Source organism: Bartonella vinsonii subsp. vinsonii (genome assembly GCF_902825235.1).
Lineage (GTDB): Bacteria > Pseudomonadota > Alphaproteobacteria > Rhizobiales > Rhizobiaceae > Bartonella > Bartonella vinsonii.
In genome coordinates this window covers 1-57,671 of the sequence record NZ_CADEAJ010000001.1, presented here as the reverse complement: position 1 = coordinate 57,671, position 57,671 = coordinate 1, and the positions used below count along the sequence as shown (strand labels likewise).

Here is a 57,671-nt window from a genome sequence, read left to right as displayed (position 1 = left end):
ATCGCGCGTTGATCTGTGTCATATGTTTGTCATCCGTAAAAAGAAGGCTGACTTCGCTTATAACATTTTCTAATGAGACATGATGCATTGTTGTTGTTAATATTTTTTCAGTGATATGATAAAGCGTTTTCTCATCATTCCATCCAGAGCTCTCAACAGTTATATCAATAGTAATCATGACAAATCAAACTCACTTTTTTGATGAAGCGCTTGAGGATGATGTTTCTTGAATTTGTATACCAGAATCATGATCATAAGCATGGACGATAGCGGTAACAAGGGGATGGCGCACAACATCTTTTTCATTAAAGTGAATAATGACAATATTTTCTACATGTGAGAGAATGCGTATTGCTTCGATTAAACCTGATTTTTGTCCGGTAGGCAAATCAATTTGGCTTACATCGCCGGTGATGATCATACGTGTTCCTTCCCCAAGACGTGTGAGGAACATTTTCATTTGCATGGGGGTGGTATTTTGGGCCTCATCAAGAATGACAGCTGCATGGGTAAGTGTTCGCCCGCGCATGAATGCAAGAGGAGCAATTTCTATGACACCAGAAGCTAAAATGCGCTCTACTTTTTCAGCAGGCATCATATCGTAAAGGGCATCATAAAGTGGACGTAAATATGGGTCAACTTTTTCTTTTAGGTCTCCAGGAAGAAAGCCCAGATGCTCTCCAGCTTCAACGGCAGGACGTGAGAGGATAATTCGTTCAATAATACCACGCTCCAAAAGCATGGCAGCATGAGCAACCGCGAGGTATGTTTTGCCTGTTCCTGCTGGTCCTACCCCGAATACAAGCTCGCTACGTTCCATTGCACGTATATAGGCATCTTGTGTCGGAGTTCGGGCATGGATTGTTTTTTTATGGGTACTTAATCGTGCGGTGATAGTTTTTTTTGCAGGTTGGGGTGTTGTGGAGGCTTCTTGCTGTTTCTGTAGCAAATTTGCCATGGCAATCACTCCTTCTATATCTGATAAAGTGAGCTCTTGATGTGTTTTGGCGCGTTCATAAAGCTGTTGTAAGACATATTCCGCGCGTTTTATAGCAGCAACAGTTCCACGGATGAGAACTTCATTCCCACGTGGATGAATGCTAAGTCCGAGTCTTTGTTCGATATAAGCAAGATTTTCGTCGAGTTTACCAAAAACTACTTTCGCATCTCTATTATTTTCGAAAATTAAAACAACATGATTCATATCTCGTGTGCTTGCTTTTCTGAAAATACGCGTATTTTCAGGGTTAGCATTTATTTTTTCTTTAACGCGCTTTACTTTTTCGGTTGAAGCTTTCAGCCTATTATTCTCCCATATTCACATAAATTTTGCACATTTTCTTGAGAAAACTTTATAAAAAACAATCTCTCTATTCATAAAATGCAAGCTTTAGATGTAATCACTTTCTTCAAAAATAAAAGGGTTTTCTGCAACCTATGTTGTATACAAAGTATGAGAGGCATATTTACACATTTGCTATTTCACCGACAAAACTGTTTGAGCTTACATTTTTAATGTGAATTGCTATCACAGTACCCGCAGAGGCCTCTGTATCCACGACAACAGGTAAAAGCCAAGGGGAACGACCTACCATTTGTCCCGAATGACGCCCAGCTTTTTCGATGAGAACATCGGTTGTTTGACCAATTTTAGAACGTAAAAATGTATTTTGCTGTTCAAGAAGAAGCACTTGTAAATGTTGAAGCCGAGCATCTTTTACAGTTTCGTCAACATGATTTTTCATTGTTGCCCCAACTGTTCCAGGTCGCGGTGAATATTTGAAAGAATAGGCTGAACTGTATTGCACTTGTTTAATAAGTTTAATGGTTTCTTCAAAATCTTCATCTGTTTCTCCTGGAAATCCTACAATAAAGTCACCTGAAAAAGCAATATCAGGTCGCGCTGTACGAATTTTTTCGATAAGCTGAAGATAATGAATGCTTTTGTGTTGACGGTTCATTGCTTTTAAGATGCGATCTGAACCTGATTGAACAGGAAGATGCAGGTAAGGCATCAATATATCAAGGTCTCGGTGAGCGGCAATAAGACTGTCATCCATATCTCGCGGGTGGCTGGTTGTGTAACGGAGACGCTTTAAACCATCCAATTTGGCAAGGTGATAGAGAAGGTCGCCAAGGCGCCAAGTTTTACCATTAGCACTTTGTCCATGCCAGCCATTGACATTTTGACCAAGGAGCGTAATTTCTTTGACACCGGCTTCAATGAGTTGGCGCGCTTCCTCAGTAATTTGCTCTACAGATCGTGATATTTCGGCACCGCGTGTGTAAGGAACAACACAAAAAGTACAAAACTTGTCGCAGCCTTCCTGCACTGTTAAAAATGCACTAACGCCTCGTTTTCTTACAGCGCGTTTATTATGAGGTGGTAAGTGAGCAAATTTATCTTCAACAGCATAATCTGTTTCGATAACTTTTTTCCCTTGTTTGGCTTTTTCCAACAAGTCTGGCAAGCGATGATACATTTGCGGACCAATAACGAGGTCTACTGTTGGAGCACGGCGCAAAATTTCACTTCCCTCGGCTTGTGCCACACAACCAGTTACACCGACCATTAAAGGCTTATCAGGTGTTCTTTCTTGACGCATCACACGCAAACGTCCAAGATCAGAATAGAGTTTTTCTGCTGCTTTTTCACGAATATGACAGGTATTCACAAGAATAAGATCGGCATCATTGGGTGTTTGTGTTGTAACATAACCTTGTGAACTGAGACTATCAGTCATTCGCTGGCTGTCATACACATTCATTTGACACCCATAGGTTTTGATAAAAACCTTTTTAGGCGTAACAGGAGGCGTATTTTTAGGATTTACTTTATTCATAATGCATGTCTAAATGTTTTTTGCACAGATCTCAATCTGTTTGCTTAAAAGTTTTTTTGCATAATGATTGCATCTGTGCGGCTATTTTTTGATTGGTAGTAAGCAGGTCGTTTAGAAATTTTTTGAAATTCGAAATGTTGATAAAGGTTTAAAGCAGAAACATTTGTTTCTTCTACTTCTAAGAATAATTTTATAGCGCGTTCGTGGTGAAGATGGCGGAGTGTGCTGTCGATAAGCAAGGTACCAATTCCTTTTCGACGAAAATGAGGGTGAACAGCAATTGTGATAATTTCTGCTTCATCTAGAATAAGACGGCATAGACAAAAGCCTAATATTTGATTTGGTTTACCAATGAAGGAGGCTTTGTATCCGAAGATAGAGTGATCTGTTAAGAAATTCTCAAAAGCTTGTTTTTCCCAAGCAGGAACAAAACAATGCTGGTGAATTTGATGAAGGGAAGCACTATCATCAGTTTGTAGTGGAGCAATCCAAAAATGTTTTTTTATCAATGAAAATTTAAACATCATTTTTTCGTGGTAAAATAAAACCCGTTTGTTGTTTTGCGTCAGCATTGCGTAAATAGAGTGGACGGGGCGGGTTTTGTGGTTGTTTATTTGCGGCAAGGTGCGCATAGTTTACAATATCAGCTGCTTCGCAGAGAATTTTATTCCGCACGATTGTTTTGTTTACTTTATTCTTTTTTATATATAGCGCAACGATATCAGCTGCTGGACCAGTTAATGTCGTTTTTTGCGGTAAATCTTCAATGATATTTTCAATTGTTTTTAAGCCAGGTGCCCCTAAAGGTGTAAGATCTTCATTAAAGTTTTGATGATAGAACATGTCTCTTCCAGCTTCAATAACAACAGAGATTGCCGAGGTGGTATTTTTGTTGCGTGTCTGTGCTGCTAATGCTTCCATTGCACTGACTCCAACAGCCGGTATTTTAAGTGCAAGTGCCAAAGCCCTTGCTGTTGAAACACCTACACGCACACCGGTGAAGGATCCAGGTCCAATATTAACAGCGATGCGATCAACCTGATTAAGAGACATATTAGCTTGGTCAGTTACTTGTGCAATATATCCAATGAGTTTTTCAGCATGTCCTTTATTCATGCGTTCGCTGATACGGGCAATGACAGATTTATAACGAAGGAGTGCAACGGCGCAATAGATTAAAGCAGTGTCTATAGCAAGGATAAGCATAAAAATATTCTCATTAGGTAATGTGATAAAAGATTGCTGTTATTTTTTTAGTCCTGTTTGTTTTATTGGTGTGTTTTACAATATTTTTTAAAAAAATGCAGATTCAAAACATTATATGGTTCAAATCAATTAATTTTATCATGATAAGACTACAGGCAGCAAGAATGAGTATGGAGCAGATTGATGTCAAAATAACACGCCATCCTGCTTTTTTTAATGAACGGATATCAACCCCTAATCCCAATGCGGCCATGGAAATGACAGTGAATAATTGCGCAATAGTTTTGATAGGGTTAAGAGCCGTTGTAGAAATAAGCTCGCTTGAGCGGACAAGCATCATGAGAATAAAACCAATGATAAACCACGGGATAAGTGTATGTAAACGCAAGCGTGTTTGTGCTGAACGATGATAGATGATTGATAAAGTACAAATAACAGGGCCTAGCATCAAAACGCGCACCAATTTGACAATTGTTGCGATTTGAACACTCAGAAAAGATATTGGTGCTGCTGCTGCTAAAACTTGAGGGACAGCATAAACAACCATGCCTGAAAGCACACCGTATTGGCTAAATGATAAATTCAGAAGAGGGTGTAAAAAAGGTAAAAGTAGAATAATAATAATGCCTAAAAGAGCGGTAAAAGCAATTGATGCTGCTACATCTTCGTGCTTAGCGTTGATGACGGGAGCAGTTGCAACAATAGCTGAATTACCACAAATGGCGTTACCACAAGCAACGAGCATTGCTAAATGTGAAGAAAGCCCAAAAAGTCTTCCAATACCAAAACTGACGAGAATAGTTATGAATATAATGAAGACAATACCAGCAAGCAAATTCCAACCGATGGCAAGAACAGCATTAATGCTAATGCTTGCACCGAGAAGAACAATAGCAATTTCGAGAAGTGTTTTTGCGCAAAAATTGATACCTTTCTGAAAATATTTTGGAAAAGTAAAACAACTACGAGCAATAGACCCTAGTAAGATTGCCAAAACAAGGCTTTCGAGCCATGCCTCTGCAAACAGTTGCTTTTCTACAATTTCTAAACCATAAGCTAAAGTGGATACGAGCAAACACGCTAGAATGCCGGGGCCGAAGTCGTTCAGCAAAGAGAGTCTTCTTTTTTTGTGCATGTTGGTATTTCCTTATTAAAGAGAGGGAAAGGTAGCTTTAAAGATTGGTTCTTGCTTGTAAGGCAGCGGCTAAGGTTCCATCATCAAGATAATCCAATTCACCTCCTACGGGCACTCCATGAGCAAGCCGAGTAATTTTAACGGAGAAATTGGAAAGTTGGTCGGTGATATAGTGTGCTGTTGTTTGTCCTTCAACAGTGGCATTAACGGCCAGAATAATCTCTGTAATTGGGCCCTTTACAACGCGCTGTACTAAAGGAGCGATGTTAAGTTCATCTGGGCCTATTCCATCTAATGGAGAAAGACGTCCACCTAATACATGATAACGCGCTGCTAAAGTTTTTGCACGTTCAAGAGCCCAGAGGTCAGCAATATCCTCAACAACAATAATTGTTGTATCATCGCGACGGGGATCTGTACAAATTGAACAGGGATCAGTTGTATCTACATTCCCACAAACAGAACAAAGACCAACTTTTTCTACAGCTACTTGTACCGCTGCTCCTAAAGGCTCCAGTAAGGACTCCTTTTTTTTAATAAGGTGAAGTGCAGCACGACGTGCCGAACGTGGACCAAGACCTGGTATTCGTGCTAAAAGCTGAATGAGACGCTCAATTTCAGGTCCTGCAATATATTTAGACATACTTTTATCTCCCGAGATTAAATGCAATCCGGTCCATTTAGAGTGGTAGTTTTAAACCCGATGGGAGCGGCAGTCCTGCTGCTATACTTTTGGTTTTTTCTTCTATAGCTGTTTCGATTTTTATTTTAGCTTCATGGTGAGCTGCTACAATGAGATCTTCAAGAATTTCAGCTTCTTCAGGATTGAGTAATGAAGGATCAATTTGAATCGCTATTATAGCATTTTTGCCATTTAAGGTGATGTTGACGAGACCACCGCCTGCAGAACCAATGGCTTGCATATTCGCCATTTCCTCTTGAATTTGCTGCATTTTCTCTTGCATTTCCTTGGCTTTTTTCATCATGTTCATCATGTTACGCATAGGAATGGGTATCCTTATTCATCGTTGATATCATTTTCATTTTTTAAAGTATCAGTATTTTTAAAGGTATTGGGGAGCAAATCAAGATCATGTTCTTGTTTATTCGAGCGAATATCGACAATTTTTGCTTCTGGAAAATGGTTGAGTATTTTTGCGATATCGGGATCTGCTTGTGCATTAGAAAAAAGAGTCTTTTGGACCGCCACACTTTCTTCTTGTAGGGTTGGTCCTCCTCCTTCATTAACGAAGGTTAGAGTCCAGCGTTTTCCAGTCCATTGGAAAAGGTTTTTTTCTATATCACGAGCAAGTGAATGTGGAGCATCTTTAGAAAGTCTTAAGGTAATATTTTCTGGTTTAAAAGAAACAGGATGAACAAATTCTTTAACAAGGATTTTGAAAGAAAACGCATGATATTGTTCAGCTAATTTAACAATATCATGCAAGGAATTAATAACGACAGTTTGTGGTTCAAAAATTTCTTTTTCTGTTTGCGTGGAGGAATGCGGTAAATTGGCAATATTTTCAGAAAGGTCAACAGATTGAGAAGTTTCAAGAGTTTTTGTTTTTTCAGAGGCATTCGTTCTTTCAGGAGTTTGAATTTCAACTGAATCTTTTGGTTGTAAGGAGTGATCTAATTGGTTTTCCAGTGGTGTTTTTAAATCTGATTGATTTGCTAATGTGTTTGAAACGTCTGGGGCAGAAGGAGTATATAAAGCTGTTTCTTTTGTTGTATTATTTATATTTATGGCTTCTTGATGAGAAGCATTTGGAACGATTGTGAGAGGTGTTTTTTCTTGGGTAAGCTTTTTTAAAGCTTCATCAAGAGTTGGAAGATCTGCGCTGTGTGCAAGACGAATGAGTAACATTTCAGCAGCTTGAAGCGGATGTGCCGTTTGACTAACTTCCTGTAAGCCTTTAAGTAACATTTGCCAGTTTCGGGATAAAATAGGGACGGAAAGTTTTTGTGAAAAATCGAGGCTTCTTAGACGTTCATTTTCAGTAAGCGAGAGATCTTCGGCTATCTTTGGAGTAAAACGGAGACGCGTAACCAGATGATTGAAATCAGCCAATTCTGTTAATATAGTGAGAGGGTCTGCGCCTGCGTCATATTGGTTGCGTAATTCATGCAATGCATCTACAACATTGCCCTCCATAATGAATTCAAAAAGATCAATAATACGCGCTTGATCAGCTAATCCTAACATTGTGCGCACAGCAATGGCACTGACATTGCCGTTACTATGAGCAATTGCCTGATCAAAAATGGACAGTGCATCACGTACAGAGCCTTCCGCAGCACGAGCGATCATAGAGAGTGCTTGATCTTCTACTTCTACATTTTCATGTTTTGCAATTTGGCGTAAATGTGCGCTTAAAACTGCTGATTCAACACGCCGTAGATCAAAACGCTGGCAACGTGAAAGGATCGTAATAGGAACTTTGCGAATTTCTGTGGTTGCAAAAATAAATTTTACATGGGCTGGTGGTTCTTCAAGTGTTTTCAATAAGCCATTAAATGCTTGCGTTGAAAGCATATGCACTTCATCAATAATATAAACCTTATAGCGTGCAGAAACAGGACGGTAACGTATTTGTTCAATAATTTCACGAATATCGTCAATACCGGTATGTGAAGCCGCATCCATTTCTATAACATCGATATGGCGTCCTTCAATGATTTGCGTACAATGTTCACCGAGTGTATTCAAGAGAGTTGTTGGTTGGTTAATATCTTTTGTTTTGTAGTTAAGGGCACGTGCCAAAATACGCGCTGTTGTGGTTTTTCCCACTCCGCGAATTCCTGTTAGCATCCACGCTTGTGCAATGCGACCTGTTTCAAAGGCATTTGTAAGGGTGCGCACCATCGCTTCTTGACCAATGAGATCAGAGAAATTTTGAGGTCGATATTTACGAGCAAGAACACGATAGGTCGTTTCTACCGGCGTATTTTCCATAAACGATTCCAACTTTGAAGCTCTTTATGCGTACATTCCAATAATACAAAGGTACAGATAATACTGCACTTTAATATAAAAGGATTTTTTCTCAATCAATTTATTTTTTGAAAGAACGAGACAATTTGCTTAAAGAGAGCCGAGTTTCTTCTCTGCTTATGCGCAACGTTCCTTTGAAAATTCAAGATGCTTCACCAAAAAATGACAAAGATATGATTTACTTGATAATAAAGGAGGCTGGTACGATGACCCGTACCAGAACTCGTTGGGGCTGCTTCTTTCCAGACCTGACCCAGTTGGCGAGCAGTTCGTCCATCACCAACCTCCCAAAGTCATATTGTCGATTTGAAATGAAAAATCAAGCTAAGAAACAAAAATATAATAAGAATGACAAAGATTTTTTTCTTTGAGCTTCATTTTTGCATCTATGGACAACAAAAAGAGGATGAAGATACATTCATTTTCATTGAAAAGAATTTTCTCTATTTATTGGCTATAAACAAAGTGTTTATTTTCAGGAGTTTCTGGTTGGTAAAGATCTATTTTAGGATTTTAGGGGAGGGGTATTTATTTTTTTGAAGTTGTTCAACATTTATGGAAATTTGTAGCTGCAAAAAGGAGGAGATGGGGCATACATCCTATTTAATGAATTAAAATTGGAAATTTGGAAAAAGTATTGTTGCTAGAGTAATGACAACGTAATCCAGATGATATTGCTTTAAAGGACTGAAGAATTTTGAACAGTTAGAGAAAAAGTAAAGTTAATCTTTCTTTGTGTAAGTTTAGAGAAATGTGGTTTAAACACAGTGCAATCATATGATTTTAACATGATGAAAATAAAATAAGACGAGGACTTCTCGTGTGTGTTGTGACTTTATTTCTTATTAACAGGACATATCTTCTATTCTATATGTTTTTATATTTGACAAGATCTGGAACACTCTTACAGGACCAAAGCAGCTTTTTTGTTATTTTTTATGTATGTGACTTACAGTGTAGTTTATTGTAATTTAGAGATGTTTCAATTGCAAATATGAATATGGCGCTTTTATTAAAAAGTTGCTCTGATAACAAAAATATAAAACAGCCTCATTGACTGCAAAAGCTTCTTGATATTTAGTTATTGAGTTGTCTGAAATTGAGTTCCGAGCAGTTTGTTGTTAAACAAACGCAAATTTGAGTTTTTTGAAAATCGGGCATTGATAACTTCCCACACCCGATTTTGAGAAAAGGTTTACTTTAGCAATTGCATAAATTTACGCAAATTGAAGTTCTCTTAGAAATATTATTTAATCATAATCTCCTGTATCGCACTTTTTTCCAATAACTTTTTTCTTAGTAATATTTGTAAAAATATAATTTCCCGACGGAGGGAAACTTATATGAAGAGATTTTATATCTTTAAGTGTAAAGGTCTTGTGTTCTTTATCATGCGTTATTTTCTTTTCATCGTCAGCAACAATTTTTAATTTATCTAAGTCAGAAGGAGAAGAGTACGATAAAGTAAAGGACACCTTTTTGGGTTTAAATACCTCGCAAGAATATTCAACGCCTTGATGTATTGTATCGGATGGAGCAAATTTAACGCTTTCATCGGGTGCAAAACTCCATTTTTTCTCACCAAATCCAGCAAATGCAACACTAGAGTAAACGAGAATATTGGCAACTACTAACCCTTGAGTGAAAATTTTTTTCATTATTTTTCCCTTTAATTATCCCAAAGTACAGTTAATTGTAGATCAGTTTTCGTAAATATGAAAGGTCAAATTTAATACATAAAGCAGAGCTAACGGCATTTTCTCATTTTATAAAAATCAGTTTTAGCATTATTAAAATCTACTACAAGTGAAAGCATTATTGTTTGTTATATTCTGGAAGCAACTTAAATTGTTTTCTGTTCGTGCATGAATTGATGCTCTGTTATGTCATTCATAAAGGTATTGTGAATAATTTTATTCCATTAAGAGATGTTGTTTCCATTTTCTCTTCAGAGTTTATTATCAAGTTCTTTCAGAAGAAAGAAGAAAATTTTTCTAGGAGAGTTGTATTACGGGCTTTACAAAGTGTTCTTTTTTGTCCACGAAAGATTACGCAGTTTAATGATCTTTCATACATGTGGTGTTCGGTCGTTCTTAGCTGGGTAAATGCCAATAATACGAAGTTCAGCAGAAAAGAAAGAGAGTTCTTCCAAGGCGAGTTGCATCATGGGATCTTCAGGATGTCCTTCAATATCAACAAAAAATTGTGTTGCATTGAAATTTCCACCAATTTGGTAGCTTTCTAATTTTGTCATATTGATACCGTTTGTAGCAAATCCTCCCAGAGCTTTGTAAAGGGCAGCTGGTACATTGCGCACTCGAAAAAGGAGACTCGTAATAATTTTTTCGCCATTTTGGGGTTTTGGCACATGTTGTTGAGAACGCGAAAGTATAACAAAACGGGTAATATTATTAGGACTGTCTTCGACATTTCTTTCAAGAATATCAAGTCCATAGAGTTCTGCTGCAATCAAAGGAGCTAAGGCTGCTTGTGAACGCTTTGCATTTTTTTTAATAAATTTTGCAGCTCCAGCTGTATCAGCAGAAGTGACAGGTATCCAGCCATTTTTACGTATGATTTTACGGCATTGTGCAAGGGCATGCGTATGGCTGTGGACAGTTTTAATTTCGTCGTGTGTGACGCCGGGTAAAACCATGAGTTGAAAATGGATAGGCAAAAAATATTCACCAATAATATAGAGGGAAGATTGCGGTAAAAGGTGATGAATATCTGCAACACGTCCAGCAAGAGTATTTTCAATAGGAATCATTGCAAGATCAGCTTGTCCGCTTTCGACCAAGTGGAGAGCATCTTCAAAAGTAGCAGAAGGTACAGCATCCATATTGGGAAACATGTTGGAGCAAGCAATATGGGAATTTGCGCCATATTCTCCTTGGAAAGAGATTTTATTATTTTTTTTCAGTGCTTTCATGATAAAATCTTGCGTACCTTCTCAAGATCATGTTGCGTATCAACACTTAAGGGAATTGTATTGATTATTTCTACATCAATACGCATATTATGTTCTAGTGCGCGTAATTGTTCAAGTTTTTCACGTTCCTCAAGCGGAGAGGGTTTAAGCGCTACAAATTGCCCAAGTGCTTCGCGTCGATAGGCATAGATTCCAATATGATGGAAAAGGGGGCCATCCCCATAGGGCGCTGTTGCACGGGTAAAATAAAGAGCACGAAGGCGATTTTGAGAAAGCGGTGTACCAATAATTTTGACAACATTCGGATTTTTCTTTTCATGTTCCTCAATGATTTTGGCACCCAAGGTTGCAATATCAGTGAAGCTATTTTCTAGAGGGCGTAAAGTACTCATGATTTCATGAGGCGTTATTGTTGGCAGATCACCTTGTAAATTCACAATAACATTGTAGCGTTTTTCAGGATCAATACGCGTTAAAGCTTCATGAATACGATCAGATCCAGATTTATGGTCGCCATATGTTATGATGCATTCATGTCCGTAAGTTGTGACAACTTTGGCAATGTCATTGTGATCTGTTGCAACGAGGATACGTCCTATTGCAGCTTTTTTTGCTTGTTCAACGACATGAACAATCATTGGCTTTCCGGCAATATCAGCAAGAGCTTTTTTGGGTAGGCGAGTTGAGCCTATACGAGCAGGAATAAGAATAATAGGTTCAAGTGCCATTGCAAAGTTCCGAATACCATGTGTGCTGTATTTATAATGTTGTATGTTATAAAGAAACGGCTTACACTAAAAATGGTAATGAAAAGGTGAACGTTTAAGTTTTTATGAATCGCTCAACAGTCATTTATGTTATTTTTGCTTGTCTCTTTGTGCTGATGATTTTAGTGGGGATTTCCACACTCAGTGATATAATTTATGACCATTCTACACCGGTTCAACATCCTCATACAGCTACAAAAAATGATGTGTTCAAAGAGAAGCAAAAGACGTCTGGTAGTTCTTTATCACTCAATGATCGTCTTCAACAGGGTAGTGTTGAAAATGGGCGTAAAATTTTTCGCCAATGTGCTATATGCCATACTTCTGGACGCAATGAATCTAGCCGTGTTGGTCCAGTGCTTTGGGACATAGTAAACCGACCTTTGGCAGCGGCACCAGATTTTGCTTATTCACGGGCGTTACGTGCAAATTCTGATAAAAGATGGGATTTTGTAACTTTAGATCGTTATATACAATCGCCACGTACAGTATTCCTAGGAACAATTATGTCTTTTCGTGGGATCAAAAATGATCAAGATCGTTCTGATCTTTTGCTTTATTTACGCAGTTTATCGGATCACCCTGTTCCCTTGCCCATGGGTAAGAAAGAAGCTGAATTCGATCAAACCAAAGATAAACCATTTCAGAAATAAATCATGACAAAACCAAGCTTCGCTTATTTTTCCTAAGGTAAAAGAGAGGTTTAATATACGTTGGGGTATTTTCTTTTTTCTAATCATTTCCTTGTTTTAGCGGAGACATTGGACAATATCTTCAATAATCGCTATTCTAGGAATTATCTCCATTATCAAAGTGAGGTGAGTGAATTACAAATGTCGATCACGGCAAAAGAAGATATAAACAAATTGCCTAGAGCCGATTTGTGGATCATTTCTGCTGATGAACCTGATCATCTGGTACCATGGATAAACGAATGGTGTGTAAAAAATAAACAAGCTTATATTAATTCCGGCTATGTTAATGACATTGCTGTATTTGGACTCTTTTACATACTTGGAAAAACAGGTTGCTATGCATGTAGCTCATCCATAGGCAATTTCCCTGAAAAAAGCGATGGTTTAATCTATGAGGCTTGCGCTGCTATTAATAATAATTTTAAAGTTGCAACATTTCCTCCTGTGAATGCTCTTTCAGCTGCCATTTGTGTGAATGATGCTCTTAAATTTCTGGGGGGGGGGGGGATATGGTGATCTATTTTCCGCAGATCACCGCGTGGGGATATGGAGTAGCAAACTCTTTACAGAAGAGCGTTCCTTAAAAAAGAATCCTCACTACAAAGTTTGTGGAACAAAACAATGAACAGACCTCGAATACTTGCTATAACCCATGGATCTTTACCATGCGATACGGATGCTAATCGGTGTTTATCACGCTATTTTTCTAATATCTATGGGAGATACTCTTTCCCAATTGGCTTTGCTTCAAGTCGTCTTTTCGGTAACTGTTTTGCTTCTTGATTTTCCGTTTGCTATTTTCGCTGACAGATATCGACGTAAATATTCAGTTATGGCTGGAGTTTTTACGACGGGATTATTTTATCTTCTCTGTCTTCAAGCTCCCAATATGACGGTGCCTATCATTGCACAAATTCTCTATGCAGCAGGATTTGCCTCATTGCCAGTGCCATTGACGGCTGGATTTACCAGTCTCTAGGCAACAGACAAGACCACTTTTCGCATTATGTACATCTCTCTCACCAGATAAACTCTTTTGGTAGCATTATCAGTGGTGTTTTAGGAATTGCAATGATCTATTATTCTGGGCAATATTTCATCGGATATATTATCTCAAGTTTGATGATGGGAATAATTTTCTTTATATTTCTTATTGTTCCTGAAGAAAAAATATCCGTGGGTGAAGGAATAAAAACAAAGACGATCTTGCAAAATGCTAAGGAAACGCTCTGGATATTTCAAAACACCGTGGGAGGAGCATGGTGTATTTTGCTGATGTGCCTGTTCAGCGCTGGCATTCAGGTTATTTATCACTTCTGGCAGCCGATAATACTCTCAGGTGGGAAAATTGACCACCTCAACAGTTCGCAGATGTTAGTACTCATGTTCTGCCATATCGGCGCCTTCTCGGCTCAATATTTTTCCAATTCACTAATGTCAAAATATCGCGTGTGTGATCAAAAATATAAAAACTCTATAAAGTGTTTCTCGTTCTTCTCTGCCTTTATGTGTATGGCTCTTTATTTTTTCGTTCAGAGTAATCAAATTGTTGCGTCGATCATCGCATTTTCGTTAATTCATGGATTTATTTGCACTGTGCCGATAGGAGCAAAGAGTTTGTTTTTCTCAGAGCTTAACCAAAAACAAACCCAACATATTTCTGGCATTGTTGGTGCTGCATCTTTTTGCGGAAGAACATTTTCAATAGCAACATGAAGCGTTATTTTATTTCTCCCTGCAAAAATTGCACCGTCTTATTACCTTGTACTACCGACTTTAACTTTTTTCATGTGTGGTTTGGTTACCATCAAGTGGATGTCGCTTTCTGGTAAATCTATTTTGAAAAAAGCGATATAAAAATACACTTGAAAAAGTGATTGTTTTTAAAATTTCATAGCTCAGAAAAACGATTAGGATGTGTTTTACGCATGAAATAAGATAATCTCTTAACAGAAATTTTTCTATGTCGTAAATGACTGAATGAAGTGCACTGAAATCATCCAGAATTCTATACTACTAAATCTGGGTTTATTTCACCGAACATAGTTTCTAAGATTTCTTTTTTATTTTTACTCAACAGTGTAGAGAAAAGAACCTTCTCAAAAGTTGTGAGGATAAAGAAAAAGGAGAGATCATTGATATCTTAAGTTTTTCATGAAATTGATGGCTCCTGTTCCCCGCTACGTTATCTACATGAGTTTTTTGGTGGATAAAGACAACGGATTGCTCTCCTATGGGCAATCATCCTCAAACCACGCTTTATCATGCTTGATAAACCCACGTCTTCTCTTGATGCTCGGTGTCTTCTTTTGATGTAAGTATATAGGCCCAGATTATTGCTCTTTTGCATCATCTACAACAGAAATATCATTTGAGTTATCTGTTTATGAGTCATGATTTGAGAGTTTTCAAAGCGCTTGCATATAAAGTGATTGTTCTGTGCAATGGAGAAATAGTTGAATATGGTTTTGCTGATCGTATTTTTTCTGTCTCAAAAGTTCTTACACGCAAACCTAGATAGCTACTGCATTCTCGTTGGAATCTGATCGTTTATAGGTGATGATATTAAATTGTGCTAACAATCCATTATAGAGAAGAATTTTTCCCACCAATGGTTCACCAATGTTTGTGATTAGTTTAATGGCTTCCATTGCTTGTAATGTTCCAATAACTCCGGGCAAAACACCAATAATTCCAGTTTCAGCACATGTCGAAAGAGTGTCGGGAGCAGGTGGGTTGGGGAAGAGGTCACGATAATGAGGATTATTGTCTTTATAAGGCATAAGCACCGTTAGTGAACCGTTAAAACGTCCTACAGCACCACTTATTAAAGGCTTTTTGCATTGGGAAGCGTGATCAGCAAGCAGATAGCGTGTGGCAAAATTATCACTTCCATCAACAATGATATCATAGGCGTTGAGGAGTTTATCCACATTACTTTTATTCAAGCGTATGTTATGTTTTTCAACTATAACATGGGGATTTATTGCTTTTATAGAAGCTTTGGCACTATCGGTTTTGAGTTGATGAATTGTGCTGGTTTTATGAATAACTTGGCGTTGTAAATTGGAAAGTGAAACGATATCATCATCAACAATTCCAAGAGTACCAACGCCTGCGGCAGCCAAATAAGTGAGGACAGGAGCCCCAAGACCACCCGCGCCAACAACAAGAACGCGCGCTGCTTTCAGTTTTTGTTGCCCCGCACCACCAATTTCAGGAACAATGATATGACGTGCATAGCGTTCGATTTCTTCGTTACTTAATTTTGTATTTGCTTGTTGTATCATGAGCTTTCTCTTGTCATAGTTCTTTTGTTGTTTACTAAGTTTAGAGCGCATAGACTAGTCTACTTTATAGTATAGAGAGGTTTTATTCATGAAAATTGCCATTCAGATGGATCATATTTCAACACTTCGGATTCAAGGAGATACGACATTTGCACTTGCTTTAGCAGCGCAAGAGCGTGGACACTCTCTTTTTCATTATACACCAGATCGTTTATCTATGCGCGATGGTTGTGTCATTGCACGGGTAGAGCCATTGACGGTACATGATGAAGAGGGAAACCATTATAAATTAGAGAAGTCTTTTCGCACCCAGTTGATGGATATGGACGTGGTTCTTTTACGCCAAGACCCGCCCTTTGATCTCAATTATATTACCACGACGCATTTGTTAGAACGTATTCATCCTAAGACGCTTGTTGTGAATGATCCAGCATGGGTGCGCAATAGTCCAGAAAAGATTTTTGTGACTGAATTTCCTGATTTAATGCCAGAGACGTTAATTACAAAAGACATTGAAGAAATAATGGACTTTAGAGCTACGTTTGGCAATATCATTATCAAACCACTCTATGGCAATGGAGGAGCTGGTGTTTTTCACTTGAAAAAGGATGATCGTAATTTGGCATCGCTCTTGGAAATGTTTGCACAAATTTATCGTGAACCTTTTATTGTGCAGCGCTATTTAGAGGCAGTACAAAAAGGGGATAAGCGAATTATTCTCCTTGATGGCACCCCTGTTGGAGCGATTAATAGGATTGCTGCAGAAACAGAGATTCGCTCTAATATGCATGTTGGAGGTCGCGCAGAAAATATTGACTTAAAAAAACGTGATTATGAAATTTGCGAGCGTATTGCTCCAGCTTTACAGGAGCGCGGTCTTCTTTTTGTAGGAATTGATGTGATTGGAGATTATATCACCGAAATCAATGTGACATCTCCGACTGGAATTCGCGAAATTAAACGTTTTGGTGGCACGGATATTGCTCATCTTTTCTGGGATATTGTTGAATTAAAATGTTCACATTAAATTTGTTTGCACAGAGCAATATCTTTTTTTCAGAAAAATTATGAATGTTGTTTTTTTTATGTTTGTTATATTGCAAATGTGAACTACACTTTAAATTTATAGGGCAAATAAGAGACCTTAATTGACATTACTTAAGGAGTTTATGGATGAATAAACTATTATCAGTTGGAATGGGACTGGTTTTTGCAATTGTGTTGACAGATGTTGGCAATGCACGTGATCAAATTCAGATTGCTGGTTCATCTACAGTTTTACCTTATCAAAAAATCGTTTCTGAAATATTTGGAGAAACTTATCCTCATTTTAAGGTCCCAATTATTGAATCGGGTGGTTCAGGTGCTGGAATTAAGGAATTTTGCCGTGGTATTGGGGAGAACACAATTGATATTGTTAATGCTTCGCGGGCAATAAAGCCAAGTGAATTGCAATCTTGTTTTGATGCCGGTGTAAAAGATGTAGAGGAAATACGCATTGGCTATGATGGAATTGTCTTAGCGACAGATATAAATGGCCCTGATTGGAAATTGCAGCCAAAAGATGTGTATAGGGCACTTGCGGCGCGGATTATTATAGACGGAAAATTACAACCCAATAACATGTCAAAATGGAATGTGGTCAATAGCGCTCTTCCTGATTGGACAATAGCAGCTTATATTCCTGGAGAAAAGCACGGAACCCGTGAAGTTTTTGAAGAAAAATTGCTAGCTGAAGGCTGTAAGGAAAGTGGAGCAATTGAAGAAATGAGAACTTTAGGGATGGATGATAAGGCAATACACGCTGCTTGTGTTGCTGTGCGTAAAGATGGAAAAGTTATTGATATTGATGGCGATTATTCTGAAACATTGGCGCGTCTTACTTCTAATAAAACAGGGGTTGGTGTTTTTGGTTTGTCTTTTTATGAAAATAATGCTGATAAGCTAAAGGTTGCAGATATTAATGGTTTTGCGCCAACCGTTGAAACAATTACACGTGGCGAATATCCGGTTTCGCGTCCACTTTTTTTCTATATTAAGAAAGCACATTTAAGTCTCATTCCTAGTTTGCGGGAATATGTCGACTTTTTTCTTTCTGATCAGATGATTGGTCCAGATGGTCCCTTGGCTGAATATGGTTTGGTTACGGCTTCTGAAAAAGAAAGACAAGCACAGCGTTCTGCTTTTTCTTCTGGGAGAGTGATGACTTTGAAATAATTCTTTGAATCTGCAGTGTAAGGGTTTTCTATGCTACTTTTTTGTAAACATTGAAAGAGAATATGCGCATTTCCTTCCTTATTTTTCTTCTGTTTTCTCTTGGTTTTGTTGGCTTTTGTATTTCTTATATGCGGGCTCGCACTCTTGAATATGCACAACATAAGATGCATTCTCGTGCGTATTATTATGGCTGGTGGACATTTTTGATCACTGTTCTTCCAGCTGTTATTTTTTTAATTTTCTGGGATGGTGGGAGTGCAATTTATTTAGAGTATAGTGCTTCTCAAGAGGTTAGAGCATATAGTGCGTCTGCGACAGAGCATGTAAATCATGACCTTATTTTGGGGGCTCTTCGAAGTTTAGTGAAAATGTTTCATCACTTTGAAGGGAATTTGGTTACTGCTTCGTGTGAAGAGGTACGGGCACAATTATTTGCAAAGGGATTTGTTTTGCCTCCTGAAGCATCAGATGATGTGTTAAGAATAGCACAGTCATGGGTTTCTTCTTCTGAAAAGCTAAAGCTGGTCGGTCATGGTTTCTTTTTTATCATTGCCTCCTTTGGTTTCATCTGTGGAATTAGACAAATTTCTCCACGTCAGCGTGCGCGCAATAAAGTTGAATGTTTGATTGTTATTGGATTGATGTGTGCATCTATAGTTGCTGTTTTAACAACGGCAGCTATTGCGCTTTCCATGTTCTTTCAAACGATAAGTTTTTTCCAGTCTGTACCCTTTTCAAATTTCTTTTTGGGAACGGTTTGGGATCCGCGTTTTTCAGCGGGTGGTTCAGGCAATGAAGTAGGGCAATTTGGTCTCATACCACTTCTTGCAGGCACGCTTTATATTGCATTTGTAGCAATGCTTTTTGCTGTTCCTATTGGATTATTTTCAGCTCTTTATATGGCTGAATATGCTTCTACTCGCGTACGGGCAATTGTGAAACCGTTGTTAGAAGTGCTTGCTGGCATTCCAACCATTGTTTACGGCTTTTTTGCTTTGAAAGTTGTCGGACCTTTTTTACGTGACCTCTCTGTTTCTCTCTCTGGTGGTGTTGGTTTTATTATGGCCCAAAGTGTTTTAACGGCTGGAGTTGTGATGGGAATTATGTTGATTCCTTTTGTTTCCTCTTTGTCAGATGATGTTATTATGGCTGTTCCACGCATTTTACGCGAAGGATCTTATGGTTTAGGAGCAACACAATCTGAGACGATTAAAAAAGTCGTTATACCGGCAGCGCTTCCAGGGATTATGGGAGCGATTTTGTTGACAGCATCACGTGCAATTGGAGAAACGATGATTGTGGTTTTGGCAGCAGGTGTTGCTGCGAACTTAACGTTTAACCCCTTTGAAGCAATGACTACGATGACAGTTAAGATTGTTAATCAATTGACAGGTGATTTCGAGTTTAATTCCCCCCAAACTCTTGTTGCTTTTGCCTTAGGGATGACACTTTTTGTGATGACGCTTTTGATGAATATTCTTGCTCTCTACATCGTGCGTAAATATCGGGAACAATATGAATGAATGAAGATTTTCTTATTCCTCGTCGCAATATTGTTCTCAAACGCCGTTATTGGGCTGAACGTCGTTTCCGCGCCTATGGTTTGATTGCCATTTTTATTGGTCTGTTCTTTTTGTTTGCACTTTTATGGTCTGTTATCAGTCAAGGTTATACAGCTTTTTTTCAAAGTGAAATGACATTATCAATTTATTTAGATGAGAAGGTCATTGATCCAAGTGGTCAGCATGAAACAAATCCACAGCTACTCATTACTGCCAACTATCCCCTTCTTGTACGCAATGCTTTGGCAAAAAAACTTGAGATAGATCAAAATGATCGAGCATCACTTCGAGATATTAACCGTATGTTTTCAAAGAGTGTACGTGTTCAGTTGCGTGAAATGGTGACAAGGAATCCAAAGCTAATTGGGACAACACAAAAAATCAAAGTTTTGGCAGCTGCGGACATTGATTCTGCTTATAAAGGACAGATTGATTTGCATGTAGCAGAAAAAAAACGCAAAGTTTCTAATCGCCAAGTAGAATGGATGAGACGCTTGGCAGATGATGGTACGCTTTATAAAACATTTAATTTTGGTTTTTTTACATTTGGTGCTTCAAGTCGTGCTGAGACTGCGGGATTAGGGGTTGCGATAATCGGCTCTCTTTACATGATAGCTATCGTTTTAGTGGTTTCACTCCCCGTAGGAATAGCAACGGCTCTTTATCTTGAAGAATACGCACGCAAAAATAAGTTTACAGATTTTATTGAGGTTAATATCAATAATCTTGCCGCTGTTCCTTCGATTGTTTTTGGTCTATTAGGGCTTGCTGTTTTTGTTAATTTTTTGGGATTACCGCGTTCAGCTTCTTTTGTTGGTGGTCTTGTGTTGGCTCTTATGACTCTCCCCACAGTTATTATTGCAACACGCTCTGCTTTGCGCGCTGTTCCTCTCTCTATTCGCGCGGCAGCTTTAGGGTTAGGAGCATCGAAAACCCAAATGGTTTTTCATCATGTTGTTCCTTTAGCAGCCCCTGGTATTTTGACTGGTACAATTATTGGTATAGCTCAGGCTCTAGGTGAAACGGCACCTTTGCTGTTAATTGGAATGGTTGCTTTTGTTGTCAATATTCCTGCCACACCTATGGATCCAGCAACAGCTTTGCCTGTTCAGATTTTTATGTGGGCGGGTGAAGCAGAACGCGCTTTTGTTGAAAAGACTTCGGGTGCTATTATTGTATTAATGATTTTTCTTGCAATCATGAATATTTCTGCCGTTTTTTTACGTCGACGATTTGAACGACGCAAATAGCTTCAATAAAGCAGCACTTCGATAAGGTTTGTGTTTTAAAGTAAGGTGATTTTTTATAATGAAAATTAAAATGCGTGGTCAAGATGTGAAGGTTTCTTACGGAGGTAAAGCAGCACTTCATGGTATTACTCTTGACATTCCTGAACATCAGGTTACGGCTTTGATAGGTCCTTCAGGTTGCGGAAAGTCGACTTTTTTGCGTTGTTTTAATCGTATGAATGATACGATTGAAGGCGCTAAAATAACGGGTCTTATTACCTTAGATGGGGAAAATATTTATGACTCGCAAATTGATGTTGTAGAATTGCGCGCCCGTGTAGGGATGGTTTTTCAAAAGCCTAGCCCTTTTCCAAAATCTATATTTGAGAATGTTGCTTATGGGCCACGTATTCACGGTTTAGTCAGATCACGTGCTGAATTGCATGATGTGGTTGAAAAAAGTTTGAGGCAGGCAGGTTTATTTGAAGAAGTAAAAGATCGACTTCATGAGGCAGGAACAAGTTTATCAGGAGGACAACAACAGCGCTTATGTATTGCACGCGCTATTGCAGTTAGTCCTGAAGTTATTTTGATGGATGAGCCTTGTTCTGCTCTTGATCCCATTGCGACGGCACGTATTGAAGAGCTTATTGATGCATTACGACAAAATTATACAATTGTTATTGTCACACATTCCATGCAACAAGCAGCACGCGTTTCACAATATACGGCCATGTTTCATTTGGGGCATTTGGTAGAAGTTGGTGCAACTGAAATGATCTTCACCTCACCAAAAGAACAACGTACGCAAGATTATATTACGGGGCGCTTTGGATAGGTAAATTGAGGAGTATGTCAAAGATGTCTAGAAATCATACTGTCCGTTCTTATGATGCAGAATTAAAATATTTAAAAGCAAGAATTACAGAAATGGGGGAGCATGCGGAAAGGATGATTGAACGTTCTGTTGCATCAATTGTATGTAATGATCTTCAACTTGCAGCGACAGTTATTGCTGATGATTTGTTTTTAGATGAAGCAGAACGTGACATTGATGAAAAAGCAATTACCATTATTTGCAAACGTCAGCCGATGGCTGTTGATCTGCGTGAAATCATTGGTGCTATTCGTATTTCTTCAGATCTTGAACGGATTGGGGATATGGCTAAAAACATTGCTAAACGGACGGTAGCACTTTCAGAAACACGTCAATCAGCTGGTTTTTACCATGGGTTTGAAACAATTACAGCCTTAGCACTTAATCAGTTAAAGGAAGTATTGAGTGCTTACACCAACCGTTTATTGGAGCGTGTTGATGCAGTACGTGAGCGTGATGGTAAAATTGATGCTCTGTACACTTCTCTTTTTAGAGAACTTTTGACTTATATGATGGAAGACATGCGTAATATTACGGTTTGTACGCATTTACTTTTTTGTTTAAAAAATATTGAACGAATTGGAGATCATGTCACCAATATTGCAGAAATGCTCCATTATATCATAACAGGCTGTCATATGTCTTCTGATCGTCCTCGCGATGATCTTACCTATAAAGTTGGAGTAGGTGAAAAGAAAAGAGATTAAAAACTTTTCTCTCAGATGTATAAAATGAACTTTTTATTAAAGATAAAACCATTGGGCACTTTTTTGCAGTATGGTTGTAGGGGAAATATGATAGACTATAGGCAAGTGTAAAAAAACATATAGTCTGTTCAAGGTAAGATTGCGGATTTTTAAATCTTAATTTGATATATTGGGATAGAAAATGGTATCCTCATTTGTACTGTGCCAAGAAGGGAGGCTTCTTTCTGATCATTTTGTTTCACTATTGATTAAAGATGGATTTAATATTCCCATCTTTTTTATGTACAGAATTGTTTGGTTATCTTTCGAAAGCATATTACTTTATTGCGATTGAAACATGATGGATGATATTGTGTGGCTACATTTGACTATTAATAATGATAATATTGATCTGAAATTAAGAATTTTTTATTTCGCATAATACTTTTTAGTTACTCTTTGTATTAAAATTTTACTAAGTTGTAACAATTAACCGTATACTTTCTTTCAAGATGCGTTTATGACTCATTCAAATTTTGAAGATTTCAAAGACATGGAAATGTGTTGTATAAGATGAAAAAGAATTTTTGGACTGTTTTTGTTACCTGTTTTCTGGTCCCGTTTGTTATTGTGGGATGTGCTTCAGATCATTTTGGTGTTGGGAAAGTGAATGATAGTAAGAAAACAAAAACAGTGACGTATCCATTGACAGAGCGCCAATGCCTTATGCGTGTAATGTATTTTGAATCCAATCGTACAAGCCGTGAAGGAATGATTGCCGTTGGAACCGTTGTTATGAATCGTGTTAATTCATCCGCCTATCCTAAAACGATTTGTGGTGTTGTTGGCCAGTACAAACAGTTTGCTCCTGGTGTTTTAACGCGTCCTATGACAGAGCCTGCCTCTGTTGTCCGTGTTAAGGAGGCCGCTGATGCTGTTTTACGCGGTGAACGAGATAAGAAACTTAAAAACGCTAAGTTTTTTCATACCGCAGGTTTATCTTTTCCTTATAAAAATATGCACTATGTTCGTGTTGCAGGGGGAAATGCTTTTTATGAAAAGCGCTCGCGTAATGGATCTCTTCAGGTTCCTACCAATGACCGTCCTTATGATGTTGCTTATGCTTTTGCCCAAGAGCGTTCTGGCAATGCACCAAGCTTCTTAGATGCAAATATAGTAAGTCAAGAAATAAAAGTAGAGAAAAAACAAAATCCATCTCCTTCGATAGAAGTAGCCCAAGTGAATAAGGTGCGTGCTGCGTCTTTTGTTGTAGTCCAGCTTGATAAAGTTCCTATTCCCACATTTGCACCTCATCGTAGAGATCAGGAAGGGGAAAATAAATCAGTTGTAGCCTATACTATGCCCTCATCAGATCAGTTAAATGCAATTGTTGCAGTGTTAGATAAACGGTACAGAAGCCGGTAATTTTTCATAACCAAAGTAAGGATATTGGTAATGTACTTTGATACTCATGAAGCAATTTCGCCTGAAATGCTTAATCGTCTCGCAGAAATTACGGTAAAAGTTGGGCTGAATTTACAAGAGGGGCAGGATCTTATTTTGACTGCTCCAGTTACCGCATTACCTTTTGTTCGGCGTATTGCATACCACGCCTATAAGGTTGGTGCTGGTGTGATTACACCGCTTTTTAGCGATGATATGTTATCGCTTACACGTTTTGAAAATGCACATACTGCGAGTTTTGATCGTGCACCTTCTTGGCTTTATGAGGGAATGGCGAAGGCTTTTAAAAATGGGGCTGCGCGTTTAGCTATTGTTGGTGATAATCCTTTGCTCCTTTCTAATCAAGATTTTGATAAGGTTGCGCGTTTGAATAAGGCTACGTCAATGGCTTATCAACCTGCTCTCAAAGAAATATCAAATTTTGCTATAAACTGGTCGATTGTTGCCTATCCGACAGCAGGATGGGCTGAAGTGATGTTTCCTTCTTTACCTCTTCATGAAGCGATTAAGAAGTTAGCTGATGCAATTTTTTCTGCTTCACGTGTTACAGAAGAAGATGCAGTACATGCGTGGACGATGCATAATGCAACTTTGATGAAACGGTCATCTTGGCTTAATGAACAGCGCTTTTCTGCTTTACATTTTACAGGACTGGGAACTGATTTAATGGTTGGTTTGGCAGATGATCATGAATGGCATGGTGGTGCATCAGTTGCTAAAAATGGTGTAGTTTGCAATCCTAATATTCCGACAGAGGAAGTTTTCACCACTCCTCACGCTTATAAGGTTGAAGGCTTTGTTCGTTCGACAAAGCCTCTTTCCTATCAAGGAGCACTCATTGATAATATTGAGGTGCGATTTGAAGAGGGGCGTATTGTTGATGCACGTGCTTCGACGGGGCAAGAAGTTTTGCAACAGGTCTTGCAAAGTGATGAGGGGGCGAGTCGATTGGGTGAAGTTGCCCTTGTTCCACATTCTTCACCGATTTCTAAAAGCGGACTTCTTTTTTATAATACATTATTTGATGAAAATGCTGCATGTCATATTGCCTTAGGGCAATGTTATTCCAAGTGCTTTTTAGATGGAGCATCTTTGACGGCAGAGGAGATTGCAGCACGTGGTGGTAATAAAAGTGTGATTCATATTGACTGGATGATTGGTTCAGGTGAAATCGACATAGATGGCATTATGCAGGATGGCACAAAAGTTCCTGTATTCCGTAAGGGTGAGTGGGCTTAATATTTTGTTGGAAAACGCTTAATTCTTTAAGAAGAGTGATGCCTGAACTTCCTGAAGTAGAAACCGTTCGTCGTGGATTGGAGCCGGTTGTAACGGGTGCAAAGATACTATCTGTGACGCTTAATCGTAGGGATTTACGATATCCTTTCCCTGAGGCATTTTCTGAACGGCTTATGGGCAGGACGATCATAGAAGTTGGCCGGCGTGCGAAATATTTGTTGTTTCATCTTTCGCAGGATGAAACAATTTTAAGCCATTTAGGAATGTCAGGATCATGGCGCATAGAGGATGAAAGGCAAACATCTTCTCTTACAGAGAAATTTGTGAGGCATGATCACTTTGTCATGGATATTCAAGTAAAGGATGGCAAAGTTTATCATCTTACTTATAATGATGTTCGTCGCTTTGGGTTTATGCTTTTAGTGGATACAAATAGGCTGTATGAGCATCCACTTTTAAAGAAGCTAGGGCTTGAACCTACGAGTCATGCATTTTCTGGGAGCTATTTACAAAAGACTTTTGTGAATAAAAAAATATCCCTTAAAGGCGTGTTGCTTAATCAGTCTATCGTAGCAGGGCTCGGGAATATTTATGTCTGCGAGGCGCTATGGCGTAGTCGCTTATCTCCACAGCGTAGTGCATTTACATTAGCCTGTAAAACTGTACATGCACGTGAATTTGCAGATTCTTTAGCACAGAATATACGCAATGTGATTTCTGAAGCCATTGTGTCTGGCGGATCTTCTTTACGTGATTATGTCCATGTAGATGGCTCTCTTGGTTATTTTCAGCATACTTTTTCAGTTTATGGACGCGAAGGAAAAGAATGTTTGCAATGCGGAACGCCTATTATACGTATTTTGCAGTTGGGGCGTTCAAGTTTTTACTGTTCACAGTGTCAAAAATAAATAACATCTCTTGCAAAATCCTACAGGAGGCTTAAAGTCATCTCTACAATTAACAAGGCTTGAAAGGTTTTTTTATGCTTAATAAAGTACTAACACATCTTGATGAAAATATAGAAAAGAGCCTTGAACGCCTTTTTTCTCTTTTGCGTTTTCAATCGATTTCTACAGATTTAGCTTATAAAGATGAATGTCGTAAGGCTGCTGATTGGATTGTAGAGGATTTAAGAAGTATTGGTTTTGAGGCTTCACGCCGTGATACACCAGGTCATCCAATGGTTGTTGGGCATCATCAAGGTCCCTCAGATGATTGTCCGCATGTGTTGTTTTACGGCCATTATGATGTTCAACCTGTTGATCCGCTGAGTTTATGGGAAGATGATCCATTTACACCTTCTATAAAAGAAAAAAATGGAGAAAAAGTTATTAGTGCTCGTGGAGCTTCAGATGACAAAGGTCAATTTATGACTTTTGTTGAGGCGTGTCGTGCGTTTAAGAAAGAGTCGGGGCAGCTTCCTATTAAGGTCACTATTTTATGTGAAGGTGAAGAAGAAAGTGCTTCTCCTTCCCTTATACCTTTTTTAAAAGCAAATAGGGATGAGCTGAAAGCAGATTATGCATTGGTTTGCGATACTGGGATGTGGGATACAAATACACCGTCTGTTTCTGTTGCTCTTCGGGGGATTCTGGCAGAAGAGATCATAATTACTGCTGCTGATCGTGATTTGCATTCTGGTGCTTTTGGAGGGGCAGCAGCCAATCCCATTCGTATTTTAGCTAAGATTCTAGCAGGGCTTCATGACGAAAATAATAGGGTAACACTTCCTGGTTTTTATGATGGAATAGAAGAAGCACCTCCGCATATTTTGCAATCATGGAATGAACTTAATTGCACTGCTGAAAAATTTCTTGGTCCTATTGGGCTTTCCATCCCTACTGGTGAAAAAGGGCGGAGCATTTTAGAGCTTATATGGACGCGTCCTACAGCAGAAATTAATGGTATTAGTGGCGGCTATGAGGGAGAAGGATTTAAAACGGTTATTGCTTCTCAAGCGAGTGCAAAAGTATCTTTTCGTTTAGTGTACAAGCAAGATCCAGAGAAAATACGTCAAGCTTTACATGATTATGTGCGCAGTCTGATTCCTGCTGATTGTACAGTTGCATTTAAGAATCATGGTGCTTCTCAAGCAATTAAGCTTCCCTATGATTCTCCTTTTATTGAAGCAGCCAAGGATGCTTTATCACAAGAGTGGGGCAATAAGGCTTTATTAACGGGCATGGGTGGTTCAATTCCGATTGTTGGAGATTTTCAAACAATTCTTGGCATGGAAAGTCTTTTAGTTGGTTTTGCACTTAATGATGACCGTATTCATTCACCTAATGAAAAATATAATCTAAAATCCTTTCATAAAGGACAGCGGTCTTGGGCACGTATTCTTGCAGCTTTAGCAAATAGGGAGGGTAAATGACAGAGATTCGCGTTCATCAAGGTGATTTACCAAACTTAGAGAATTATCAAGTTGATGCCATTGCGATTGATACAGAGACTTTAGGATTGCTCCCTCATCGTGATCGATTGTGTGTTGTTCAGCTTTCTTCTGGAGATGGCACAGCTGACGTTATACAGATTGCTAAAGGACAAAAAAGTGCACCTAATTTGGTCAAATTGCTTGCGGATAAGGCAATCACCAAAATATTTCATTTTGGACGTTTTGATCTTGCTATTTTAGCACATACATTTGGCGTTATGCCAGATGTGATTTTTTGTACAAAAATTGCTTCAAAACTCACGCGTACCTACACGGATCGTCATGGATTGAAGGAAATTTGTAATGAATTGCTAAATGTCAATATTTCTAAACAGCAGCAATCTTCGGATTGGGCTGCTGAAACTTTGTCACGTGCACAAATTGAATATGCGGCATCGGATGTTTTATATTTGCATCGTTTAAAAGATATATTTGAAGAACGCTTGAGACGTGAAGAGCGCGAAAATATTGCAGAGGCATGTTTTCAATTCTTGCCTATGAGAGCGAAACTTGATCTTTTAGGATGGTCGGAGGTTGATATCTTCGCGCATAGCTGAGTTGAGGAATTGGCTTTTAACTAGAATAAGAAGAGTCATTGATGTAACAAAACAAAAGCCCGTACATTACGGGCTTTTGTTTTGTTGTCTATTTTTATAATACTAGTGTTTTATGACATCATTTCTTATTGGTTAAAAAACCGTGATTTCTAAGTTTAGAAAAATCATTTTTTTAAAATTAAACTGCAACAAATTTTCACTTTTTAGGATTCTTAACTTTTTATCTATGAAGCGTATTATTTTCTATGGAAACTTGAAATAAGAGCACTAGGTAAAACTCATTATGTATATTTACAAGGAGTTAGATCTATGAACCTGAAATATTTTATTACAGCTTTTACTACTTTTGCTTCAATTTCTGTAGCTCAAGGAGCTGGTCTTGAGGGAGTTCAAAAGATAATACAAGGAATATCTTCCGTTATTTCTTCGGAAGATTCTTTTCCTAATGAAAAGATTAGAAATAACTTTTCTGAAGCTTTTCAAGCGAATTTTTCTTGTATTGATAATAATCAATGGAGAGGAGCTGAGTTGATGCTTGTAGCCTCTTCTCCTAAACGAAGAGGTCCTAAGGGTAACAGAGGTGGGCGACCAAGTTTATTTAGAGGCCCCATGAGTTTTTGATAAGCAAAACAGTGACGTTAAGAGATATAAATTTTTTCTCTTGATAATTGATTAAAGGAGGGGAGAAAGTAGAGTTTCGGTATTGTTTATTTGCGCTTTTAGTTGTGTTGTCTGTTTGTGAGGAGAGTACATCGTTTATGTAAGATACCGTTATCCTAATTTCGGTGGAAGAGTGAGAGGTATAAAGAGTTATAGTGTTTTTAAATTTCTAGAGAGTTTTTTTCTTGGCGATTTCTTGCTGTAAGGAGAGGAGGATTGAGATTGATATAGAGCATAAGGTTATGGAGCTCTATAAAAAGATAAATACATAAAGAGTTTTAAGAGGAAAAGGAACTGGAATTATAAGACTGCATTGGGTTTTGTTGCGGTGTGTGTGGTTTTTGTGATGTTGTATGCGGAGAAGCAAGCTTTTCTTTTCAATTGAGAGAAAAGTTTAGAAGGATAAGTTATTGTATATGGTCATTATGACAGTTGAAGCTGAAGACATTGTTTATGGACATTAAGGGGAGGGGGCCGCATTTTGCAACAGCCGTCAGAGCATGGTTTTCATGGAGGATGCTGTTTAGATTTTGATAAAAATCCATAAAGAACAGCAGGTAATTTGAGTGAAAGGATGAATTGCTTACATTGGCAGAGTTTAAGAATTCTCATTTATCATAGATCAAATAGCTGAAGGGGAGAGAGGGGGAGGGCTTTTTGTTTTTTTTATGAGTGTCTCATTTTTACTACAGATATCTGTAGGACGGGCTCTATATGCAATCCTGTGTTCAAATATTCAGCTATGGAGAGAAATTATGAATATGAAATGGTTAATAACGGCTTCTGCTTTCGCTTTTGTTTCAGCTTCAGCGGCGCAGGCAGCAGATATTATTGTTCCCCCTAATCCTACGCCTGTTGCACCGGTTGTTGTTGCTCCCACTTTTTCTTGGACAGGTTTTTATATTGGTGGTCAGATTGGTGGTTTTTCAAGTAAAACGAAGATGGATATTCTCAGCAATGGAAAAAACATTCCTGTAGATAACGACTTTTTGCCTAAATTGTCAGGTTTTATGGGCGGTCTTTATGCGGGATCCAATATTGATCTCGGCAATGGCCTTATTTTAGGTGTTGATACAGATATCATGTGGTCTGATAAAAGTGACACAAAAACGGGGAAAGTATATCTGATTGCTCCAAATCACAAAGATTATGTTACTAAGCTAGTGAAGGACGCTGGTATTAATATTAATGGAGAGATCCAAGTTGGTGATAAACGCTCTAACAGTTTCACTTTTAAGGAGAAGTGGGCTGGTGCTACGCGGGTACGGATTGGTTTTGCAGCTGAGCGCATTATGCCTTATATCGCTGGTGGTATTGCCTATACGCAGCTTCAAGATATCACATCGATATCAATAACAGGAAAGGATTCAAGCAAAGTAATAGCTTCTGGTAACCTATCTGATGAAACAAAGACATTTGTTGGTTACACCCTTGGTGCTGGTGTTGACTTGGCAATGAGCAATAATGTTATTGTTCGTGCTGAATATCGTTACTCTGATTTTGGTAAAAAGAAATACTCAAACGATAAATATGAAACTTCTTACAAAACCAATGATTTCCGTGTTGGTGTAGCTTACAAATTTTAATGTATTTGTAAAATAAATCATTCAGAAGTTCCGTCTTTGGCGGAGCTTCTGTCATTTTGTATCTACATTATTACATATGCTCAATAACGGTGCTCATGTATTGTGGTAAAGAGAATTTTTAAAGGATAAAGATGAAAGCTCTTATAACATTAATAATTTCTGTATCCGTGATTGAAAAACTTGAGTGCACACCTAGTTTATTAAGCAGCTCTCTCTTTGAATAGAGACTCCATTCTGTATGGCTGTACCATTTTTACCTACAGATATTTGGCGTGATTGCGCAGCATTGTACTATATGAATTAGGAGCGAAATTTATGAATATAAAATATTTAATGATGACCTCTGTTATCGCTTTGATTTCAACATCTGTGGCACAAGCTGCAGATATTGTAGCTCCACATGAGGTTACATCTCATCGGGGAACATCTATTGTGTCTCCCTCTGCATTTTCTTGGACAGGATTTTATCTGGGTGGTCAAGTTGGGAATTTTTCAAGTAAAGTTGAAATAACGGATTCTGGTAAGAAAGATGAGTTTTTTGGTAAAGATAAGACCCCTAAACCTTCAGGTTTCATGGGGGGCATTTATGCTGGTTCCAATATAGATCTTGGAAATAGTCTCATACTAGGGGTCGAAACCGGTGCAGTTTGGGCTGATAAAGGAGATACAAAAACGCTCTCTACAAAAGAGCTTGAGGATGGTGACATTGGGGATTTTAACATGGCCTTTACAGATGCTGGCATTAAGTTAGGTGACGCTGAAAAATTTGTAAAAGGTGATACAGGATCATATAGCTTTACTTATAAAGAAAAATGGGCTGGTGCTACGCGAGCACGGATTGGTTTTGCAGCCGCGAATTGCATTATGCCTTATATAGCTGGTGGTATTGCTTATGCACAAATGCAAGGTATTTCTACGATTTCTGGAACAAAAAAATCGGTAGATAATAAACCAAGTAAAACAGTTACCGGTACTGTGGGTGATAAAACAAAAATGATGGTTGGCTTTACCCTTGGGGGTGGTGTCGATTTTGCCATGACTGACAATATTTTGTTGCGTGCGGAATATCGTTACTCAGATTTTGGTAAAAAGAAATTCAAAGATGATGAAGCTGAATTTAATTATAAGACCAACGATTTTCGTGTTGGAGTAGCTTATAAGTTTTAGCTTATTTGTAAGCAAAATGATTCAGGAGTTCTATTTTATCCAAGCTTTAGTTGTTTTCTGTGGCAATAGTGCCACAGAAAACATATTATTGCATATGTAAAAAGTTGTTAAGTATTGATTTTGGTAAAAAGGAATTTGTAGATAGTAAGTTTGAATTTAACTGTAAGATCAATGAGTTGCGAATTTTTATAACTTAAAAAGCTTTTCTATAAACGAAATGGCTAAGAGGTTCTTCTTCTGAAAAGGGCCTTTATTTCTATGACAGTGTTATTTTTGCTACAGATTTTCTTTACCTAGTCCTGTAGGATATGTTTCATAAATAAATTAGGAGCAAAATTTATGAATATAAAATCTTTAATAATGACTTCTGTTATCGCTTTGGCTTCAGCTTCTGCGGTACAGGCTGCTGATGTTGTCATCCCTCATGAAGTAGCACCAGTTATTGCTGCCCCTACCTTTTCTTGGACAGGCTTTTATCTTGGAGCTCAGATTGGTGGGCGTTCAATGAAATCTGACAAGAATTCAGGTCCTTTTTCAAAAAACAATCTTAAGCTTTCCGGTATGCTTGGTGGCCTATACACAGGTTACAATGTTGATCTCGGCAGTGGTGTGATCTTCGGCTTGGATACAGATGTCACTTTTGTTGGTAAAAAAGACACAATTGATGGCGATACAAAGCTTATTGGAATAACACCTAATGCTAAAACTGTTGCAGATATTAATAAAATCCTTACAGAAGCTAAGATCAAAAAGAACGATAATCTAGATGTTCAAGCAAGAGATGCATACACCGAAAGTATTACTATGAAAGAAAAGTGGTCTGGTGCTACACGCGTTCGCATTGGTTTTGCTACTGATCGTGTTATGCCTTATATCGCAGGTGGTGTTGCTTATACGCAGATGCAGGGCATCTCCGCAATTGAAGTGAAAAAATCTGGTGAAGCTGCTGCTGGTGCTGATGCTAATAAGGTTATTGCTTCTGGTACCGTACATGATGAAACAAAGACCCTTGTTGGTTACACCCTTGGTGCTGGTGTTGACTTTGCAATGACAGACAATGTTCTGTTGCGTGCAGAGTACCGTTACTCTGACTATGGTAAAAAGAAATACTTCAAAGACACAGCTGAACTTCAATACAGAATTAATGATTTCCGTGTTGGTGTAGCTTACAAATTCTAATCTCGTAAAAAACGAAGTTATTAACACTAAAGATTGCTGAGAGGCTCCGTCAAAGACGGGGCCTCTATTTTTTTGTGAATGTGACATTTTTGCTACAGATATTTTAAGGCAGATGCACTATATACGCTCCGTTTTGGATATTTGGAGATATTTTATGAATACGAAACGTTTAATAACAGCATCTATTTTCGCATTGATTTCAGCTTCTGCAGCACAAGCTGCTGATGTCACAGTTCCTCATCAGTCAACACCAGTTGCGTCGTCAGCTTTTGTGGTTCCTAATTTTACATGGGCGGGTTTTTACTTGGGTGGCCAAGTTGGTGGTTTATCCAGTAAAACTGATATTAGCATTGTTGGTAAGGACAAGAGTATACCGCTAAGTAAGGATTTTTCCCCTAAACTTTCGGGGTTTGAAGGTGGTCTTTACGTAGGTTCTAATATCGATCTCGGCGATAACTTCATTTTTGGTATCGATACGGATTTAATTTGGTCTGGACAAAAACACACAAAGACTATCACTATAGGTGAGTCTAATAATGCTGAGATAGACAATCTAGTAGCAAGATCTCGTAGATCAGCACGGTCAGCATCAGGCGTATCGGGAGGCGTAGGAGGCGTACCAAGAAGCGTGTCACTATCCCCACAAAAAGCAGCAACAGACGCAGCTCAAGCTTCAACAAAACCAGAAGTGCCAGCAAAACCGGCAGCGGCAAAACCGGCAACTCCAGAACAAACGGCAGCAGCAAAACTAGCAGCTCCAGCAAAATCAGCTCCAGAACAAACGGCAGCTTCAGAGGGGTCAGTGCGGGGAACAGCAGTTTTACCAGTAAAGTCGACACCAGCGCCAGCTACAGAACAGCGGGCAGCTCCAAAACAAATGGGCGCTTCAGAAGCATCAGTGGGTAAAATAACGCATTTAGCAGGAAAATCAACATCAGTAGAGGCAGGAGTTTCAACGGGGACTTCATTGGGGAGATCTGCATCAGTATCAAGTTTAGCGCAAACACCTCCAACAAAGCCGGCGGCAGCGAAACCAGCAGATTCAGCAGCACCAGTATCAGGGGGAGCAGAAAGATCCCCATTAACACTGGCGAGATCCGCACCAGTAGAAAATTCAACGCAAACATCTTTAGAAAAGCCAGCTCAAGCAGAACATGCTAACAGTGGAGGAAACAGGGTTTCCCATAGTCTGTCTCGTGGCGCATCTAATGGAGCAGGACACAGTTCTCATCCGCATGGTGCACCTCACAGAGTTGGACATGGGGCTGGGACTAATTCCCATGGCGCTAATCCACACAGCGTTGGTGCTAATCCACGCGCTTCTAATCCTCATGGTAACTCCCATGGCACAAACAGCGCGGCTGGACGTAGTGCACAAGCTTCGGATAAAAACGCCAACAGTGTATATGGTGTAGAGCAAATGAGAAAAGTGGTCTCTGAACTTGGTTTGGAGAGAGACAGTGAAGTTGAAACTTTAAGTCATACTTTAAAACAGAATTGGTCTGGTGCGACACGGGTGCGTATCGGTTTTGCTGCTGATCGCTTTATGCCTTATGTTGCTGGTGGTATTGCTTATGTGCAGCTCCAAGATACTGTCTCAATATCATTAAAGAAAGAAGATGGAAGAGTCGTTTCTTCTAAGAACTTAACTGATGAAACAAAGACTATGATTGGTTATACTGTTGGTGGCGGTGTTGATTTTGCAATGTTGGATAATGTAATTGTGCGGGCGGAATATCGTTACTCCGATTTTGGCAAGAAGAAATTTGCAAAAGAAAAAATTGAGATGAAATATACGACCAATGATTTCCGCGTTGGTGTAGCTTACAAATTCTAATTTGTTGTAAGAATAGATTACTAAGAGGCTCCACCAATGGTGGAGCCTTTATTTTTTGAGAAGATCATTTTTGGGTTTTCTTTCTTGGTGATTTCATGATAAACCCCGTAAAATATGATGATATATCTTCCTGATTACTGCTTAATGCGAATGATTCATTCGACTTTCCCTATAAGATTAAAAAAACAGAATTGCAGGTTTCAGGAAAGTTATGCAAAAATGAAATCGTAAAAGTGGACGGGAATATTTCACAATGACTGTGAAAAGTGAAACAATAGATTATTCGAAAACTCTTTATCTACCACAAACAAATTTTCCTATGCGTGCGGGATTGCCGCAAAAAGAGCTTGAATTGATGGAACGGTGGGAAGATATGGGACTTTATGCGCAATTGCGTCAGCAAGCAAAAGATCGCCCATTGTATATTCTTCATGATGGTCCACCTTATGCAAATGGGCATATTCATATTGGTCATGCTTTAAACAAAGTTCTAAAGGATGTGATTGTTCGTTCATTCCAAATGCGGGGTTTTAATGCAAATTATGTTCCTGGTTGGGACTGCCATGGTCTTCCGATTGAATGGAAGATTGAAGAAAAATATCGTGCACAAGGGAAGAATAAGGATGATGTACCCCTTAACGAATTTCGTCAAGAATGCCGTGAATTTGCACAACATTGGATAACTGTTCAAAGTGAGGAATTTAAACGCCTTGGTGTTGTTGGAGATTTTAAGTTACCCTATACCACAATGGCTTTTCATGCAGAAGCGCGCATTGCCGGTGAATTAATGAAATTTGCTCTGTCAGATCAGATTTATCGCGGTTCAAAGCCTGTGATGTGGTCTGTTGTGGAGCGTACGGCTCTGGCAGAGGCTGAGATTGAATATCATGATCATGAGTCAGAGGTTATTTGGGTTAAGTTTCCTGTTTTAAAAACAGATTCTAGCGATTTGTATGACGCCTATGTCGTGATTTGGACTACGACTCCGTGGACAATTCCTGGTAATCGTGCCGTGAGTTATTCGTCGCAGATTTCTTACGGTGTTTATGAAGTTGAAAGCGCAGAAAATGATTTTGGTCCTCAAGCTGGAGAAAAACTTCTTTTTGCTGATGCGTTAGCTATGGGTTGTGCGGAAAAAGCAAAACTTGTTTTGAAGCGTTTACGTGTTGTTTCTGCTGATGAGCTTAAAACGCTTATTCTTTCTCATCCACTCAAAGGTTTGGCTGGAGGGTATAATTATCAGATTCCACTGCTTGATGGTTCGCACGTAACAGAGAGTGCTGGTACAGGTTTTGTGCATACAGCGCCAAGCCATGGGCGTGAGGATTTTGAAGTTTGGAATGTTTATAAGCCTTTCTTGGAGCAGGCGGGGATTGATTCGTCTATACCATTTCCTGTTGATGATGCTGGTTTTTACACAAAGGATGTTCCTGGTTTGGGACCAGATCGTAAAGAGGGACCTGCACGCGTTATTGATGATAATGGAAAAATGGGTGATGCCAATAGAGAGGTTATTAATGCTTTAATTAATGCGGATCGGTTGTTTGCACGTGGTCGTTTAAAGCATTCCTACCCTCACAGTTGGCGTTCAAAAAAGCCGGTTATTTTCCGTAATACACCGCAATGGTTTATTTCAATGGATAAAGTTCTTGGAGATGGTTCAACTTTACGCAGTCGTGCTTTGGAAGCTGTTTCGATGACACGTTTTGTTCCTTCTTCTGGGCAAAACCGTTTAGCTTCTATGATAGCAGATCGTCCTGATTGGGTTCTTTCTCGCCAGCGGTCTTGGGGGGTCCCTATTTGTATTTTTGCCAATGAGGATGGTGTTGTTCTGAAAGATGAGTGCGTGAATGCGCGTATTTTGCAGGCTTTTGAAGAAGAAGGGGCAGATGCATGGTTTGCTGAGGGAGCGCGTGAGCGTTTTTTAGGTGATCGTGCACAGGAGTCTTGGGTTCAGGTTTTTGATATCCTTGATGTTTGGTTTGATTCTGGAGCAAGCCATAGTTTTGTATTAGAAGATCGAGTTGATTTAAAATGGCCTGCCGATGTTTATTTTGAAGGGTCTGATCAACATCGTGGATGGTTTCAGTCCTCTCTTTTGGAAAGCTGTGGTACGCGCGCTTGTTCTCCTTATAAGACAGTAATTACACACGGTTTTACTTTAGATGAAAATGGCAAGAAAATGTCTAAATCTTTGGGAAACACGGTTGTCCCACAAGAGATCATTAAAACATCTGGTGCCGATATTTTTCGTCTTTGGGTCATGACAACGGATTATTGGGAAGATCAACGTTTAGGCAGAAAAATTCTTCAAACAAATGTGGATTCATATCGTAAACTACGGAATGCAATTCGTTGGATGCTTGGGACGTTAGCACATGATGAAGGAGAGGAAATATCTTATTGCGAGTTACCAGATCTTGAAAAACTTATCTTGCATCGGCTTTTTGAACTCGATCAATTGATTAATCGAGCCTATGATGAATTTGATTTCAAAAAGATTATGCGTGCATTGTTGGATTTTTCGATCATTGAATTATCGGCATTTTATTTTGATATCCGCAAAGATTCTCTTTATTGTGATGCTCCTTCATCAAAAAAGCGTAAAGCTTCTTTGCAGGTTGTTCGTGAGGTTTTTAAACGAATGGTCACATGGCTTGCTCCCATGTTGCCTTTTACAATGGAAGAGGCTTGGTTGGAACGTTATCCAGAAAGCCAATCTGTGCATCTGGAACAATTTTGCTCTGTGCAAAAGGAATGGCAGAACGAATCTTTGGCTGAACGTTGGAAAAAAGTTAAACAGGTTCGTAAGGTTGTGACGGGTGCTTTAGAGCTTGAACGCGCTGATAAGCGTATTGGGTCATCTTTAGAAGCTGCACCTATTGTTTTTATTTCTAATCCAGCTTTATTGGAGGCGTTGGAGAACTTAGATATGGCGGAAATTTGTATCACCAGTGCTCTAACAATTAAGCCGCATGCATTACCTGGGGATGCTTTTACTCTGAGTGATGTTGAAGGTGTTGGTGTGTATCCGGAGAAGGCATTGGGAAAAAAATGTGCTAGATCATGGCGTTATACACAAGATGTTGGGAGCGATCCAGCTTATCCTGATGTATCTGCTCGTGATGCGGAAGCTTTGCGTGAACTACAGATGCTTGGCAAGATTTCAAATTGAGATTAAGGGATAGAAATGCGGAGTTGTAAAGAACATTATTATGATTTGAATTCTGTCATTGATGCAGAGAGCCTTTTATGATAATGATGAGGTCCGTTGTTTTTCCGTGGGGGGTAAGTTTGTGTGTAAGCCAGGTCTCCAATAAATTGCGGGAAGATCAAGCAACCATATACTTAGGAAAATAGGGATAAGCAGTGAAGAAGCGTGAAGTAAAAAGATTGCCAATAAGCATTTTAGGCATGTGCTTTATTTTAACAGGATGTGGTTTATCCGCTCCTACCTATGGTACAGATAAGCCGGTTTCATTACAGTTTTTTGAAGATGTTGCTAACATTGCTTCGCTAACACCAACAAATGACAATAGTCAGCTTGTGATGAAAGCGCATCCAAAACTTGTGATACCCGAGCCCAATGCCCGCAGAGTTTTGCCATTGCCGCAGCAGGATAACACTTTTAGGAGAACAGCAACATCAAAGCAGCATCTTGATCGAAGTAGGGGGGCTGTTTTTTCTCAAAAAGCATCATCAGTTAATGAGCATGCTCGTGCTGGTTCGGAAAGCGTTTCACAGTTGAATGAGAAGCAACGGCAGGAATATTTACGTCGTCAGAGAGCGCGAGTTGGAAGTGCGAATTATCGCCGGTATCTCACGGAACCTCCTTTAAGTTATCGTCAACCAGCAAGGACTGCACCTGTTGGTCCGGAAGTAAAAACGAAGCGTTAAAAGAGTGCGAGAAAAAAGGTATTCTAAAAACGGGTTTTGGTAACAGGAAGAGCAATTGCCAGAGAGTTCTCATATTTTGAGAGATGAACTGCTGTTAAGAAGATGAATTATTTTTCATGCCGCTTTTGTGCAAAAAAGTCTTTCAGAAGTTGAGCAGCTTCTTTTTCTTTGAAACCAGAATAGATCTCAGGTCTGTGATGACAGGTTAGTTGCCGATAAAAGCGTGGGCCATGTTCAATAGCGCCTCCTTTTGCGTCATTTGTTGCATAATAAAGACGCCGTACACGTGCAAATGAAATGGCTGCAGCACACATAGCACAAGGTTCGAGTGTTACATAAAGGTCGCAATCAGGAAGTCTTTCGCTTTGGAATATTTCACAAGCCATACGGATTACACGCATTTCTGCATGTCCGGTAGGGTCATGTGAGGCTTTTATCGAGTTACCAGCGCGTGCAATAATTGTATTTCCGCGTGTGATAACAGCACCTACGGGGATTTCGTCTTTTTTTCTTGCTTCTTGCGCTTCTAAAAGGGCTATTTCCATGGGAGTCAAAGTCATACTGTTCTTTCTACTGAAATAGAGGAAATCAAAAAGGCTTCATCATAAGAAGACTGTTGCAAAATGAATGTGCTATGATCCTTTGAGAGGGAGCATTATTTTTTTAATGTTTAAAATCAACTTGCAAGCAAACAAGTGTATTATTGTTGCTAAAGGATAGCAAATGATAAATGATTATGTTACTTCCCCTTTTAAGATAAGAGCTATAGTGCAGACAGGCGGTTTTCTGAACGTACTGAAAGAGATTGGTGTAAAGAACAAATGAAGGAAAACGGTGAGAGTGAACGGATTGCTAAAAGGTTAGCGCGTGCTGGTGTTGCCTCGCGTCGTGATGCAGAAATGATGATTTCTGCGGGTCGTGTTGTTGTTAATGGTAAAGTTGTGACGACTCCTGCTTTTAATGTTACCCGCTCTGATGTGATTAAAGTTGATGGCAAACCTTTATCTCCTATAGAGCGAACACGGTTATGGCTTTACCACAAGCCAGCGGGACTGGTCACCACGAACCGTGATCCTGAAGGGAGACCAACAGTTTTTAGCAATTTGCCGCAAGGGATGCCTCGTGTTCTTTCTGTGGGTAGGCTTGACATTAATACGGAAGGGCTTTTGTTGTTAACCAATGATGGTGGTTTAGCACGTGTATTAGAGCTTCCTGTAACGGGATGGGTCCGCAAATATCGGGTTCGTGCTCATGGAAGAGTTAAACAAAATGCTCTTGATAATCTTAAAAATGGCATTGCGATTGATGGTATTTTTTATGGTTCGATTGAAGCATCGATTGAACGTGAACAAGGATCAAATCTATGGCTTTCTGTAGCTTTACGTGAAGGAAAAAATCGTGAAATAAAAAATGTTCTTGGTGCATTGGGATTATCGGTTAATCGTCTCATTCGTGTATCTTATGGTCCATTTCAGCTTTCTGATTTGGAAGAGGGAGCAGTTCGCGAGATAAAAGGACGAATGTTGCGTGATCAATTGGGCGAGCGTTTAATTATGCAAGCCAATGCAGATTTTGATTCTCCTATTCTGAAGCCTTTTTCAAATTCTGCAGTTGTTGCAGAAAAACAAAGTGATAAAGATCTTGTTGTCACCAAGGGGAGTTGGATTTTTTCGAGTGTAAGAGATGTGCAACGTAGGCAGCGAAGCAGTTCTGTGAAGCACAATCAAACACGATTGGGAACAAAATCTGATGAGAAATTTATTCGTAAGGATAAGAGCGAGGAAGGAAAAACAGAGCGTATTTTGCCTCGTTCGCGCCGTTCTAATGTTTGGATGGCTCCTGGTGCACGCCCAAACAGTGGGCGTAAGAAGCCTTTTTACAGTGAAAATACCTCTCATGATCATAAAAGCAATTTAGTCGGTCAAAGAGCTTTCCATAAAGGTAAGGAAAAACCACCAGAGGTTCAGCTGCACAAAGAGAAGAGCGTTCGTTTCGATCAAAGGCGTGGTAAAAAACCTTATGGTGAGGAGCGTGTTGGTGGCAAGAAGGAGCGTTTTTTAAAGAAAGAAGAAAAGGTTGTGAAAGGCAATTATGATGAGCGTTCTTTTGAGAATAAGCGTAAGGCTAAAATATTTGATGGTTCTATGAAAAAATCTAAAGTGTATAACGGTGGTGCAAAAACAGCCAAAAGATTTGGAGGATCACGTGCGGATCGTCGGCGGTAAATTTGCCGGACGTATTTTGTTTACACCTGTGGGGCAGTCAATTCGCCCAACGAGTGATCGTACACGCGAAAGTCTTTTCAATATTCTTGCTAGTCGAGAAGAACAATTTTGGACCAATAAACGCATTCTGGATCTTTTTGCTGGTACAGGTGCTTTAGGTATAGAGGCTTTATCGCGTGGTGCAAAAGCTGCAGTTTTTGTTGAAAATTCCGTTGATGGGCGGGGGATTCTTCAAAAAAATATTGAAACTTTTGAATTGCAATCGATTGGGCGTATCTTGCGCCGTGATGCAACAAAACTAGGCAATATTGGGACAATGCTTCCGTTTGATGTTATCTGCGCGGACCCTCCCTATGGGCATTGTTTAGGCGAGCGTGCTTTTGTAGAGGCTCTGAGAGGCGGATGGGCAAAAGCTGAGACACTCTTTGTGCTTGAAGAAAAGAGAGATGCAATTATTCATTTACCTGATATCTTTTATCTCGATGATGAGCGTTTTTATGGTGAGACAGCAATACGTCTCTATAAACTGCGATCATAGCTTCGAGCTTGAAAAACTCTTGTTTTTATCCGATAGAATAATCAGATTTAAAGATTCTTTTTATGATGGAAATGGTATTACGCGTATAAAAATTAAGAAATACGTACTGTATAAAATGATGATTTAAGATTATTTTTAAAATCTTTCGCGGGGGATAATATATGGTTTATGCAACCAATAAAACGGATATTGATGATGCGATTTATGCTCTTCGTTTACGTCTTAAAATACTCAACCTCATTAGAAAAGTGAAATCTGGACATACAGCTGGTAGCCTTTCCTGTATTGATTTTATTTATATCTTATACAAATATATCCTTCAAATAGCTCCAACCCGTATTCATGATAACAATCGCGACCGATATATTCAAAGTAAGGGGCATGCAGTTGAAGCGCTGTATATTATATTATCAGAAATGGGATATTTTGATCCTCAACTTCTCGAGACTTATCTAAAATTTGGTTCTAATTTTATTGGCCATGTAAGCAAAAAAATTCCAGGCATCGAGCAAAGTACAGGTTCTCTTGGCCATGGCTTATCTCTTGGGGCAGGTATGGCTCTTGCTGGGCAGCTTAATTCTCAATACTATCGCGTTTTTGTACTTCTTGGTGATGGCGAAATGGCAGAGGGATCTGTCTGGGAGGCTGTAATCTTTGCCGCACACTATAAACTCAGCAATCTTATCGCAGTTATAGATAGAAATCGGCTACAAATTACTGATACGACTGATGTTTTAATGAAAGCAGAGCCCTTAGCAGATAAATTTACAAGTTTTGGGTGGCATGTTATGGAAATGGATGGTCACGATATAACACAATTGAAGAAGTCGTTAGGATCACTTTCATCTCATAAAGAAAAACCAACAGCAATACTGATGAACACAATAAAGGGATGTGGTATTTCCTACATGGAAAACGACATATGCTGGCATCATAAAGTTCCAACAGATGAAGAATACAATATTGCTGTTAATGAAATTCAAACAAAAATTCGATTAATGGAAGAATAAGCGTGGACATTCCTCATCAAGAAACGCAAAAAGCTGTAAAATTTTCAAACCTCGAGATTGTAAATAAAACGCTTATAAATATAGCGCAATTTGATCAAGACATTGTTATTTTAACAGCTGATTCACGCATATCTGGAAAGATTGATCAATTCGCAAAGCTCTATCCGGAACGTATTGTAGAAGTTGGTATTGCTGAACAAAATTTGGTAGGCGTTGCTGCTGGACTTGCCTCATGTGGAAAAAAGCCATTTGTTGTTTCACAAGCTTGTTTTTTGACGACGCGTGCACTTGAACAAATAAAGGTAGATGTTGCTTATTGCGAAAATCCTGTTCGATTGATTGGGATTAGTGCTGGGATTAGCTATGGACCACTCGGAGCAACACATCATGCCATTTCTGATTTTGCTTCGCTTCGGGCTATTCCTAACATACGCATTATTGCTCCTGCTGATAATAAAGAAACAGAAGCTGCCATACTCTCTACTCTAAACGATCCTATGCCGGTTTATATACGTTTAGGAAAGCGTGCAGTGGAAAATATTCATGATGGTGCTTCAAAAATCGATATACATAAAGCTTCTATTGTAAAAAAGGGAAAAGATATTCTTTTGCTTGCAACTGGAGAAACTGTCCAGATTTGTCTCGATGCTGCTGAAGAACTCCCAAAATATGAAGTTATCCCAACAGTTGTAAGTGTTCCAACAATTCGGCCTTTAGATGAGGCATTTGTGCTAAAATTATGCAAATCCCACAAATCCGTTGTTGTCTGTGAAGAGCATAGTATCAATGGGGGGCTTGGAGAAGCAATTGCGAGATTACTTATGGAGCAGAGCATTGCATGCAAATTTATATCATTAGGAATACCAGATGAGCCAATTTGTAATGGAAGCCAATTAGAGGTTTTAGCAAATTATGGAATGAGTCGAGTTGGGATAGCGAAAGCTGTGTTAGCAATGAGATAATCAAAATATTAAATTACATCCGAATATATTCTCTAGCTCAAAATATCATAAATTATTGAGGATACGGAGAGATAAGACATATAAGTCCATTAAATTCTTGCATTTCCTGTTTCTCAGGAAACAAGCTTTTCTTTTTCTAAAGATGATGTATCTGTATTCTCTCTATTGCTCAAAAGCATCGGTGTGCACTAGATTTTCGCGTGAAATGTCTTTGACTGCCTGTACACCAGTTAATGTCATAGCAACCCGCATTTCATTAGCAAAAAGATCAAGGAGTTGCGTAATACCTTTCTCACCTGCGGCTGCAAGAGCATAAACAAAAGCACGACCAATCATAACAGCGTCTGCACCTTGTGCTATCATGCGTACAGCATCCAGGCCAGAACGAACACCGGAATCCGCTAAAATGGTCAAATTGCCCTTTACAGCTTCGGCAATTGCTGGCAATGCGTGTACAGTTGATAAGACACCATCAAGTTGACGCCCACCATGATTGGAAACAACAATACCATCAGCACCAAATTGCACGGCTTCTCGTGCATCTTCTGGATCAAGAATACCTTTCAGAACCATTTTTCCTTTCCAAAAGTCTCGAATCCATTGTAGATCACGCCAACCAATTGAGGGATCAAAATTAGCTCCAAGCCAACCAACATAATCATCTAATGCAATCTTTTTTTGCAAATAGGTAGAAACATTTCCAAGGTCATGTGGACGCCCCATAATACCAACATTCCATGCCCAATGCGGATGAGTAAAAGCTTGTAAAATACGACGTAATCCAGCATAAGGTCCAGACATTCCTGAATGTGCATCGCGATAACGTGCCCCAGGAACCGGCATATCAACTGTAAAAACTAAGGTGCGTATACCAGATGCCCAAGCCCGCTCTAATGCATCACGCATGAATCCGCGATCTTTGAGAACATAAAGTTGAAACCAAAATGCACTTCCAACGGCTTTCTGCACTTCTGCAATGGGGCACACTGAAACTGACGATAGGGTAAAAGGAATACCTTTTGCAACGGCCGCACGCGCTGCTTGTACTTCACCACGGCGTGCATACATGCCTGTTAATCCAACGGGTGCAAGTATAATGGGCAAATTAAGTGTTTGATCAAAAAGCTTTGTTGAAAGATCAACATCACCAATCTGTTTCAGAATTCTTTGACGTAATGCAATTGCCTGAAGATCTGTACAATTTCGTCGCATTGTTTCCTCAGCATAAGCTCCGCCATCAATATAGTGAAAAAGAAAAGGAGGAAGCCGACGTTTTGCTGCTTTGCGGTAATCAAATGTTGAGGAAATAATCATGAATGGCACCATTGTTTCTGAATGAAAAGCGAAAACACCTTAAAATCAATAAAGATGAGCCCGCGCATCTCCTCTTAAATGTTCTCACAGAACACAAAACTAAGTAAATATAAGTAACAGAGATTGCAATTCAAAAAATCAATTGATAACGAAAATGTCTTTATTTACTCTCTCTAGGTTTATGAAAATTTCATCATGTTTATCTCCAATGCGCAATCTATGAAACCGGTAAACAGCCTAACTTAGGGAGAATATAAAGTTGTAAAGGTAGAAACCAGTTTCTATCCTTACCATCCCTTTTAGTCCAGCTTTGCGTTTTTGCTTCTCACGTTCTTTAATGGGGGCACGACCCTCACGTAAAACAGAACGCCATTGTATTGCAGTTACTCTGTAATGACATTAAAATACGTAGTATCTTCATTTAAAATGCTTAGATAGCTTTAATCCCTGTGCTTGGTAATGAGATCCAGCATTTTGCCCATAAAGTTTTAGCGGTCGATGAAGCATATGTTCATATACTAAACGGCCAATAATTTGGCCATGCTCCAAAATAAACGGAACTTCACGGCTGCGCACTTCCAAAACCGCTTTTGCTCCTTTTCCTCCCACTTCCATATGTCCAAATCCTGGATCAAAAAAACCGGCATAATGCACCCGAAATTCACCAACTAAGGGATCAAACGGGGTCATTTCAGCTGCATAAAGTGGAGGAACATGGACCGCTTCTCGCGAAACTAAAATATAAAACTCATCAGGATCGAGAATGAGTTCTCTTTGACCACGGTCAAAAAGAGGTTCCCAAAAATCTAGAACGTGAGCAACAGCACGTTTATCAATATCAATAACACTTGTATGGCGTTTACCACGATAGCCCACAAGCCCATTTTCATCCCCCTTTAAATTAATAGAAAGCCCAATACCACCCGCACTAATATTAGGCAGATCATCTGATATCAGCGTTTCATTCTTATGCAAAGCATGGAGTTCACTTTCATTTAAGTAACTGTGTCCTTTGCGAAATCGAAGCTGAGATAAACGTGAACCGGTACGCACCAAAATTGGGAATGTGCGTGGGCTAATTTCAAGATAAAGTGGGCCATAATAACCGGCACAAATTTTATCAAACTCTTGTGCATTATCTGTAATAACACGTGTAAAAATATCTAATCGTCCAGTGGAACTTTTAGGATTGGCAACAGCTGATAAAATTTCAGGTAAAGCCAAACTTTCCAAAAGAGGAACAATATAAACACAACCTGTTTCTAAGACTGCTCCGTCTTGCAAATCGAATTCGTGCAATTTTAATCGTTCGAGTTTATCTAAAACTTTTACATTGAACCCAGGCATAAAGGAAGCACGTATACGATAGGCTTTGTTTCCTAAACGAAGATCAAGACTTGCAGGTTGTATTTGGGCTGGATCAAATGGCCAAAGAGCTTTAAGAAAGTCATTATCAATTAAAGCTTGTATATCATTATCTGCCAAAATACCGCTTACATGCGCCATATGTTTCGCCTTCCATTCTTACTCACTTTCTTTTTGGCGTAGATAATGAAGGAGTGCAAGATATTTTAGAGTGATAAAAACACTTCTCCTTTGATTTTTCTTATCAATTATTCATATGAGAATGTTATGAACAATAAAATAGCATTTGATACATGATTCTTTGAAAGTCAATGAAGAGTATTATTTTGAGAAAATACTTTTCATGCACTCTCATTCTTGAATGTTGCACAAATAATGCTATCATACCTCAAAGCTTGCTAAAGAATCCGCAGGAATCCTGTTAGAATTTATGATGATTATACGCCATCTCAGCGAAAATATTATTAATCAAATTGCCGCCGGCGAAGTTATTGAACGGCCAGCAAATGTTGTCAAAGAACTTGTTGAAAATGCCATTGACGCGGGAGCAACGCGAATTGAAATTGTTACAGCAAATGGGGGAAAAAATTTTATAAAGGTGAGTGATAATGGCTGTGGTATTCCTGCAGATCAGTTAACCTTAGCAGTTTCTCGCCATTGTACCTCAAAGATTACTGATGATGTGCACAATATCTGCTTTCTTGGGTTTAGAGGAGAAGCTTTACCCTCTATTGGTTCTGTTGCTAAACTTAAATTAACCTCACGAACGCAAGATGCTGAGAATGCTACTGAAATTATTGTTACAGCAGGGAAGGTTTTTGGCCCCAAACCAGCTGCTGCAAATCCTGGAACAATTGTTGAAGTTCGTGACCTTTTCTTTGTCACGCCAGCACGGCTAAAATTTATGAAAACTGACCGCGCTGAAACGAATGCTATTACCGATATGATTAAACGAATTGCTATCGCATTTCCACATATTCGTTTTTCTCTTTCAGGTCCAGATAGAACTTCTATGGAGCTTCCTGCTACGGAAAATAACATTCAAGGACAATTACAACGTATTACGCAGATTATGGGTAAAGAATTTGCTCCCAACAGTATTGCACTGAATGCTGAACGCGAATCAGTCCGTTTAACTGGGTTTGCTTGTTTGCCATCCTTTAACCGTAGTAATAGCCTTCATCAATTTGCTTATGTTAATGGGCGCCCAGTGCGTGATAAATTTCTTTGGGGAGCAGTTCGAGGAGCTTATGCTGATGTGATGACGCGGGATCGTTATCCTGTATCCATTCTTTTTATTGATTTACCACCTGCTGATGTAGATGTTAACGTCCACCCAACAAAAGCGGATGTTCGCTTCCGTGATCCGGGATTTATTCGCGGTTTAGTCGTCGGAGCAATTCGTGAAGCATTGCATCAAATGGGTGTTCGTCCTACTTCAACGCGTTCTGAAGCAATGTTGGCTGCATTTCAGATACAACAGCCATTGAAGACTTTTAAAAGCACTCACCCGCCTTTTTCTTACAACCCTCAGCATTACCCTTTGGCATCTGCATCAATGGTGCATAAGCCATTGGATATTACCAACTCTGTTGGTTTAGAAGAAGATGTTACTCCTCTTATAGAGGGGTTAGATACGCCAAGCGGTGATGCTTACATTCCAAGTACTGAAACATCATCAGAAGAACTATCTTATCCGCTAGGAGCAGCCCGAGCACAAATCCATAAAAACTACATTATTTCTCAAACTCAAGAGAGCTTGATCATTGTCGATCAACATGCTGCTCACGAAAGATTGGTTTATGAAGCACTCAAGAATGCACTTTATTCCAAGCCGCTTGCTTCACAATTGTTGCTTATCCCTGAAATTGTAGAGCTCTCTGAAGAAGATGCAACATGTCTTTTAGCGCACAAAGATGCTTTGCAAAAGTTTGGCTTGGGCATAGAACCATTTGGACCTGGAGCAATTGTTGTGCGTGAAACACCCTCTATGTTAGGAGAGATCAATGTACAAGCTCTCATTAAAGACCTTGCAGATGAAGCTGCTGAATATGATACGACAGACAATTTAAAAGCAATGCTTGATTATGTTGCAGCAACGATGGCTTGTCATGGCTCAATACGGTCAGGACGTGTTTTACGCCCCGAAGAAATGAATGCACTGCTACGACAAATAGAAGCAACCCCTCATACAGGCACGTGTAATCACGGGCGTCCTACTTATATTGAACTCAAATTGGCTGATATAGAGAGGCTTTTTGGTAGAAAATAAGTTTCCACGCATTGTTTTGGTAAGAAAAAATTAAATTCACTCTCGACTTTATAGGGCATTTTATGGCACTTTTCTTGAGTTATCTCTCATACTAATAAGAAGGGATTATAAAGTATGTTTTCCAAGGATGAACGTGAAGCAAAAATTCATTATTCCAATAATGGATATAAAATCATAGAATATGGAACCTATACTCTTTGTGCGGTTAGCGGACAAAAAATCCCGATAGATGATTTAAAATATTGGAATCATCACCGCCAAGAAGCATATGCGAGTTGTGAAATTTCCTATCATCGTGAACTTGAATGCAATCCGTATCTCAGTGAGTTGTTAAAAGCACAGAAAAAATAACAAATTTGAAGGCTATAAATTTCGCTTTTTAAAGAGGATGTTTGCGTTCTCTAAAACGGGTTATGACTTGCTCAAGCAGCTTATGGCAAAAATCTTCTTGAGCAAAATTAACGTGAACATCAAATACAATAAGATTTTTTAAATCTTTTTGCACATGGTTTGTTTTTATACGTGCGTAATCCTTAGCAGTTGTAGCGAGCCATAAGCTTTGAGTTTTAGCTTTTTGTGCAAGATTTTTTAAATCTATGTCAGTAAAAAAATAGTGGTCAGGATAAGAGTAAGTTTGCACCACATGACCAGAGAGTTCTTTAATGGATTTAAAAAATTTATCTGGATTGCCAATACCTGCAAATGCTAAGAATGATTTTCCTGCAACCTTATCGGACGCCAATGATTTAAAATGAGCGTGATGCAAAGGTTTTCCAGTATGCATGAGAAGAAAAGCCATTTTATCATTTGCGTCCAAATGACCAATCAATAAAATACTATCTGTGAAAGAAAGTTGTGTTTTTAGTGATACACGCAAAGGTCCTGCTGGAAAAACAGCTCCATTACCAAAACCACGCATTGCATCGACAACGAGCAGTGCATAATCCATATAAAGACGGCGGCTTTGAAACCCATCATCCATTAAAATAAGAGTACATCCTTCTTGCTTGAGCCGTTGTGCTGCCGCATAACGATCAACTGATATGGCAACAAAAGCATGCCGTACAAGTAAAAGCGCTTCATCTCCAACGTCGCGTGCATTATCATATTTCTCATTTACAAGATGCACTCCCTTAAATGCTCCACCATAACCACGTGATACAACACCAGGCACGAAACCAAGTTCTTTAGCAGCTTTTGCAAAAGCAATGACAACAGGTGTTTTACCGGTACCGCCACATGTAAAATTGCCAATACATAAAACTGGAAGATCAATAATAGGGGGTTCTTTTGCCATACGGCGGTTTGAAAAATAACCATATATCCAAGAAACTGGAGCTAGTAAAAAACGTAAAAAACTTCTCTCCTTCCACCAAAAATGAGGTGTACTAATATGCATACTGACTCCGATGTTGACTCAAACCTGTTTGTATCACGAGAGGTTGCAAAAATGGTTCAAGAAGTTTTAATGTGCGCTCGAGTGCACCTGCCATACCGGTTGCTACGTCATAGGCTTTATCAACCATTTCTTGTCGTAATGCTTCATTTGTTAAAAGCCTATACACTTGTATAGCAAGTTGTTTTGTGTTTTGAATCACAAATGCTGCATCACGCGTTAAAAATTTGTCAAAAATTTCTTGAAAATTAGAAACATGAGGCCCCGTTAAAATAGCTGATCTAAGCAAAGCTAACTCCAATGGATTGTGTCCACCATCTCCACATAAAGACTTCCCAATGAAAGAAACTTTCGATAAGCGAAGGAAAAGTCCCATTTCTCCAATTGTATCGCCCCACAAAATGTCGGTATTTGCATCTGGAACAGCATTGTTACTTCTACGGATAAAGCGCAAATTCTTTTTGTCGCATTTTCTCATAAGGTCTTCTAAACGTTCAGGATGGCGAGGCACAATGATTGTTAATATATCCGGCAAATAATTTTTGAGAATTTTATGAACTTCAAAAGCAATTTCCTCTTCCCCTTCATGGGTTGAAACAGCTGCCCAAACTGGGCGGTTGCCAATAGCACTATGATAATACGTAAGCAAATCTTGATCTTCAATCGGCAAAACATCAGCCTTGAGATTGCCAGAAAGTGCAACAGATTTTACCCCAAGGGCGTTATAATAAGATACATCTTTTTCGTTTTGCCCAATAGCCAAGTCAATATGCTTAAAGATATGTTTGGCAAGAACACGCCGTTTTTGCCAAGCTTTAAAAGATCGTTCAGACATATGAGCATTAACAAGAATCTGTGGAATATGCATCTTTGCAAGTTCTTTAATACGAAGAGGCCAAATCTCTGATTCACAAATCAATGCTAAATCCGGTTTCCAATGACTGATAAAACGATGTACAGCCAGATCTAAATCTAACGGAGCATATTGATGAATGAGACGATTACCAAACTGCTTTTTTACAAGAGAAGAAGATGTTACAGTGCAGGTTGTTAATAATATATTGATTTTTAATGATAAAATATAATTAATAAGTGGGACAAGAGCAAGTGTTTCTCCAACACTTGCCGCGTGCAACCAAATTAATGGGCTTTGAGGACGGACTTTATGGCTTTTACCCAAACGCTCTTTTTGGCGACCCCACTCTTCTTTTCCACGGACAGCACGAAGAAACAAATAAAAGGGTATAACGGGACGCAAGCAAAAACCCATCATCCGATAGATTAAAAGAGCCGCACATGCCTTTAGTTCCATCATTAAAACCACCTTATTCACTTGTTTTAAGACGCCTGCAAGCTTTTTCTATTAAACGATTCATCACCCTTGTTCATTGCATCAATTTTTCAGAGCGAGGAGCGAAATATTTTCCGCATTTTAAGCAACAAAAAACGCTTTATTCATGAGAATGCTTTGGAAAAACGATATCACAATTTTTCCTGTATTTTTTCAAGAACTTTCTCCCATGAGAATGTATGTACATACAGTATGACATAGTACAGGTAAATAAAAGATAATCCTTTTTCTAGTTTTATGCACTTTATATCCATAATTATGGAGTTTCTTGTCAGGATTAAGAGCATTTTTATCATGAACACTCTCATAACTAACTTATGAACATAAGGAATTTTACTTTTTCTTCTTAAACTATGAACAAATTTAAACTCTCGTTTTTTAATGCTCCATTTATTTCTGAATTAACAAAACAAAAAAGTCATAAGAAATAGATTATGATCGCTTTAGACCTTAGCAACATTCTTTAAGTTTTTTAAGAGGAGATTCGTTCAATAAACAAAGGGTACACAATCCATTCACACACTAAAAAACTGTATAAACCACATCTTTATCACAAAAAGCACTTTACAAAATACACTTAATTTTCATTCATCCTAATAGTATATCGAAAAAATTTATTTTTTTAGCATTTGCATAATGAGGAAAGTAACAGTCTAAAATTCAAGTTTTATGATGCATCATCCATTTCACTATCAAGAAGGCGATGCAAGTCTACGATGTAATAACGTTGTAATGCATTATCTACACTGCTTTGTGCTTTCGCTTGCCACGCTTCTTGAGCTGATTGATAATCTGGAAAAATACCAACCACATCTAAATCATCAAGATTCTTAAATTGATTACTTTTAAGATTTTTCAATTCCCCACCAAATACAAGATGCAAATGTTGTTTTTTTTCATTGGTATCGGTCATGGAGCCTCCATATCGTTAAGAAATTTTAGCGCATTTTTTATGTGATTAAACTAACTTTGCTTGGCGAACAACATCTATCATATCTTGACAGCAATTATTTTTACCCGCAATCAAAAGTCCATATTGATAAGGTTCAATTCCGTAAGATATAAAAGGTGCATCAAGTGATAAAAAACATCCTCCACATTCCTGTAAAATAAGATCAGCCGCTGCGATATCCCATGCATGACAATTTGGACGAACAAACACAATATCAATCTCATTTTGGGCAACAAGGACAATACGATATGCAAGAGAGGGAATATGGCGATACAAACTAATTTGATTGAGAAAATCATCTGGCAATTTTTGAGCGAGCGATTTATCGAGTGAAACTTTATATTTGCGTTTAATCTGAGATGCCAAAAAAGGAAGTTCTCTGCCATTTAATGTCGCCCCTCCACCAATAAGAGCCGCATAAACATCACCCTGAGCTGGACATTGCACAACACCCACGATAGGGCGCCCATTCTCAATAATAGCTATCGAAATACACCAATAGGTATTGCCAGAAAGAAAACCACGCGTTCCATCGATAGGATCAACCACAAAGTAGCGTTCATAATTTTGTTGTTTCCGATGATCTTTCGTTTCTTCTGAAATCCATCCATAATTCGGACGCGCCTCAAGGAGCTTTTCTTTCAAAAAATGATCAACTGCAAAATCCGCCTCACTAACTGGTGAATTTCCATCTTTTATCCAAACGTCTAAAGCACATCCAAAATACTTCATTGCTAAATCCCCAGCCTCTCGGCTAACATCAAGCAAAAGATTTAAATCAGAAGAAAGATGTGTGTTATTTTCCTGCAAGTGTCATCCCTTCAATTAATAATGTTGGCGCCGCTGTACTATAACGCCGATCAATATCGTTGGCAGGTGTTAAATGTGCTAACATATGGAGCAGATCAGAACCCAGTGTTACTTCGCTTACTGGATAAGCAATTTCGCCATTTTCAATCCAAAAACCAGAAGCACCACGACTGTACTGTCCCGTAACGAAATCAATGCCATGCCCGAATAATTCTGTAACATAGAATCCGGTACGCAAATTTTTTATCATATCGTTAGGTGATATTAAACTCGGTTCAATAGCAAAATTGGTACTTGCTGGTTGAACCAATGAAGCTGAACGTACACCATGACCATTGGTTTCAAGCCCCAATTCACGCGCTGAAGATGATGAAAGAAGCCAGTTTTTTAAAATACCATTTTCAATAATATTCAATGTTTGCCCTTCCACACCTTCTCCATCGAAAGGACGAGAAGCATTCCCACGCAATCGCAAAGGTTGATCTGTCACATGAACATCCGACTTCATCACTGTTTTTCCTAAGAAGTTTTGTAAAAGACTCGTTTTACGAGCTACAGATGCTCCATTCACCATACATGCGATATGCCCAGCAATTCCGCGAGCTGTACGCGGATCAAAAATAACATCCAAAACCTTTGTGGTAGCACGAACTGCTCCCAAACGTCGAACTGCTCTAATTCCTGCATTTTTTCCCACAATTTCTGCTGCTTCCAAATCAGAAAAATGGAGGGCAGCTGTATAATCATAATCCCGTTCCATTGCGGTACCTTCACCAGCTACAGCACTGCAAGAACGTGAAAAATAACTGGAATGATAAGTCCCACAAAAACCATCACTCGTTACAAGAACAAACCCACTACGGCCATAAGCTGTTGTGGCTCCACCAGAATTGCTCACTCCTTTAATATCGAGGGCTGCTGCCTCCGTTTTTAAAGCATCTTCTGTTAAAAAATGACTATGTGGAACAAAATCATCAAAAAGATCAAGATCTTTAGGGTGTGTAACCAAATAGTCTTTATTTGCCAAACCTTCAAATAAACTGTCAGGAGAAGCTTTTGCCATTGCAACAACACGCTCTGCTAGTTTTTGCGGATAAGTCGTTAAATTAGCAGAAACACTTGCTACTTTTTTGCCAACAAAAACCCTTAATGTAAAGTCATTGCTCTTTGAAGCTTCTGTCGATTCGACTTTTCCGCAACGAACTGATACGCTGGTAGAATGTGAACGGACAATAACAGCATCAGCAGCATCTGCTCCAGAACGCTTTGCTGCTTCAACCAACGAAGCGGCTTTATCAATCTGGTTTTTGTCAGTCATTATTAGACTCCCTTAAATATTTTATTATTTATACGGATAAGCAATCTGGCGAATTCATATAAAATGTCATTTTGTATGCTTATCAATATAAATACTCGCATACACACATTCTTTTAATAAAGTGAACGATTTTTTTCAGCTTCTTTCAAAAAAATGCAAGTAAAATCTCTTTGGCTTCAAGCTTTCTAATTCGCTCATTGTCGTCAGTGAGTCAAATACATATTTCCATAAAACCAATGGGAAATTGTGCGATGACACTTCATTTTAAACGCTAAAACTGCAAAATGGACTAAATTACATACCCCATGAGCAATTGGTTAGTTAAACACTCACGGTTCAAAGACTCAACTCTAATGTGGGCTATAACTTCTGCGTCGTCTTTTTTTAACAAATTCAATTTCCTTAAGTGAGTAAGTATAGTTATGAAAACGATTTATTCCCAGTAAGAGCACGGCGGTTCATTTCGATCATTGCATCACGAAGATGTAATTTAATCTTTGATCCAATAAGCACTCCAAATAAAGGGGAAAGTAAACCAGTCATAGTTACTGTATGACGAATTTTATTTTTTGAAGAACCAGATTTTGTTGAGCTAATATATTCATGATCAAAAATTATGCGTGTAAAAGGAAGTTTAGTATAATCAGAAAAACAAACGTTTTTTATAACTTTATCAAGTGTAAAGGTTACTTTCGGTCCTTTTTTTGGTTTCATTTGTCCTATAGCTTCTGCTTTGAAAGCATTAGGAAGTTCTACCCATTCAAGTTCATGGTCCCAACAAGGCCATGTTGCTACGTCTTCCCACATAGCCCAAATTTGTTCAGCACTTGCTTGTGTATAAATCTCTTCGCTATGTGTCCATTTAAACATGAGGGTCCCCTTTTTCATAAAAAAATCCTTTTAATAGAATAGGCTATATAGGATTCAAGCCAAAAGAAAGTTTTAAATTTAAGATGTTTATTCCTATTGCAGTCCAGTTTTCAACAGCAGTGTCATGACACATAATGCATTGATACCAATCTCTTTAGACTATGCTTTAATTAAAAGAAAACCCTTCAGTTTCTAAGAAAGATTTTCTTTATATACTTGAAATAACAAAAATAGATAAATAATTAGCTATCATAAATTCCCATTGCTTTGCGAATTTGGGTTGCATCATGAGTCGTAATTTCGAAAAAACCTCGCCTTGCTAACATCCCCCAATGAGGATTAGATAGAAATTCTAGACTTTGAACTTCTTTTAAAACAACAGGTTTTGCTTGTTTATTAAAAACAGCATCTTTTCGAAAAGGTTTGAAATCAGGAACTTGCTCTACTTGATAAATGTGGTTGTCTTTAAACACACACTGAAACTCTATAGTTTGAAGAATTTTTCCAGTGCCCATTTCACTCCGTGGACAGTAAATGAAGACTTCATCTCCCTTAGATGTTTTTTGAAGTGGGGCAGCCTTACCGTGACAGATTTGAAGGAAACCTAATTTGGCTGCAAGGCGAGCGTGATCTTGAGAAATTACAGCTATCCAATGTTTCATTTTATATTTATTCTTTCGCAAAGTAAGCAATATTTTCTGCATGAAGTGAAATATCTCTTTTAAAGTCATAACACAGAGGGGGGGGGAGACATCGTTTAAGGTATAGATGCAACCTGAGTAAATTAAATCTGTAAATTGCTTATAGGCCGTTAATAATATTTTATAGACAAAAAAAATCATAATGCCTGTTGTTGAATGCAATCTCGCAATGAAGATCACTAAATAGTTATTGAATTAAAAGCAGATTTCAGGATTATTAAAATCTCACAAATGCATTACATACCAGTGCATTTATTTAAAGGGGATATATCCCATTGTTGCTATCCTCTAGCTCATACTATACTTCTTATATCTTTAAAGCATGAAGACATAGCAAAGTACGATGCGTGTAGCTTGACACTAGGTTTTATACTAAGTGGGAAAGAGGTAGGATCAGTTAGGAATACGTGGTAATTTGTTGTTTTTATGGATATTTTTTACCATTAAATGCGCATTTTGTCAAAATGGATTTTGACACCTAAAATTGCGAAAAAGAGCGAAAATCAGAAAAAAGTGCATTTTCATGGTAAAAATGAGAGAAGGCTTTGAAAGGTCTTTGAAAACCCTTTGAAGATTTTTAAAAAGTCTGTGAAAGCCCAGAAAACCGCCTTTGAAGCCCCTTTGAAAAAAATGAAAAAAAAGTGCAACCAGATTCAAAATCAGCCAAAAATGACAAAAAAAGCAAAAAAGATTTTCATATCGATTTTTCATATTAAAGGGGCATTAAGCCGTATCTTGTGTAGCTTCTAGATGTACTCTTTCAGCTTCTATTTGACGCTTTAAATGCAATTTTAGAAGAGGCAAAGTAAGCTCTACTTCTTCACTATCATTGATGTTTTGAACAAGCTCTTGCAACTTTTTATAAAGCTCTGCTGCTAATTCCGCTATATCTTCAGGGGGAGTTTTATTTTTGCATCGCGATAGGTTGTATAAGCTATGCGACCGAGCTTTTTCATGAGCCCAGCAGGGATGGTAGGTGGAGAGATATTGAAAGCCCGAGTCATCATCATGTCTATAAACATCGCATCTTCACCAGTCAAAAGCCAATTCAGGTTCACTCCAAATTTTTCCTTATATGCTGATAAAACTGTTGCGTCTGGAGTTCTGTCACCGCGTTCGTAATTTCCGAGTCCCTGAATACTGATACCAATTTTAAGAGAAAATATATCACGAGATAAGCCCACAAGCTTTCTAACTTCTGTGAGTCGTTTTGCTAATGCGGTTTTGGGCTCATTTTTTTGTCGTTTCATATTACAAATGTTTACAAATGAGGTTTAATAATATCCTATTTGTAGATATACCTCATATTACCGTCTGTAAAAAAGACGGTTATTACACAAAGAACCCCACAAAAAACGGATGTTGGAGCATCCGTTTGAAGTAGGAGCGAAGTTTATGACTCTCACACAAGTATGGGATCGCCATAGTATTTTAGCCGAGCTACGCCGCCGTAATATGACCTTGGCGGAGCTCGCGAAAGCTTATCAACTACCGTCATCCAGCGTTCAACACATCTGGACACGGTCTAATGAGAAAGCTGAACGTGCTATTGCCGATTTTATCGGTTTGCCCGTCGAGCAAGTTTTTAGTGACCGCTACCCCAAAAGTCGCCGTCGCATTTTTAAAGCAGCAAAACATGCCAACACAGATTCGCGTGCGCATTCTGCTTTGCGCGGTAATGCTGCTTGAACTTCGTTACACGGCTTTGCGTTTTTGCGCATTTGCCATGAGTTTAAATACCATAAGATAAAAAGGTTTATCAATGTCTAAAGATCAATACGAAATGGGCAAGATAAATTGCATAGAGTTGTGTCGTCAGGCAGCCGTTTGGAAGGGTTGGTTCTGGCGATTAGGGGGTGGTCATATTGTTTTTATAGGGGGTGGTTATGGTTGCTGCTTGTAATTTATGGACCCCAGATGTCAGAAGCGATATCGTTAATCCTTATTCAGAAGTTGAACGTTTACAGGTGATGCTTTCCTGTTCTTTAAAAGCCGTGAGTGGGGGATTTAAGCATCTGCCGATCCGGTATATTATTGACCCTCCGCATGGCTTATTTGATGCGGCGTTAGCACGGCAGATTGTTATTCATATCTTGCATTATCAGTTTGAGGTGCCACGGCGGCGTATTG

Annotated in this window: 50 protein-coding genes, 1 other RNA gene and 5 pseudogenes (1 of these 56 running past the window's edge); 30 read left to right on the top strand and 26 right to left on the bottom strand. The window is 38.8% G+C overall.

The window, feature by feature from the left end:
* The 13 genes and pseudogenes from ybeY to J7R12_RS00215 all read right to left on the bottom strand — a co-directional run.
* On the bottom strand, window positions 1–178 hold the 5' portion of the coding sequence (gene ybeY, locus J7R12_RS00275) for an rRNA maturation RNase YbeY (protein ID WP_126602490.1). 299 nt of this gene lie to the left of the window's left edge; only the first 178 of its 477 coding nucleotides appear in the window; it begins with the start codon at window positions 176–178; its stop codon lies beyond the left edge, outside the window.
* A gap of 12 nt (window positions 179–190) precedes the next feature.
* Window positions 191–1,300, bottom strand: a complete 1,110-nt coding sequence (locus J7R12_RS00270; protein WP_126602492.1) for a PhoH family protein — start codon at window positions 1,298–1,300, stop codon at window positions 191–193.
* A 166-nt stretch (window positions 1,301–1,466) separates the two neighbouring features.
* Window positions 1,467–2,843, bottom strand: coding sequence for a tRNA (N6-isopentenyl adenosine(37)-C2)-methylthiotransferase MiaB (miaB, locus tag J7R12_RS00265; RefSeq protein ID WP_126602493.1), 1,377 nt, complete (start codon window positions 2,841–2,843; stop codon window positions 1,467–1,469).
* 31 nt (window positions 2,844–2,874) lie between these two features.
* Window positions 2,875–3,367: pseudogene (gene rimI / locus J7R12_RS00260) on the bottom strand (ribosomal protein S18-alanine N-acetyltransferase).
* Window positions 3,360–4,049, bottom strand: a complete 690-nt coding sequence (tsaB, locus tag J7R12_RS00255) for a tRNA (adenosine(37)-N6)-threonylcarbamoyltransferase complex dimerization subunit type 1 TsaB (protein ID WP_208439022.1) — start codon at window positions 4,047–4,049, stop codon at window positions 3,360–3,362. Before tsaB ends, rimI begins: the two are co-directional and overlap by 8 nt.
* Window positions 4,050–4,152: 103 nt before the next feature.
* Window positions 4,153–5,184 (bottom strand): YeiH family protein, encoded by a 1,032-nt coding sequence (locus tag J7R12_RS00250; RefSeq protein WP_126602497.1) that lies wholly within the window; start codon window positions 5,182–5,184, stop codon window positions 4,153–4,155.
* A gap of 37 nt (window positions 5,185–5,221) precedes the next feature.
* On the bottom strand, window positions 5,222–5,827 hold the full coding sequence (recR, locus tag J7R12_RS00245) for a recombination mediator RecR (RefSeq protein WP_126602499.1): 606 nt from the start codon (window positions 5,825–5,827) through the stop codon (window positions 5,222–5,224).
* Between the two features lie 37 nt (window positions 5,828–5,864).
* Window positions 5,865–6,188: a YbaB/EbfC family nucleoid-associated protein gene (locus J7R12_RS00240; protein ID WP_126602501.1), complete on the bottom strand. Its 324-nt coding sequence runs from the start codon at window positions 6,186–6,188 to the stop codon at window positions 5,865–5,867.
* Window positions 6,189–6,202: 14 nt separating this feature from the next.
* The gene (locus J7R12_RS00235) at window positions 6,203–8,143 is read right to left on the bottom strand and encodes a DNA polymerase III subunit gamma/tau (RefSeq protein WP_126602503.1); all 1,941 of its coding nucleotides are present in this window, start codon (window positions 8,141–8,143) and stop codon (window positions 6,203–6,205) included.
* A gap of 229 nt (window positions 8,144–8,372) precedes the next feature.
* Window positions 8,373–8,470: signal recognition particle sRNA small type (gene ffs, locus J7R12_RS00230), an RNA gene on the bottom strand.
* Window positions 8,471–9,432: 962 nt separating this feature from the next.
* A complete protein-coding gene (locus tag J7R12_RS00225; RefSeq protein WP_126602505.1) occupies window positions 9,433–9,840 on the bottom strand; it encodes a hypothetical protein in 408 nt (135 codons plus the stop codon).
* Between the two features lie 410 nt (window positions 9,841–10,250).
* Complete coding sequence (locus tag J7R12_RS00220; protein WP_126602507.1) at window positions 10,251–11,114, bottom strand: prephenate dehydratase; 864 nt, start codon at window positions 11,112–11,114, stop codon at window positions 10,251–10,253.
* Window positions 11,111–11,842, bottom strand: a complete 732-nt coding sequence (locus J7R12_RS00215) for a 3-deoxy-manno-octulosonate cytidylyltransferase (protein WP_126602510.1) — start codon at window positions 11,840–11,842, stop codon at window positions 11,111–11,113. The genes J7R12_RS00220 and J7R12_RS00215 overlap by 4 nt, the downstream gene beginning before the upstream one ends.
* Window positions 11,843–11,946: 104 nt before the next feature.
* Here J7R12_RS00215 and J7R12_RS00210 point away from each other — a divergent pair, with 104 nt between their 5' ends.
* The 3 genes and pseudogenes from J7R12_RS00210 (at window position 11,947) to J7R12_RS00200 (ending at window position 14,433) form a co-directional block, all read left to right on the top strand.
* Entirely contained in the window at window positions 11,947–12,534 is a 588-nt protein-coding gene (locus J7R12_RS00210; RefSeq protein WP_126602512.1) for a c-type cytochrome, read from the top strand.
* A 60-nt stretch (window positions 12,535–12,594) separates the two neighbouring features.
* Entirely contained in the window at window positions 12,595–13,092 is a 498-nt protein-coding gene (locus J7R12_RS00205; protein WP_234924819.1) for a ThiF family adenylyltransferase, read from the top strand.
* Between the two features lie 105 nt (window positions 13,093–13,197).
* A pseudogene (locus J7R12_RS00200) lies at window positions 13,198–14,433 on the top strand (MFS transporter).
* A gap of 656 nt (window positions 14,434–15,089) precedes the next feature.
* Here J7R12_RS00200 and J7R12_RS00195 read toward each other — a convergent pair.
* Window positions 15,090–15,866: a molybdopterin-synthase adenylyltransferase MoeB gene (locus J7R12_RS00195; protein WP_126602514.1), complete on the bottom strand. Its 777-nt coding sequence runs from the start codon at window positions 15,864–15,866 to the stop codon at window positions 15,090–15,092.
* An 88-nt stretch (window positions 15,867–15,954) separates the two neighbouring features.
* Here J7R12_RS00195 and gshB point away from each other — a divergent pair, with 88 nt between their 5' ends.
* From gshB to J7R12_RS00105, 18 genes are all read left to right on the top strand, one after another.
* Window positions 15,955–16,893: a glutathione synthase gene (gene gshB / locus J7R12_RS00190; protein WP_126602516.1), complete on the top strand. Its 939-nt coding sequence runs from the start codon at window positions 15,955–15,957 to the stop codon at window positions 16,891–16,893.
* Window positions 16,894–17,039: 146 nt separating this feature from the next.
* A complete protein-coding gene (locus tag J7R12_RS00185) occupies window positions 17,040–18,083 on the top strand; it encodes a substrate-binding domain-containing protein (protein ID WP_126602518.1) in 1,044 nt (347 codons plus the stop codon).
* 62 nt (window positions 18,084–18,145) lie between these two features.
* Window positions 18,146–19,606, top strand: a complete 1,461-nt coding sequence (pstC, locus tag J7R12_RS00180) for a phosphate ABC transporter permease subunit PstC (RefSeq protein ID WP_126602520.1) — start codon at window positions 18,146–18,148, stop codon at window positions 19,604–19,606.
* On the top strand, window positions 19,603–20,895 hold the full coding sequence (pstA, locus tag J7R12_RS00175; RefSeq protein WP_126602522.1) for a phosphate ABC transporter permease PstA: 1,293 nt from the start codon (window positions 19,603–19,605) through the stop codon (window positions 20,893–20,895). The genes pstC and pstA overlap by 4 nt, the downstream gene beginning before the upstream one ends.
* Before the next feature lie 58 nt (window positions 20,896–20,953).
* Window positions 20,954–21,712 (top strand): phosphate ABC transporter ATP-binding protein PstB, encoded by a 759-nt coding sequence (gene pstB, locus J7R12_RS00170; protein WP_126602524.1) that lies wholly within the window; start codon window positions 20,954–20,956, stop codon window positions 21,710–21,712.
* 23 nt (window positions 21,713–21,735) lie between these two features.
* Complete coding sequence (phoU, locus tag J7R12_RS00165; protein ID WP_126602526.1) at window positions 21,736–22,458, top strand: phosphate signaling complex protein PhoU; 723 nt, start codon at window positions 21,736–21,738, stop codon at window positions 22,456–22,458.
* Between the two features lie 552 nt (window positions 22,459–23,010).
* Window positions 23,011–23,862 (top strand): cell wall hydrolase, encoded by an 852-nt coding sequence (locus J7R12_RS00160; RefSeq protein WP_126602528.1) that lies wholly within the window; start codon window positions 23,011–23,013, stop codon window positions 23,860–23,862.
* 30 nt (window positions 23,863–23,892) lie between these two features.
* Window positions 23,893–25,140 carry an aminopeptidase gene (locus J7R12_RS00155; RefSeq protein WP_126602530.1) on the top strand — a complete coding sequence of 416 codons (1,248 nt, stop codon included), beginning with the start codon at window positions 23,893–23,895 and terminating at the stop codon, window positions 25,138–25,140.
* 38 nt (window positions 25,141–25,178) lie between these two features.
* Window positions 25,179–26,048, top strand: coding sequence for a bifunctional DNA-formamidopyrimidine glycosylase/DNA-(apurinic or apyrimidinic site) lyase (mutM, locus tag J7R12_RS00150; protein WP_126602532.1), 870 nt, complete (start codon window positions 25,179–25,181; stop codon window positions 26,046–26,048).
* Window positions 26,049–26,122: 74 nt separating this feature from the next.
* A complete protein-coding gene (locus J7R12_RS00145; protein WP_126602534.1) occupies window positions 26,123–27,514 on the top strand; it encodes a M20/M25/M40 family metallo-hydrolase in 1,392 nt (463 codons plus the stop codon).
* Window positions 27,511–28,131, top strand: coding sequence for a ribonuclease D (locus J7R12_RS00140; protein WP_126602536.1), 621 nt, complete (start codon window positions 27,511–27,513; stop codon window positions 28,129–28,131). The genes J7R12_RS00145 and J7R12_RS00140 overlap by 4 nt, the downstream gene beginning before the upstream one ends.
* Window positions 28,132–28,440: 309 nt before the next feature.
* Complete coding sequence (locus J7R12_RS00135) at window positions 28,441–28,752, top strand: hypothetical protein (protein WP_126602539.1); 312 nt, start codon at window positions 28,441–28,443, stop codon at window positions 28,750–28,752.
* Window positions 28,753–29,546: 794 nt separating this feature from the next.
* On the top strand, window positions 29,547–30,377 hold the full coding sequence (locus tag J7R12_RS00130) for an outer membrane protein (RefSeq protein ID WP_126602541.1): 831 nt from the start codon (window positions 29,547–29,549) through the stop codon (window positions 30,375–30,377).
* Window positions 30,378–30,692: 315 nt separating this feature from the next.
* Complete coding sequence (locus tag J7R12_RS00125) at window positions 30,693–31,544, top strand: outer membrane protein (RefSeq protein WP_126602543.1); 852 nt, start codon at window positions 30,693–30,695, stop codon at window positions 31,542–31,544.
* Window positions 31,545–31,883: 339 nt separating this feature from the next.
* Window positions 31,884–32,723: an outer membrane protein gene (locus J7R12_RS00120; protein ID WP_126602545.1), complete on the top strand. Its 840-nt coding sequence runs from the start codon at window positions 31,884–31,886 to the stop codon at window positions 32,721–32,723.
* Window positions 32,724–32,877: 154 nt separating this feature from the next.
* Entirely contained in the window at window positions 32,878–34,560 is a 1,683-nt protein-coding gene (locus tag J7R12_RS00115; RefSeq protein ID WP_126602547.1) for an outer membrane beta-barrel protein, read from the top strand.
* A 253-nt stretch (window positions 34,561–34,813) separates the two neighbouring features.
* Window positions 34,814–37,735: an isoleucine--tRNA ligase gene (gene ileS / locus J7R12_RS00110; RefSeq protein ID WP_126602549.1), complete on the top strand. Its 2,922-nt coding sequence runs from the start codon at window positions 34,814–34,816 to the stop codon at window positions 37,733–37,735.
* 194 nt (window positions 37,736–37,929) lie between these two features.
* Window positions 37,930–38,457, top strand: coding sequence for a hypothetical protein (locus J7R12_RS00105; RefSeq protein WP_126602551.1), 528 nt, complete (start codon window positions 37,930–37,932; stop codon window positions 38,455–38,457).
* Window positions 38,458–38,564: 107 nt separating this feature from the next.
* On the opposite strand, the gene J7R12_RS00100 is transcribed toward J7R12_RS00105, so the two are convergent.
* Entirely contained in the window at window positions 38,565–39,017 is a 453-nt protein-coding gene (locus J7R12_RS00100; RefSeq protein ID WP_126602553.1) for a nucleoside deaminase, read from the bottom strand.
* A 261-nt stretch (window positions 39,018–39,278) separates the two neighbouring features.
* Here J7R12_RS00100 and J7R12_RS00095 point away from each other — a divergent pair, with 261 nt between their 5' ends.
* The 4 genes from J7R12_RS00095 (at window position 39,279) to J7R12_RS00080 (ending at window position 43,192) form a co-directional block, all read left to right on the top strand.
* Window positions 39,279–40,682, top strand: a complete 1,404-nt coding sequence (locus J7R12_RS00095) for a pseudouridine synthase (protein WP_126602554.1) — start codon at window positions 39,279–39,281, stop codon at window positions 40,680–40,682.
* Window positions 40,663–41,220: a 16S rRNA (guanine(966)-N(2))-methyltransferase RsmD gene (rsmD, locus tag J7R12_RS00090; protein ID WP_126602556.1), complete on the top strand. Its 558-nt coding sequence runs from the start codon at window positions 40,663–40,665 to the stop codon at window positions 41,218–41,220. The genes J7R12_RS00095 and rsmD overlap by 20 nt, the downstream gene beginning before the upstream one ends.
* Before the next feature lie 161 nt (window positions 41,221–41,381).
* The gene (locus J7R12_RS00085) at window positions 41,382–42,230 is read left to right on the top strand and encodes a transketolase (RefSeq protein ID WP_126602558.1); all 849 of its coding nucleotides are present in this window, start codon (window positions 41,382–41,384) and stop codon (window positions 42,228–42,230) included.
* Between the two features lie 2 nt (window positions 42,231–42,232).
* On the top strand, window positions 42,233–43,192 hold the full coding sequence (locus J7R12_RS00080) for a transketolase family protein (protein WP_126602560.1): 960 nt from the start codon (window positions 42,233–42,235) through the stop codon (window positions 43,190–43,192).
* 162 nt (window positions 43,193–43,354) lie between these two features.
* Here the strand turns inward: J7R12_RS00080 and lldD are convergent, their stop codons facing one another.
* The 3 genes and pseudogenes from lldD to J7R12_RS00070 form a co-directional block, all read right to left on the bottom strand.
* Window positions 43,355–44,506, bottom strand: coding sequence for an FMN-dependent L-lactate dehydrogenase LldD (lldD, locus tag J7R12_RS00075; RefSeq protein ID WP_126602562.1), 1,152 nt, complete (start codon window positions 44,504–44,506; stop codon window positions 43,355–43,357).
* Between the two features lie 220 nt (window positions 44,507–44,726).
* A pseudogene (locus J7R12_RS08880) lies at window positions 44,727–44,884 on the bottom strand (integrase); the annotation flags it as partial.
* 39 nt (window positions 44,885–44,923) lie between these two features.
* Window positions 44,924–46,012 (bottom strand): 2'-deoxycytidine 5'-triphosphate deaminase, encoded by a 1,089-nt coding sequence (locus tag J7R12_RS00070; RefSeq protein WP_126602564.1) that lies wholly within the window; start codon window positions 46,010–46,012, stop codon window positions 44,924–44,926.
* 292 nt (window positions 46,013–46,304) lie between these two features.
* On the opposite strand from J7R12_RS00070, the gene mutL reads away from it, so the two are divergent.
* Window positions 46,305–48,143, top strand: a complete 1,839-nt coding sequence (mutL, locus tag J7R12_RS00065; RefSeq protein ID WP_126604012.1) for a DNA mismatch repair endonuclease MutL — start codon at window positions 46,305–46,307, stop codon at window positions 48,141–48,143.
* Between the two features lie 114 nt (window positions 48,144–48,257).
* On the top strand, window positions 48,258–48,494 hold the full coding sequence (locus tag J7R12_RS00060; RefSeq protein ID WP_126602566.1) for a DUF2093 domain-containing protein: 237 nt from the start codon (window positions 48,258–48,260) through the stop codon (window positions 48,492–48,494).
* A 28-nt stretch (window positions 48,495–48,522) separates the two neighbouring features.
* Here J7R12_RS00060 and lpxK read toward each other — a convergent pair whose 3' ends face one another.
* From lpxK to J7R12_RS00020, 8 genes and pseudogenes are all read right to left on the bottom strand, one after another.
* Window positions 48,523–49,542, bottom strand: a complete 1,020-nt coding sequence (gene lpxK / locus J7R12_RS00055) for a tetraacyldisaccharide 4'-kinase (protein WP_126602567.1) — start codon at window positions 49,540–49,542, stop codon at window positions 48,523–48,525.
* On the bottom strand, window positions 49,532–50,854 hold the full coding sequence (waaA, locus tag J7R12_RS00050; protein WP_126602569.1) for a lipid IV(A) 3-deoxy-D-manno-octulosonic acid transferase: 1,323 nt from the start codon (window positions 50,852–50,854) through the stop codon (window positions 49,532–49,534). Before waaA ends, lpxK begins: the two co-directional genes overlap by 11 nt.
* Window positions 50,855–51,557: 703 nt before the next feature.
* Window positions 51,558–51,803 carry a DUF4170 domain-containing protein gene (locus tag J7R12_RS00045; RefSeq protein ID WP_126602571.1) on the bottom strand — a complete coding sequence of 82 codons (246 nt, stop codon included), beginning with the start codon at window positions 51,801–51,803 and terminating at the stop codon, window positions 51,558–51,560.
* A 45-nt stretch (window positions 51,804–51,848) separates the two neighbouring features.
* Window positions 51,849–52,652 (bottom strand): 3'(2'),5'-bisphosphate nucleotidase CysQ, encoded by an 804-nt coding sequence (locus J7R12_RS00040; protein WP_126602573.1) that lies wholly within the window; start codon window positions 52,650–52,652, stop codon window positions 51,849–51,851.
* Window positions 52,639–53,970 (bottom strand): TldD/PmbA family protein, encoded by a 1,332-nt coding sequence (locus tag J7R12_RS00035; protein WP_126602575.1) that lies wholly within the window; start codon window positions 53,968–53,970, stop codon window positions 52,639–52,641. The genes J7R12_RS00040 and J7R12_RS00035 overlap by 14 nt, the downstream gene beginning before the upstream one ends.
* Window positions 53,971–54,390: 420 nt before the next feature.
* Window positions 54,391–54,840, bottom strand: a complete 450-nt coding sequence (locus J7R12_RS00030; protein ID WP_126602576.1) for an SRPBCC family protein — start codon at window positions 54,838–54,840, stop codon at window positions 54,391–54,393.
* A gap of 242 nt (window positions 54,841–55,082) precedes the next feature.
* The gene (locus tag J7R12_RS00025) at window positions 55,083–55,502 is read right to left on the bottom strand and encodes an EVE domain-containing protein (RefSeq protein WP_126602578.1); all 420 of its coding nucleotides are present in this window, start codon (window positions 55,500–55,502) and stop codon (window positions 55,083–55,085) included.
* A 762-nt stretch (window positions 55,503–56,264) separates the two neighbouring features.
* A pseudogene (locus J7R12_RS00020) lies at window positions 56,265–56,791 on the bottom strand (helix-turn-helix domain-containing protein).
* A 145-nt stretch (window positions 56,792–56,936) separates the two neighbouring features.
* On the opposite strand from J7R12_RS00020, the gene J7R12_RS00015 reads away from it, so the two are divergent.
* The 3 genes and pseudogenes from J7R12_RS00015 to J7R12_RS00005 form a co-directional block, all read left to right on the top strand.
* Complete coding sequence (locus J7R12_RS00015) at window positions 56,937–57,230, top strand: helix-turn-helix domain-containing protein (protein ID WP_126602580.1); 294 nt, start codon at window positions 56,937–56,939, stop codon at window positions 57,228–57,230.
* A 73-nt stretch (window positions 57,231–57,303) separates the two neighbouring features.
* A complete protein-coding gene (locus J7R12_RS00010) occupies window positions 57,304–57,444 on the top strand; it encodes a hypothetical protein (RefSeq protein ID WP_164713721.1) in 141 nt (46 codons plus the stop codon).
* Window positions 57,428–57,671 (top strand): annotated as a pseudogene (locus J7R12_RS00005) (hypothetical protein); the annotation flags it as partial. The gene J7R12_RS00010 and the pseudogene J7R12_RS00005, both read left to right, overlap by 17 nt.

Bases quoted from the DNA above. Each gene is read 5' to 3' on its own strand.
- miaB (WP_126602493.1), bottom strand. From the start codon at position 2,843: ATGAATAAAGTAAATCCTAAAAATACGCCTCCTGTTACGCCTAAAAAG.
- J7R12_RS00155 (WP_126602530.1), top strand. From the start codon at position 23,893: ATGTACTTTGATACTCATGAAGCAATTTCGCCTGAAATGCTTAATCGT.
- J7R12_RS00140 (WP_126602536.1), top strand. From the start codon at position 27,511: ATGACAGAGATTCGCGTTCATCAAGGTGATTTACCAAACTTAGAGAAT.
- J7R12_RS00025 (WP_126602578.1), bottom strand. From the start codon at position 55,502: ATGAAACATTGGATAGCTGTAATTTCTCAAGATCACGCTCGCCTTGCA.
- J7R12_RS00145 (WP_126602534.1), top strand. From the start codon at position 26,123: ATGCTTAATAAAGTACTAACACATCTTGATGAAAATATAGAAAAGAGC.
- J7R12_RS00210 (WP_126602512.1), top strand. From the start codon at position 11,947: ATGAATCGCTCAACAGTCATTTATGTTATTTTTGCTTGTCTCTTTGTG.
- lpxK (WP_126602567.1), bottom strand. From the start codon at position 49,542: ATGCATATTAGTACACCTCATTTTTGGTGGAAGGAGAGAAGTTTTTTA.
- J7R12_RS00225 (WP_126602505.1), bottom strand. From the start codon at position 9,840: ATGAAAAAAATTTTCACTCAAGGGTTAGTAGTTGCCAATATTCTCGTT.
- J7R12_RS00120 (WP_126602545.1), top strand. From the start codon at position 31,884: ATGAATATAAAATCTTTAATAATGACTTCTGTTATCGCTTTGGCTTCA.
- J7R12_RS00045 (WP_126602571.1), bottom strand. From the start codon at position 51,803: ATGACCGATACCAATGAAAAAAAACAACATTTGCATCTTGTATTTGGT.
- mutM (WP_126602532.1), top strand. From the start codon at position 25,179: ATGCCTGAACTTCCTGAAGTAGAAACCGTTCGTCGTGGATTGGAGCCG.
- J7R12_RS00160 (WP_126602528.1), top strand. From the start codon at position 23,011: ATGAAAAAGAATTTTTGGACTGTTTTTGTTACCTGTTTTCTGGTCCCG.
- pstC (WP_126602520.1), top strand. From the start codon at position 18,146: ATGCGCATTTCCTTCCTTATTTTTCTTCTGTTTTCTCTTGGTTTTGTT.
- J7R12_RS00070 (WP_126602564.1), bottom strand. From the start codon at position 46,012: ATGGCGCATGTAAGCGGTATTTTGGCAGATAATGATATACAAGCTTTA.
- J7R12_RS00015 (WP_126602580.1), top strand. From the start codon at position 56,937: ATGACTCTCACACAAGTATGGGATCGCCATAGTATTTTAGCCGAGCTA.
- J7R12_RS00060 (WP_126602566.1), top strand. From the start codon at position 48,258: ATGTTTTCCAAGGATGAACGTGAAGCAAAAATTCATTATTCCAATAAT.
- J7R12_RS00125 (WP_126602543.1), top strand. From the start codon at position 30,693: ATGAATATAAAATATTTAATGATGACCTCTGTTATCGCTTTGATTTCA.
- pstA (WP_126602522.1), top strand. From the start codon at position 19,603: ATGAATGAAGATTTTCTTATTCCTCGTCGCAATATTGTTCTCAAACGC.
- J7R12_RS00095 (WP_126602554.1), top strand. From the start codon at position 39,279: ATGAAGGAAAACGGTGAGAGTGAACGGATTGCTAAAAGGTTAGCGCGT.
- pstB (WP_126602524.1), top strand. From the start codon at position 20,954: ATGAAAATTAAAATGCGTGGTCAAGATGTGAAGGTTTCTTACGGAGGT.
- J7R12_RS00220 (WP_126602507.1), bottom strand. From the start codon at position 11,114: ATGAAAGCACTGAAAAAAAATAATAAAATCTCTTTCCAAGGAGAATAT.
- J7R12_RS00240 (WP_126602501.1), bottom strand. From the start codon at position 6,188: ATGCGTAACATGATGAACATGATGAAAAAAGCCAAGGAAATGCAAGAG.
- mutL (WP_126604012.1), top strand. From the start codon at position 46,305: ATGATTATACGCCATCTCAGCGAAAATATTATTAATCAAATTGCCGCC.
- J7R12_RS00195 (WP_126602514.1), bottom strand. From the start codon at position 15,866: ATGATACAACAAGCAAATACAAAATTAAGTAACGAAGAAATCGAACGC.
- recR (WP_126602499.1), bottom strand. From the start codon at position 5,827: ATGTCTAAATATATTGCAGGACCTGAAATTGAGCGTCTCATTCAGCTT.
- ileS (WP_126602549.1), top strand. From the start codon at position 34,814: ATGACTGTGAAAAGTGAAACAATAGATTATTCGAAAACTCTTTATCTA.
- J7R12_RS00235 (WP_126602503.1), bottom strand. From the start codon at position 8,143: ATGGAAAATACGCCGGTAGAAACGACCTATCGTGTTCTTGCTCGTAAA.
- gshB (WP_126602516.1), top strand. From the start codon at position 15,955: ATGAAAATTGCCATTCAGATGGATCATATTTCAACACTTCGGATTCAA.
- J7R12_RS00035 (WP_126602575.1), bottom strand. From the start codon at position 53,970: ATGACTGACAAAAACCAGATTGATAAAGCCGCTTCGTTGGTTGAAGCA.
- J7R12_RS00250 (WP_126602497.1), bottom strand. From the start codon at position 5,184: ATGCACAAAAAAAGAAGACTCTCTTTGCTGAACGACTTCGGCCCCGGC.
- J7R12_RS00100 (WP_126602553.1), bottom strand. From the start codon at position 39,017: ATGACTTTGACTCCCATGGAAATAGCCCTTTTAGAAGCGCAAGAAGCA.
- J7R12_RS00115 (WP_126602547.1), top strand. From the start codon at position 32,878: ATGAATACGAAACGTTTAATAACAGCATCTATTTTCGCATTGATTTCA.
- lldD (WP_126602562.1), bottom strand. From the start codon at position 44,506: ATGATTATTTCCTCAACATTTGATTACCGCAAAGCAGCAAAACGTCGG.
- J7R12_RS00030 (WP_126602576.1), bottom strand. From the start codon at position 54,840: ATGTTTAAATGGACACATAGCGAAGAGATTTATACACAAGCAAGTGCT.
- J7R12_RS00215 (WP_126602510.1), bottom strand. From the start codon at position 11,842: ATGGCACTTGAACCTATTATTCTTATTCCTGCTCGTATAGGCTCAACT.
- J7R12_RS00085 (WP_126602558.1), top strand. From the start codon at position 41,382: ATGGTTTATGCAACCAATAAAACGGATATTGATGATGCGATTTATGCT.
- J7R12_RS00185 (WP_126602518.1), top strand. From the start codon at position 17,040: ATGAATAAACTATTATCAGTTGGAATGGGACTGGTTTTTGCAATTGTG.
- J7R12_RS00130 (WP_126602541.1), top strand. From the start codon at position 29,547: ATGAATATGAAATGGTTAATAACGGCTTCTGCTTTCGCTTTTGTTTCA.
- J7R12_RS00135 (WP_126602539.1), top strand. From the start codon at position 28,441: ATGAACCTGAAATATTTTATTACAGCTTTTACTACTTTTGCTTCAATT.
- phoU (WP_126602526.1), top strand. From the start codon at position 21,736: ATGTCTAGAAATCATACTGTCCGTTCTTATGATGCAGAATTAAAATAT.
- tsaB (WP_208439022.1), bottom strand. From the start codon at position 4,049: ATGCTTATCCTTGCTATAGACACTGCTTTAATCTATTGCGCCGTTGCA.
- waaA (WP_126602569.1), bottom strand. From the start codon at position 50,854: ATGATGGAACTAAAGGCATGTGCGGCTCTTTTAATCTATCGGATGATG.
- J7R12_RS00010 (WP_164713721.1), top strand. From the start codon at position 57,304: ATGTCTAAAGATCAATACGAAATGGGCAAGATAAATTGCATAGAGTTG.